Source organism: Palleronia pelagia (assembly GCF_900110115.1).
Taxonomy (GTDB): Bacteria; Pseudomonadota; Alphaproteobacteria; order Rhodobacterales; family Rhodobacteraceae; genus Palleronia; species Palleronia pelagia.
On the sequence record NZ_FOCM01000001.1, the window covers coordinates 724,796 to 779,207 of the forward strand.

55 protein-coding genes and 2 tRNA genes (2 of these 57 cut by a window edge) are annotated in these 54,412 nt (G+C 67.6%); 29 read left to right on the forward strand and 28 right to left on the reverse strand.

Going from position 1 to position 54,412, the window contains the following annotated elements; translation table 11 throughout:
• Positions 1-294, reverse strand: the 5' end (the start) of a protein-coding gene (locus tag BMX96_RS03480) for a helicase HerA-like domain-containing protein (RefSeq protein ID WP_175481640.1). 1,245 nt of this gene lie to the left of the window's left edge; only the first 294 of its 1,539 coding nucleotides appear in the window; its start codon is at positions 292-294; its stop codon lies off the left edge, out of view.
• A 415-nt stretch (positions 295-709) separates the two neighbouring features.
• Here BMX96_RS03480 and BMX96_RS03485 point away from each other — a divergent pair, with 415 nt between their 5' ends.
• A complete protein-coding gene (locus tag BMX96_RS03485; RefSeq protein ID WP_091844244.1) occupies positions 710-1,345 on the forward strand; it encodes an invasion associated locus B family protein in 636 nt (211 codons plus the stop codon).
• Between the two features lie 123 nt (positions 1,346-1,468).
• On the opposite strand, the gene BMX96_RS03490 is transcribed toward BMX96_RS03485, so the two are convergent.
• Genes BMX96_RS03490 through BMX96_RS03505 form a run of 4 tightly spaced genes read right to left on the reverse strand, consistent with a single transcriptional unit; the run spans position 1,469 to position 5,676 of the window.
• Positions 1,469-2,677 (reverse strand): beta-ketoacyl-[acyl-carrier-protein] synthase family protein, encoded by a 1,209-nt coding sequence (locus BMX96_RS03490; RefSeq protein WP_091844245.1) that lies wholly within the window; start codon positions 2,675-2,677, stop codon positions 1,469-1,471.
• Positions 2,674-2,940: an acyl carrier protein gene (locus tag BMX96_RS03495; RefSeq protein WP_091844246.1), complete on the reverse strand. Its 267-nt coding sequence runs from the start codon at positions 2,938-2,940 to the stop codon at positions 2,674-2,676. Before BMX96_RS03495 ends, BMX96_RS03490 begins: the two co-directional genes overlap by 4 nt.
• Before the next feature lie 29 nt (positions 2,941-2,969).
• Positions 2,970-4,061: a UDP-3-O-(3-hydroxymyristoyl)glucosamine N-acyltransferase gene (locus BMX96_RS03500; RefSeq protein WP_091844247.1), complete on the reverse strand. Its 1,092-nt coding sequence runs from the start codon at positions 4,059-4,061 to the stop codon at positions 2,970-2,972.
• 28 nt (positions 4,062-4,089) lie between these two features.
• Positions 4,090-5,676 carry a L,D-transpeptidase family protein gene (locus BMX96_RS03505; protein WP_236736938.1) on the reverse strand — a complete coding sequence of 529 codons (1,587 nt, stop codon included), beginning with the start codon at positions 5,674-5,676 and terminating at the stop codon, positions 4,090-4,092.
• 341 nt (positions 5,677-6,017) lie between these two features.
• Between BMX96_RS03505 and BMX96_RS03510 the strand changes: the two genes are divergently transcribed.
• Positions 6,018-6,587, forward strand: coding sequence for a peptidoglycan L,D-endopeptidase MepK (locus BMX96_RS03510; RefSeq protein WP_073125930.1), 570 nt, complete (start codon positions 6,018-6,020; stop codon positions 6,585-6,587).
• A 290-nt stretch (positions 6,588-6,877) separates the two neighbouring features.
• On the opposite strand, the gene lipA is transcribed toward BMX96_RS03510, so the two are convergent.
• The 3 genes from lipA to BMX96_RS03525 form a co-directional block, all read right to left on the reverse strand.
• A complete protein-coding gene (lipA, locus tag BMX96_RS03515; protein ID WP_073125931.1) occupies positions 6,878-7,831 on the reverse strand; it encodes a lipoyl synthase in 954 nt (317 codons plus the stop codon).
• Between the two features lie 121 nt (positions 7,832-7,952).
• Complete coding sequence (locus BMX96_RS03520; protein ID WP_175481641.1) at positions 7,953-9,038, reverse strand: histidine kinase dimerization/phosphoacceptor domain -containing protein; 1,086 nt, start codon at positions 9,036-9,038, stop codon at positions 7,953-7,955.
• A gap of 129 nt (positions 9,039-9,167) precedes the next feature.
• Positions 9,168-10,001, reverse strand: a complete 834-nt coding sequence (locus BMX96_RS03525) for a DUF6456 domain-containing protein (RefSeq protein WP_236736940.1) — start codon at positions 9,999-10,001, stop codon at positions 9,168-9,170.
• Positions 10,002-10,505: 504 nt separating this feature from the next.
• Here BMX96_RS03525 and BMX96_RS03530 point away from each other — a divergent pair.
• Positions 10,506-10,799: a DUF6477 family protein gene (locus BMX96_RS03530; RefSeq protein WP_091844250.1), complete on the forward strand. Its 294-nt coding sequence runs from the start codon at positions 10,506-10,508 to the stop codon at positions 10,797-10,799.
• Here BMX96_RS03530 and BMX96_RS03535 read toward each other — a convergent pair.
• Complete coding sequence (locus BMX96_RS03535) at positions 10,792-12,339, reverse strand: trimethylamine methyltransferase family protein (RefSeq protein ID WP_091844251.1); 1,548 nt, start codon at positions 12,337-12,339, stop codon at positions 10,792-10,794. The genes BMX96_RS03530 and BMX96_RS03535 overlap by 8 nt on opposite strands.
• A gap of 148 nt (positions 12,340-12,487) precedes the next feature.
• On the opposite strand from BMX96_RS03535, the gene guaA reads away from it, so the two are divergent.
• From guaA to BMX96_RS03575, 8 genes are all read left to right on the forward strand, one after another.
• Positions 12,488-14,074 carry a glutamine-hydrolyzing GMP synthase gene (guaA, locus tag BMX96_RS03540; RefSeq protein WP_091844252.1) on the forward strand — a complete coding sequence of 529 codons (1,587 nt, stop codon included), beginning with the start codon at positions 12,488-12,490 and terminating at the stop codon, positions 14,072-14,074.
• Positions 14,075-14,224: 150 nt separating this feature from the next.
• Positions 14,225-15,130 (forward strand): DMT family transporter, encoded by a 906-nt coding sequence (locus BMX96_RS03545; protein ID WP_091844253.1) that lies wholly within the window; start codon positions 14,225-14,227, stop codon positions 15,128-15,130.
• A gap of 115 nt (positions 15,131-15,245) precedes the next feature.
• Complete coding sequence (locus BMX96_RS03550) at positions 15,246-16,439, forward strand: OmpP1/FadL family transporter (RefSeq protein WP_091844254.1); 1,194 nt, start codon at positions 15,246-15,248, stop codon at positions 16,437-16,439.
• 106 nt (positions 16,440-16,545) lie between these two features.
• Positions 16,546-17,412 carry an ATPase gene (locus BMX96_RS03555; RefSeq protein WP_091844255.1) on the forward strand — a complete coding sequence of 289 codons (867 nt, stop codon included), beginning with the start codon at positions 16,546-16,548 and terminating at the stop codon, positions 17,410-17,412.
• A gap of 59 nt (positions 17,413-17,471) precedes the next feature.
• Positions 17,472-18,389 carry a homoserine O-succinyltransferase gene (locus BMX96_RS03560; RefSeq protein ID WP_091844256.1) on the forward strand — a complete coding sequence of 306 codons (918 nt, stop codon included), beginning with the start codon at positions 17,472-17,474 and terminating at the stop codon, positions 18,387-18,389.
• Entirely contained in the window at positions 18,364-19,344 is a 981-nt protein-coding gene (locus BMX96_RS03565) for an alpha/beta fold hydrolase (protein WP_091844257.1), read from the forward strand. Before BMX96_RS03560 ends, BMX96_RS03565 begins: the two co-directional genes overlap by 26 nt.
• Before the next feature lie 161 nt (positions 19,345-19,505).
• Entirely contained in the window at positions 19,506-20,387 is an 882-nt protein-coding gene (gene ppk2, locus BMX96_RS03570) for a polyphosphate kinase 2 (RefSeq protein WP_091844258.1), read from the forward strand.
• Positions 20,380-20,997, forward strand: a complete 618-nt coding sequence (locus BMX96_RS03575; RefSeq protein ID WP_073125946.1) for a TetR/AcrR family transcriptional regulator — start codon at positions 20,380-20,382, stop codon at positions 20,995-20,997. Before ppk2 ends, BMX96_RS03575 begins: the two co-directional genes overlap by 8 nt.
• A 46-nt stretch (positions 20,998-21,043) precedes the next feature.
• Here BMX96_RS03575 and BMX96_RS03580 read toward each other — a convergent pair.
• Positions 21,044-21,130 (reverse strand) — tRNA-Leu (locus BMX96_RS03580).
• 29 nt (positions 21,131-21,159) lie between these two features.
• A tRNA-Leu gene (locus tag BMX96_RS03585) sits at positions 21,160-21,245 on the reverse strand.
• A gap of 80 nt (positions 21,246-21,325) precedes the next feature.
• Between BMX96_RS03585 and BMX96_RS03590 the strand changes: the two genes are divergently transcribed.
• Positions 21,326-21,757: an NUDIX hydrolase gene (locus BMX96_RS03590; RefSeq protein ID WP_091844259.1), complete on the forward strand. Its 432-nt coding sequence runs from the start codon at positions 21,326-21,328 to the stop codon at positions 21,755-21,757.
• 27 nt (positions 21,758-21,784) lie between these two features.
• Here the strand turns inward: BMX96_RS03590 and ypfJ are convergent, their stop codons facing one another.
• Positions 21,785-22,639 carry a KPN_02809 family neutral zinc metallopeptidase gene (gene ypfJ, locus BMX96_RS03595; RefSeq protein ID WP_091844260.1) on the reverse strand — a complete coding sequence of 285 codons (855 nt, stop codon included), beginning with the start codon at positions 22,637-22,639 and terminating at the stop codon, positions 21,785-21,787.
• 107 nt (positions 22,640-22,746) lie between these two features.
• On the opposite strand from ypfJ, the gene BMX96_RS03600 reads away from it, so the two are divergent.
• The 4 genes from BMX96_RS03600 to BMX96_RS03615 are packed head-to-tail and all read left to right on the forward strand — an operon-like array spanning position 22,747 to position 25,766.
• Positions 22,747-23,325: a YqaA family protein gene (locus BMX96_RS03600; protein ID WP_091844261.1), complete on the forward strand. Its 579-nt coding sequence runs from the start codon at positions 22,747-22,749 to the stop codon at positions 23,323-23,325.
• The gene (locus tag BMX96_RS03605) at positions 23,322-23,798 is read left to right on the forward strand and encodes a disulfide bond formation protein B (protein ID WP_091844262.1); all 477 of its coding nucleotides are present in this window, start codon (positions 23,322-23,324) and stop codon (positions 23,796-23,798) included. The genes BMX96_RS03600 and BMX96_RS03605 overlap by 4 nt, the downstream gene beginning before the upstream one ends.
• Positions 23,795-24,712, forward strand: a complete 918-nt coding sequence (rocF, locus tag BMX96_RS03610) for an arginase (RefSeq protein ID WP_091844263.1) — start codon at positions 23,795-23,797, stop codon at positions 24,710-24,712. The genes BMX96_RS03605 and rocF overlap by 4 nt, the downstream gene beginning before the upstream one ends.
• Positions 24,713-24,716: 4 nt before the next feature.
• Complete coding sequence (locus BMX96_RS03615) at positions 24,717-25,766, forward strand: ornithine cyclodeaminase (RefSeq protein WP_091844264.1); 1,050 nt, start codon at positions 24,717-24,719, stop codon at positions 25,764-25,766.
• On the opposite strand, the gene BMX96_RS03620 is transcribed toward BMX96_RS03615, so the two are convergent.
• Positions 25,763-26,185 (reverse strand): PaaI family thioesterase, encoded by a 423-nt coding sequence (locus BMX96_RS03620; protein ID WP_091844265.1) that lies wholly within the window; start codon positions 26,183-26,185, stop codon positions 25,763-25,765. The two genes, BMX96_RS03615 and BMX96_RS03620, sit on opposite strands and share 4 nt — an antisense overlap.
• A gap of 59 nt (positions 26,186-26,244) precedes the next feature.
• On the opposite strand from BMX96_RS03620, the gene BMX96_RS03625 reads away from it, so the two are divergent.
• Positions 26,245-27,030: an enoyl-CoA hydratase gene (locus BMX96_RS03625; RefSeq protein ID WP_091844266.1), complete on the forward strand. Its 786-nt coding sequence runs from the start codon at positions 26,245-26,247 to the stop codon at positions 27,028-27,030.
• 222 nt (positions 27,031-27,252) lie between these two features.
• Here the strand turns inward: BMX96_RS03625 and hflX are convergent, their stop codons facing one another.
• The 10 genes from hflX to dusB all read right to left on the reverse strand — a co-directional run bounded on the left by hflX (position 27,253) and on the right by dusB (position 39,977).
• Positions 27,253-28,506: a GTPase HflX gene (gene hflX, locus BMX96_RS03630; RefSeq protein WP_091844267.1), complete on the reverse strand. Its 1,254-nt coding sequence runs from the start codon at positions 28,504-28,506 to the stop codon at positions 27,253-27,255.
• A gap of 61 nt (positions 28,507-28,567) precedes the next feature.
• Complete coding sequence (hfq, locus tag BMX96_RS03635) at positions 28,568-28,807, reverse strand: RNA chaperone Hfq (RefSeq protein WP_073125984.1); 240 nt, start codon at positions 28,805-28,807, stop codon at positions 28,568-28,570.
• 123 nt (positions 28,808-28,930) lie between these two features.
• A complete protein-coding gene (locus BMX96_RS03640) occupies positions 28,931-30,400 on the reverse strand; it encodes a potassium transporter TrkG (RefSeq protein WP_236736941.1) in 1,470 nt (489 codons plus the stop codon).
• Positions 30,401-30,443: 43 nt separating this feature from the next.
• Positions 30,444-31,820, reverse strand: coding sequence for a Trk system potassium transporter TrkA (gene trkA, locus BMX96_RS03645; RefSeq protein ID WP_073125988.1), 1,377 nt, complete (start codon positions 31,818-31,820; stop codon positions 30,444-30,446).
• Between the two features lie 84 nt (positions 31,821-31,904).
• Complete coding sequence (locus BMX96_RS03650; RefSeq protein WP_091844269.1) at positions 31,905-32,750, reverse strand: alpha/beta fold hydrolase; 846 nt, start codon at positions 32,748-32,750, stop codon at positions 31,905-31,907.
• 7 nt (positions 32,751-32,757) lie between these two features.
• Positions 32,758-34,158, reverse strand: a complete 1,401-nt coding sequence (ntrX, locus tag BMX96_RS03655) for a nitrogen assimilation response regulator NtrX (protein ID WP_091844270.1) — start codon at positions 34,156-34,158, stop codon at positions 32,758-32,760.
• Entirely contained in the window at positions 34,158-36,440 is a 2,283-nt protein-coding gene (locus tag BMX96_RS03660; RefSeq protein WP_091844271.1) for a sensor histidine kinase NtrY-like, read from the reverse strand. The genes ntrX and BMX96_RS03660 overlap by 1 nt, the downstream gene beginning before the upstream one ends.
• A 112-nt stretch (positions 36,441-36,552) precedes the next feature.
• Positions 36,553-37,923: a response regulator gene (locus BMX96_RS03665; RefSeq protein WP_091844272.1), complete on the reverse strand. Its 1,371-nt coding sequence runs from the start codon at positions 37,921-37,923 to the stop codon at positions 36,553-36,555.
• A 3-nt stretch (positions 37,924-37,926) separates the two neighbouring features.
• On the reverse strand, positions 37,927-39,006 hold the full coding sequence (locus tag BMX96_RS03670; protein ID WP_091844273.1) for a two-component system sensor histidine kinase NtrB: 1,080 nt from the start codon (positions 39,004-39,006) through the stop codon (positions 37,927-37,929).
• Positions 39,003-39,977 carry a tRNA dihydrouridine synthase DusB gene (gene dusB / locus BMX96_RS03675; protein WP_091844274.1) on the reverse strand — a complete coding sequence of 325 codons (975 nt, stop codon included), beginning with the start codon at positions 39,975-39,977 and terminating at the stop codon, positions 39,003-39,005. Before dusB ends, BMX96_RS03670 begins: the two co-directional genes overlap by 4 nt.
• A 206-nt stretch (positions 39,978-40,183) precedes the next feature.
• Between dusB and BMX96_RS03680 the strand changes: the two genes are divergently transcribed.
• The 4 genes from BMX96_RS03680 to BMX96_RS03695 all read left to right on the forward strand — a co-directional run bounded on the left by BMX96_RS03680 (position 40,184) and on the right by BMX96_RS03695 (position 43,652).
• The gene (locus BMX96_RS03680) at positions 40,184-41,356 is read left to right on the forward strand and encodes a bifunctional 2-C-methyl-D-erythritol 4-phosphate cytidylyltransferase/2-C-methyl-D-erythritol 2,4-cyclodiphosphate synthase (RefSeq protein ID WP_091844275.1); all 1,173 of its coding nucleotides are present in this window, start codon (positions 40,184-40,186) and stop codon (positions 41,354-41,356) included.
• Positions 41,353-41,844, forward strand: coding sequence for a phosphatidylglycerophosphatase A family protein (locus BMX96_RS03685; protein ID WP_091844276.1), 492 nt, complete (start codon positions 41,353-41,355; stop codon positions 41,842-41,844). The genes BMX96_RS03680 and BMX96_RS03685 overlap by 4 nt, the downstream gene beginning before the upstream one ends.
• Positions 41,841-42,317, forward strand: a complete 477-nt coding sequence (locus BMX96_RS03690) for a CinA family protein (RefSeq protein ID WP_091844277.1) — start codon at positions 41,841-41,843, stop codon at positions 42,315-42,317. The genes BMX96_RS03685 and BMX96_RS03690 overlap by 4 nt, the downstream gene beginning before the upstream one ends.
• Positions 42,318-42,473: 156 nt before the next feature.
• Complete coding sequence (locus BMX96_RS03695; protein WP_091844278.1) at positions 42,474-43,652, forward strand: ammonium transporter; 1,179 nt, start codon at positions 42,474-42,476, stop codon at positions 43,650-43,652.
• 80 nt (positions 43,653-43,732) lie between these two features.
• On the opposite strand, the gene BMX96_RS03700 is transcribed toward BMX96_RS03695, so the two are convergent.
• From BMX96_RS03700 to BMX96_RS03710, 3 genes are all read right to left on the reverse strand, one after another.
• Positions 43,733-44,158 (reverse strand): hypothetical protein, encoded by a 426-nt coding sequence (locus BMX96_RS03700; protein ID WP_091844279.1) that lies wholly within the window; start codon positions 44,156-44,158, stop codon positions 43,733-43,735.
• A gap of 115 nt (positions 44,159-44,273) precedes the next feature.
• Positions 44,274-44,810: a hypothetical protein gene (locus BMX96_RS03705; protein WP_139209939.1), complete on the reverse strand. Its 537-nt coding sequence runs from the start codon at positions 44,808-44,810 to the stop codon at positions 44,274-44,276.
• 149 nt (positions 44,811-44,959) lie between these two features.
• A complete protein-coding gene (locus BMX96_RS03710) occupies positions 44,960-45,403 on the reverse strand; it encodes a type II toxin-antitoxin system RatA family toxin (protein WP_073126010.1) in 444 nt (147 codons plus the stop codon).
• Between the two features lie 64 nt (positions 45,404-45,467).
• Between BMX96_RS03710 and hpt the strand changes: the two genes are divergently transcribed.
• From hpt to BMX96_RS19565, 4 genes are all read left to right on the forward strand, one after another.
• A complete protein-coding gene (gene hpt, locus BMX96_RS03715) occupies positions 45,468-46,004 on the forward strand; it encodes a hypoxanthine phosphoribosyltransferase (protein WP_091844281.1) in 537 nt (178 codons plus the stop codon).
• 62 nt (positions 46,005-46,066) lie between these two features.
• Positions 46,067-46,531: a c-type cytochrome gene (locus BMX96_RS03720; protein WP_091844282.1), complete on the forward strand. Its 465-nt coding sequence runs from the start codon at positions 46,067-46,069 to the stop codon at positions 46,529-46,531.
• Positions 46,532-46,541: 10 nt separating this feature from the next.
• Entirely contained in the window at positions 46,542-47,438 is an 897-nt protein-coding gene (locus BMX96_RS03725; protein ID WP_091844283.1) for a cytochrome c, read from the forward strand.
• Positions 47,435-47,611 carry a hypothetical protein gene (locus tag BMX96_RS19565; protein ID WP_175481642.1) on the forward strand — a complete coding sequence of 59 codons (177 nt, stop codon included), beginning with the start codon at positions 47,435-47,437 and terminating at the stop codon, positions 47,609-47,611. The genes BMX96_RS03725 and BMX96_RS19565 overlap by 4 nt, the downstream gene beginning before the upstream one ends.
• A 17-nt stretch (positions 47,612-47,628) precedes the next feature.
• Here the strand turns inward: BMX96_RS19565 and BMX96_RS03730 are convergent, their stop codons facing one another.
• Positions 47,629-48,156 (reverse strand): component of SufBCD complex, encoded by a 528-nt coding sequence (locus BMX96_RS03730; protein WP_073126019.1) that lies wholly within the window; start codon positions 48,154-48,156, stop codon positions 47,629-47,631.
• A gap of 118 nt (positions 48,157-48,274) precedes the next feature.
• Between BMX96_RS03730 and hemB the strand changes: the two genes are divergently transcribed.
• The 4 genes from hemB (at position 48,275) to trpE (ending at position 53,422) form a co-directional block, all read left to right on the forward strand.
• Positions 48,275-49,267: a porphobilinogen synthase gene (gene hemB, locus BMX96_RS03735; protein WP_236736943.1), complete on the forward strand. Its 993-nt coding sequence runs from the start codon at positions 48,275-48,277 to the stop codon at positions 49,265-49,267.
• Between the two features lie 133 nt (positions 49,268-49,400).
• On the forward strand, positions 49,401-49,958 hold the full coding sequence (locus BMX96_RS03740) for a lipid-binding SYLF domain-containing protein (protein ID WP_073126023.1): 558 nt from the start codon (positions 49,401-49,403) through the stop codon (positions 49,956-49,958).
• Between the two features lie 87 nt (positions 49,959-50,045).
• On the forward strand, positions 50,046-51,911 hold the full coding sequence (locus BMX96_RS03745; protein ID WP_091844285.1) for a peptidyl-prolyl cis-trans isomerase: 1,866 nt from the start codon (positions 50,046-50,048) through the stop codon (positions 51,909-51,911).
• Positions 51,911-53,422 (forward strand): anthranilate synthase component I, encoded by a 1,512-nt coding sequence (trpE, locus tag BMX96_RS03750; protein ID WP_091844286.1) that lies wholly within the window; start codon positions 51,911-51,913, stop codon positions 53,420-53,422. The genes BMX96_RS03745 and trpE overlap by 1 nt, the downstream gene beginning before the upstream one ends.
• On the opposite strand, the gene BMX96_RS03755 is transcribed toward trpE, so the two are convergent.
• Positions 53,419-54,412, reverse strand: the 3' portion of a protein-coding gene (locus BMX96_RS03755; protein WP_091844287.1) for a PQQ-dependent sugar dehydrogenase. 290 nt of this gene lie beyond the right edge of the window; 994 of the gene's 1,284 nt are visible here — the last part of the coding sequence; the start codon falls outside the window, past its right edge — the gene reads right to left on this strand; the stop codon is at positions 53,419-53,421. The two genes, trpE and BMX96_RS03755, sit on opposite strands and share 4 nt — an antisense overlap.

Consider the following 54,412-nt stretch of genomic DNA (forward strand, 5'->3'; position numbering starts at 1 on the left):
GGCGTCATAGGCATAATCGGTGAACCCGATGGTCGCCGCGCGCTTGGTGAACGCCTCGTGCAGCTTGAAATCCGCGCGCCCGGCGGAGGCCAGGCCCGACAGGTCGCCCTTCACGTCGGCCAGGAACACCGGGACTCCGCGCGCCGAAAAGCTCTCGGCCAGGATCTGCAGGGTGACCGTCTTGCCGGTGCCCGTCGCGCCCGCGATCAGGCCGTGGCGGTTGGCGTATTTCAGCAGAAGGGGTTGGGGCGTGCCGTATCCCTCGCCGCCGCCCCCGACAAAGATATCGCCCATGATCACGCCCCCGTGTTCGTCGTATTTGCGTTAGCAATACATGCTTAACCCGATCGTGCCAGTCTGACGGCACCGATGACTGGCCCGCCACGGGTCACCGCATCGGTTTCTCCCTGTTGGACTGGCCGCGCCGCACTCGGCGCGGCCCTTTTCTTGTTGAGGCTGCGGATCGCAGGAAAATTGCCCAAAATCCGGTCATGGCTGCGCGAAAATGTCAGTTGACGGACTATGCAATTGCTTCTAGCGTCCTCGGCAATAACAGGCTGGCCAGTCCAGCAGGGAGATAACACCAGCGTCAAAGGCCCCGTTTCCGGGGCCTTTTTCGTGTCCGGCCCCTTGGAAAACGGGCCTGACACCCCGGGCCGGATTTGCTATGGCCTGCGCCAGCACACCAGACACGAAAGATGGAAGTCCCATGCCGAAACTGATGTATTCCCTGTCGCTTGCGGCCCTGCTGGCCCTGCCCTTCGGCGCCCACGCCCAGGACGACGCGGCCGCCACCGACGGCGCCGAGACCGAAAGCGCCCCCCAGGTGGTCGAACCCTCGGGCACCGACGGCCTGTCGATGGGCGCCCCGGTCGAGGACGAGAACGCCCCCGGCCGATCCTACACCGCCGGAGAGTTCGGCGACTGGCAGCAGCGTTGCATCCGCACCGAGGATGGCAGCGATCCGTGCCAGCTCTACCAGCTGCTGCGCGATAGTGACGGCAACGCGGTGGCCGAAATGAGCGTCTTCCCCCTGCCCCCGGGCCGCGAGGCGCAGGCCGGTGCCACGATCATCACGCCGCTGGAAACCCTGCTGACCCGTGCGCTGACACTGCAGATCGACAGCGGCCAGGCCAAGCGCTACCCGTTCGAGTTCTGCGCCGCTGCCGGCTGCTTTTCCCGCATCGGTCTGACCGGCGCCGAGGTCGAGTCGTTCAAGCGCGGCGCGCAGGGCATCCTGACCATCGCGCCCGCCGCGGCCCCCGACCAGACCATCGAATTGACGGTGTCCCTGTCGGGCTTCACCGCGGGCTATGAAGCGGTGGCAGAAGCCAACACGAACTGATCCCGCTGATCGGGCCGCCCTACACGGGGGCGGCCCGGCGCCGAATTTACCGGCGGCGCGATCACCTGGATCGCGCCGGACCAACCTCCTGAGACCGATTTTCGACGCCGCGAACCCGCGGCGTCAGGCCCGCTTGAGCGCCAGGACCGCGTTCAGCCCACCGAAGGCAAAGGCATTGGACAGCGCCACGTCCACCCGCGCCTCGCGCGCCTCGTTCGGAACCACGTCCAGCGCGCATTCCGGGTCCGGCTCTTCGTAGCCGATCGTGGGCGCCACCACCCCGTCGCGCAGCGCCATGAGACACGCCAGCAGCTCGACCGCGCCGGTGCCACCGATCAGGTGCCCGTGCATCGACTTGGTGGACGATATCATCAGGTCGTTGGCGTGGTGCCCGAACACATCGGCCACCGCGGCGCATTCGGTCTTGTCGTTGGCCGCCGTCCCGGTGCCGTGGGCGTTGATGTAGCCCACGCTTTCCAGCGGAATGCCCGCATCCGAGACGGCGCCCGCGATGGCCCGCGCGGCGCCCTGTTTCGACGGCATGACGATATCAGACGCGTCCGAGGACATGGCGAAGCCCGCGACCTCGGCCAGGATCTCGGCGCCCCGGGCGCGCGCGTGCTCGTATTCCTCGAAGACGAACATGCCGGCGCCTTCGCCCTGAACCATGCCGTTGCGCGTGGCCGAGAACGGGCGGCAGGCGTCCTTGGACATGACGCGCAGGCCTTCCCACGCCTTCACGCCGCCGAAGCACAGCATCGCCTCGGTCCCGCCGGTGACCATCACGTCGGTCATGCCCGCCCGGATCATCTGGAAGGCCTGGCCCATCGCGTGATTGCTGGACGCGCAGGCGGTGGCGACGGTGAAGCTCGGGCCCTTCAGGTTGTGCTGCATGGACACGTGGCTGGTGGCCGCGTTGTTCATGAGCTTGGGCACCACGAAAGGATGCACCCGGTTCTTCCCGTCCTCGTAGACGGCGCGGTAGTTTTCATCCTGGGTGTTCAGCCCGCCGCCCGAGGTGCCCATGACCACGCCCGCGCGGGCCGCGAGCGGTCCTTCGAAGGTCAGGCCCGATTGCGCGATGGCCTCGTCCGCCGCGAGCAGCGCGAACTGCGTGAAACGATCGTAAAGGGCGATCTGCTGGCGGTTGAAATGCGCCGCTTCGTCGTAGTCGCGCACCTGCGCGCCGATCTGCACGGTCAGGCGGTCCACGTCGCGGATATCCAGCCGGCCAATCCCGCAGCGCCCTTCGCGCATGGCCTCGAGGGTCTCGGCCACCGACGCACCAAGCGCGTTGATGGTTCCGGCACCCGTTATGACGACCCGCCTCACCCCTTTTGCGCCGCCACGAGACCTTCGACCGCGCCGACGATCGCGGCCACAGACGAGATGTCGAAATCGCCCGCCTGGGGGTCGTTGGCGTTGAAGGGCACGGAGATGTCGAAGGCCTCCTCGATGGCGAAGATCGACTCCACCAGGCCCAGGCTGTCGATACCCAGGTCTTCCAGCGTCTGGTCCATGGCGATGTCCCCGGGTTCGAGCACGGCCTGCTCGGCCAGGATCTCGATCACCTTGGTTTTCACGTCGTCGGCCATGCCATCGCCCCTTTGGTTACGGGGCTGATTTAGTCACTGTCGGGGGGATTTGAAACCGGTTTCTGACCGGGCTTCAGCCGGTCCAGCAGGCGCGGCAGGCGGCGCAGCGCCTTGTACATCTCCACGTGGGCGTCCATCTTTACCGCCGGCGTTCCGGCCATGACACGGCCCGCGGGCACGTTCGACAGCACGCCCGTGCCGCCGGTGATGATGCAGTCGTCGCCGACCTTCAGGTTGTCACCGACGCCCGACTGCCCGCCGAAGACGCAGCGATCCCCGATCACGGTGGATCCGGCGATGCCGGTCTGCGCCGCACAGAGGCAGTCGCGCCCCATGACCACGTTGTGGGCGATATGCACGAGGTTATCCAGCTTGCAGCCGTCCCCCAGCCGCGTGTCCCGGATGGTGCCACGGTCGATGGTTGTGTTGGCCCCCAGTTCCACGTCGTCGCCGATGGTCACGCCGCCGAGCGAGTGGATGCGCGTCCAGCTTTGCCCCTTGATCTCGCCCTGATCGCCGAGCGACTGGCGCGCACGTTCGACGCCCGACTGCTCGGGGGTCACGAAAGACAGACCGTCCGCCCCGACCACCGCACCCGGCTGGGCGATGAAACGGTCGCCGATGCTGACGCCGTGCTGGATGCGGACACCGGGATGAAGGATCGCGTCGGCGCCGAGCCGGCTGTCCACCCCGATGCTGACGTGGGATGCGATCCGCGCGCGCGCGCCGATCCGCGCGCCGCGCCCGATGACCACGAAGGGCCCGATGGCGGGGTCGCTGCCGATCTCGGCCTCGGGATCGATGATCGCGGTGGGATGGATGCCCGGCGCGATCTCGGGGCCAGGATCCACCAGCGCGCTCAGGTGTGCCATGGCGACGCGCGGGCGCTGAACGTAGAGCGCGCCGTCAAGCCCCAGTGCCCGCCAGTCGGCCCCTTCCCACAGGATCGCCGCCCGGGCGCGGCCCTTGGACAGACCTTCGGCGTATTTGGGCGCCATGGCCAGCGCCAGGTCTTCCGGGCCCGCGTCGGCGGGTTCGGCCGCGCCGGTGATCGGGACATCGCCATCGCCTTCGAGACGCGCGTCGAGCCCGCTCGCGATGGCGGCCAATGTCAGCTGCATGGGATCCTCCGGTGTGTCGGGCCGGAGCCTAGCTTTGCGCCCCCGGAAGGACCACCCCGGCGCGCATCAAGGCGGCCAGCACGCGACCGTTGCGACCGTAGACGTCGCGGCGGTATTCCATGCCGCCCTCGGGCTTGGCGATGGCCGTGCGGTAGATGATGTGCACCGGCAACGGGTTCTCGAGGTTCACGCGGCTTTCGCGGCCCGAGCGTAGGTGACGTTGGAATTCGCCCTCGGGATCGTCGGTCTGCATCGACAGCAGGGCATAGCCGAATTCGAACGGGTCGTTCAGCCGGATACAGCCGTGCGAGAAGGCCCGCACGTCGCGCGAAAACAGGTTTTTCGCAGGCGTATCATGCAGGTAGATGTTGTACTTGTTGGGGAACATGAACTTCACCAGGCCCAGGGCGTTCCGGTCGCTCGGCGGCTGGCGCATGGAGAACGGGAAGCTGCGCGCGGTGTACTGGCTGAAGCCCCGCCCGCGGTTGACCTTGCGGCCGCGGCTGTCGGTGATTTCCATGTAGCTGAGCGCATAGGGGTTGCGCCGCAGCTGGGGCAGATACTCGTTCACGACGATCGAGCGGGGAACATACCAGCTGGGATTGATGACCATGTGGTCCATCTCGTCCGAGAACTCGGGCGTGCGGCGACCGTCCTGGTCCTTGCCGATGACCGACTTGGTCTGGAAGAAGATCTCGCCATCGACCATGATCTTGGCGCGGAAATCGGTGAGGTTCACCGACACGTGCCGGTCGCCAAGGTCCCGGTTCATCCACCGCTCGCGTTCCATCGACACGAGAATGTGGCCCAGCCGGTCCACGGGGCTGCGGTTCATCTCGGTCAGCGTGTCGCCGCCCACGATGCCATCCTGGACCAGGCCGTGATCGGCCTGGAACTGCTCGACCGCGCGGGTCATCGAGGCGTCGAACAGGCGCGTATCGCTGCGGTCGAGATAGCCGAAGGCGATCAGCCGGTCGCGCAGCGCGATGACTGCATCGCCGGTGTCACCCGGCGACAGCTTGCCCACGGTCAGCGGGCCGCCCCAGCCGCCATCGGCGATCAGGCGTTCCAGGTTGACCTTCTCGCGCACCAGCCGCGTGTATTCGGCCGAGGCCGGCGCCAGGTTGTTGAGGAAGGTGTTGGGCCGCGCGGTTTCGAATTCGCGCAGAAGCGCCAGCCGGTCGCGGGTCGGGACCTCGCGCTTGATGTTGTTGTCGACCTGCGCGGGCGTCAGGATGCCGGTTTCAAGGTCGGTGGCAAAGCGCAGGAACAGGCGGCTGAGCTCGACCTCGACCCGGCCGCGGTCACGCTCGCTGCGGGCGCTGGTCATGAGGTCGCGCAGGGTATCGGCGTCGTAGCGTCCGCGCGGCAGGCCGTGCAGGTCGGCCTTGCCCACGATGGACAGCAGTGCCTCGCGCCGGGCCCGGTCATCGGCATCGTCGCCGACCCAGATGGGCTGGTAGCCGCCGTCGCGGTAGAAGGCGGCGAGATCGTCATCCTCGGCGGCGGCCACGGCCACGGCTTGTTTGAAGGCGGTCACCTGCGCCACGGCGGCAGGCGCAAGGGCGGCCACACCGGCGAAGATTGCGAAGCCGGCCACCAGGCCGCGGGTCATCAAGGCAGCACGCATAGGCGATATCCCATCGTAAAAATTTCTGTCTCCATTCAAACACCTGATCGACGGCGTTTGGTTCCACAAGATCTTGGTTTGGCGGCCATGTCATTTCACATCTGCGAAAGTGATGTCCGCGCAACATTTTGATACGTTTTTTCACCTTACGGTAACGCCGCGGAGTTAAGCAAGAATCTGCCGAGTTATGGAACCAAACGGCGTTTGGCTTTTCGGGGCCTTTCTGAACGGTCCGCTTTGTGCCATGACTCGTCTTGCAGAGGCAAAGACCAAGCTCCGACCAACGGGGCTGGCAGGGCAACTTAAAAAAACGGGACGTTACCTTCATGGACACTTCACGGACGACTGGCATGACCAGGCGCGGCTTGCTGGGTGCATTCGCAGCAACGGCTCTGGCAGCAGCACCCACCTATTCGAACGCTTTCGGATTGTTGCGTGGTGCGGGCGACATTCGCAGGCTGAAGATCTACAACGGCCGGACCGGTGAGAGCCTCGACACGATCTACTGGATCGAAGGAAGCTACATCAAGGACGCGTTGGCCGAGGTGAATCACGTCATGCGCGACTGGCGGAACAACCAGGTCAAGTCGATCGACACCCGCACGCTCGACATCATGGCCGCCGCGCACAACCTGATGGATACGACCGAATCGTACCTGCTGATCTCGGGCTATCGTTCGCCGCAGACCAACGCGATGCTGCGCAGCCGCTCGTCGGGCGTGGCGAAGAACTCGCGCCACCTGAAGGGCGAAGCCGCCGACCTGCGGATGAATTCGCGCTCGGTCGCGCAGATGTACCGCGCCGCGTCGGCCTGCGCCGCCGGGGGCGTCGGGCGCTATACCTCGTCGAATTTCGTGCACATGGATTGCGGTCCGGTGCGCAGCTGGGGCAGCTGAACCGACCTGTCCCGCCAAAAGATTGGGGCCCGGCATTGCGCCGGGCCCTTTTTCGTTGGCGTCCTTGGTTTGACAGGCCGAGGAAGAGGTGTCTCTGACCGGGCGCGTTTGACCGGCCCGCAGTGTCACATCCGGCCAAGGAGGCGTGACACCGGCAACCCGGCGGCCTTCCCCCTTCACGACATGACCGTAAAGACGCGAAAGCGGCGAAGGCCTTGCCTGTCGCCGCTCTCGATCTGTCATGAAGCCGGGAAATCTCGGACGCAGCCCGGCAAAGCCGGCCCGCGTTCTCAGCCGTTGCCCAGTTTCGCTTGGCGCGCCGCGGACAGCCGGGCGAAATCGTCGCCCGCGTGATAGCTCGACCGCGTGAGCGGCGTGGCCGACACCATCAGGAACCCCTTGCCCCAGGCCGCCTTCTCGTAGCCGGCGAATTCCTCGGGCGTGACGTAGCGGGCGACCGCGTGGTGCCTGGACGTGGGCTGGAGGTACTGGCCGATGGTGATGAAATCGACATCCGCCGCGCGCATGTCGTCCATGACCTGCATCACGGCCTGCCGATCTTCGCCAAGACCCACCATGATCCCCGACTTGGTGAACATGGTCGGGTCCATCTCCTTCACCCGTTGCAGCAGGCGCAGCGAGTGGAAATACCGCGCACCGGGCCGCACTTCGGGGTAGAGCCCCGGCACGGTTTCGAGGTTGTGGTTGAACACGTCCGGTCGCGCCTTGACCACGGTTTCCAGGGCCTCGGGACCGCAGCGCAGGAAGTCGGGCGTCAGCACCTCGATCGTGGTGCCCGGAGACTGCCGACGGGTCGCGCGGATGGTCTGGGCGATGTGCTCGGCCCCCCCGTCATCCACGTCGTCCCGGTCCACGCTGGTGATGACCACGTGGTTCAGGCCCAGCTTCTTCACCGCGTCCGCCACCCGGCCCGGCTCGAACACGTCCAGCGCGTCGGGGCGACCGGTGGCCACGTTGCAGAAGGTGCAGCCGCGGGTGCAGATCTCGCCCATGATCATCATGGTGGCGTGGCCCTGCGACCAGCATTCGCCCACGTTGGGACAACCCGCCTCTTCGCAGACCGTCACGAGGTTATGCTCGCGCATGATGGCCTTGGTGTCGGAATAGCCCTTGCCGGACGGTGCCTTGACCCGGATCCAGTCCGGCTTCTTCAGGCGCGGGGTCTCGGGCTTGCGAGCCTTCTCGGGGTGGCGCTGATCGGGAATCTTGAGGTCGCGTGGCATGGATAAGTCCTTCCTTGCCAAGGTAACTAGGGTATTCGCGCGCGCATGTCCAAGGCGTCGACGGTGCGACATGACCGCCTTGCCATGCCTGCATGGCCCGCGCGGACGCGGGCGTGCCGGATCAGGGCCGCAGGATGACCCGGATGCCGTGGCCGGGGCCTTCCATGTCGGTCTTCACCGCGTTCAGCTGGTCGATGGCCGAGTCGATGATCGCGAGCCCAAGCCGGTCCGACGGCAGCACCTCGCCCAGGCCCGGGCCGTCGTCGCGGCAGATCAGCTCGATCTCGTTGCCCGGCCGGTTCTTCAGGCTGACGGTAACGGTGCCCGCCTCCTCGTTGAACGCGTGCTTGACCGAGTTTGTGACGAACTCGTTCACGATGACGGCCACCGCCCCCGCCTTGCGCGAGTCGAGCGTGATCTCGTCCACGTCGACGCTCAGGGTGATGCGGTCCGGCAGCCCGTCGCGCATGAGGTCGAAGATCGAGCTCATGAACGGCTGCATCAGCGCCTCGCGGTCGCTGCCCGAGCGGTACATCTGCTGGTTCAGCGCGGCGACCGTGTTGATCCGGCGGCTGACATTCTCCAACGCCTCGCGCGCCTCGTCCGATGTGACGGCGCGGGCCTGGATCCGGGTCATGGCCGCCACCGATTGAAGCGAGTTCTTGACCCGGTGATCGACCTCGCGGCGCATCATTTCGGACCGGCGCAACGCACGGCGCAGGTTCAGCTGGGCCATCACCTGCCGCGCCAGCATCTCGAGCAACTCGGTCTGGAAGCCGGTCAGCGACGACGGCGCAAGCCCCAGGACGGCGAGCGCGCCCAGGCGCTGGCCGGTATCGGTGACCAGCGGCGCGCCCGCGTAGAACTGGATGCCCTGATCCCCGAGGCACAGCGGGTTTTCGCGGGTGCGGGGGTCGGTGCGCGTGTCCTCGATCACGGACACGCTGTCCAGGTGGATGATGTGGCGGCAGATCGATTGCTCGATCGGGGTCTCGGCAAGCTCGAGCCCGTGGCGCGCCAGGAACCACTGACGCTCGGATTCGACCACCGAGACGATGGCGATGGGCTGGCCGGTCAGGGTCGCGGCCATGCGGGCGATGTCATCGAACGGCTTGCGGTCATCGACACCGTCGATCGCGAAACTGCGCAGAGCGGCCAGGCGATGGCGGTTCGCGACCGTTTCAGAATCGACGGCGATGTCGTTCATGTCCAGCATTCACCCTTTAAACCTAACCGCTTGGCACCAAGCCGCTTCCCAACCCGAATATGCCATTGCGCTTAGCCCCTTGCGCAAGGGGTGACAAGATGATGGGCGGAATGCTGCGCGAAGTGGCTGTCAGCCGATCATCGGGGCCAGTCTTCCCTGGGTTTCGACGTAATGACGCTTGAGCCGTTCCAACCCGATGCGCAGCACGATCTTGCCGGACCGCGCGGCCCAGCCCATGCGCCGCTCGATAGGCTCCATGCCCTCCAGCAGGCAGCAGGCGCGCAGGACGACATCGCCAAGACCCGGGCCAAGGTCCTGCATCACGGCGTGCAGGCGGGCGCGTGCGGCTTTTGGTCCCGGCCCCCGCAGGTCGTCCGCTGACAGGGTCGGCGCCGACGGCTCGGCCATGAAGGCATCGAACGTGTCGCCATCCGTGTCGGCCTCCAGGCCCGCCAGTTCGAAATCCTCGCGCAGACGCTCGCCCACGCGCACCAGGTCGGGCGTCAGGAAGACCCGGCCGTTCTTGTCGCGGCGGCGGGACAGCATCATCAGCGGGCTTTCCGGCGCGCCGTAGCGGGCGCCGGTGCCGCGCGTGTCCTCGCCATCCCGTTCCGCGTCGTCGGCGCGCAGGCCCGCCTCGACCTGGTCCAGCATGTCCTTCAGCGCCACGCGGCCCGCCGGACGGATGCGATACCGCGTGATCCGGCCGGTCTCCTCGGCCGCGATCCAGCCCGCGAGCGCCAGCGCCTCGGCCACGGGGGTGTCGACCACCGCGGTGCGGATGGTCTGCCCGTCGTCGGTCTCGCGCACGACCACCGCCTTCTCCATGCCTTCGGCAACGGCCAGGCAGGCGCCGGGTTCGGCCATTCGGCGCAGCACCCGCCGGGCGGCGTTGTAGATCTCGGGCGGCTGGACCGGGGCGGTCGGCTTGGGCGAGGTCGTGATCGTCTTGTCGTGCTTCATGGTAACGTCTCTTGCCGGCTTGCCGGGGTGGCTGCCCCGGGAACGCTGGACGGACAGTCGCCGCAGCGCGTGGTCGATAAGGGGATCGTCACGCAATTCCTCGCACCGCCGGACCTGCCGCAGGACCGTCGACGCATGGCAGTCGGCGTCGCGCGCCAAGGCCCTGATCGATTTGCCGTCCACAACGTGCTGCAAGTAAACGCGCGCCGCAGTCGGAACCCAGCCCCCGAAGGAACCGTGCGCCTCTTTCGTCATGTCTTTCCCCTGGTTCAGCACAACCATCCCGCCCGGCATCGACCCGTGATTTTCAAAGGTTATGTCGGCGCCACTCCGCAACCGTTAGTTGAAACGATTAGCAGAGTGTTAACGGGCTGGTCGATTGCCTCAATTTCACCTTGGTTTGTTAACCTTGGGTTAGGCTTCCGCGCGGGTGTTGTGGTGCGGGCGCAACAGCCCCGGGGGCTGGCGATACTAGTCGGTATCCAGAAATCCCGGAGATCCGCCATGACCGACCAGACTCACCTGCCCCAGATTCGCCGCCCCCGCTTGTTGCTGAGCGCCGCGCGGTTCGGGCTGCAAGGATACGACCGCGCCGCCGCCCTGCCCCGAATTCTTGGGCAGGCCGCGCCGCTGGACGAAACGAACTACTTGCCGGAGCTGTTGCAGCTTGAGGCGGAGATGGAGGTCGCACGGAAGGATCGCGCGGCCGATTACAGCGCCGGTCGGCACGTCGAGGTTCTGATCGCGTTGCTGGCCGAGCCCGCGGCGACCGTCCCGGCCGCCGCATCGCTCAGCTGAAGGCGTCGGCCATCTCGGACTTGCGGCGCGCGACGAAGGCTTCCAGCCGCGCTGCGATCTCGGGATCCAGCGCCGGCTGCTGGTAGTCGGCCAGCCGCTTGGCCACCAGCGCCGTCGCGAAGGACCGCGTGTCGCGCTCGCCCTCGTCGGCCCAGGTCTCGTAGGGCTTGTGGTCGAAGATCTCGGTCCGCCAGAACGCGGTCTTGAAGTTCGCCTGGGTGTGCGCGCAGCCAAGGAAGTGCCCGCCCGGGCCCACCTCGCGCAGGGCGTCCATGGCCTGCCCGTTCTCACTGATATCGACACCCTGGGCGATGCCATGCAGCACGCCCAGCTGGTCGGCATCGATGACGAATTTCTCGAAGCTGGTGACCAACCCGCCCTCGAGCCAGCCACAGGCATGCAGCATGAAGTTCACGCCAGCCATCAGTCCGGCGTTCAGCGAGTTTGCGGATTCGTAGCCCGCCTGCGCGTCCGGCAGCTTGCTGTCGTTGAAAGATCCGGCGCTGCGATAGGGCAGGCCTAGTCGCCGCATGAGCTGACCCGCGCCATAGGTAATGAGCGCGGCCTCGGGTGTGCCAAAGGTGGGGGCACCCGAATTCATGTCGATCGAGGTGACGAAGCAGCCCCCGATCATGGGCGCGCCGGGCCGGATCAGCTGCGAATAGGCGACGCCCACCATGACCTCGGCCAGCACCTGCGTCAGCGTGCCCGCGACGGTCACGGGCGCCATGGCCCCGCCGACGATGAAGGGCGACAGGATGCAGGCCTGCCCCGCGGCGGCATAGACCTCGAGCGCGCCCATCATGGTGGCATCGAAGGTCAGGGGCGAGTTCACGTTGATCAGCGATGTCAGCACGCAGTTGTCGCGCACGAAGTCCTCGCCGAACAGGATGCGGCACATTTCGACCGAATCCTCGGCGCGGCCCGGCTCGGTCACCGACCCCATGAACGGTTTGTCCGACAGGGTCATGTGCGCGAGCAGCATGTCCAGGTGGCGCTTGTTCACCGGCACGTCCGTGGGTTCGCACACCGTGCCGCCGGAATGGTGCAGCCACTTGGACATGTAGCCCAGCTTCACCAGCTTGCGGAAATCGTCGATGGTGGCATAGCGGCGGCCGCTGTCCCCGTCGCGCACGAAGGGCGGGCCGTAGACCGGCGCCAGCACCAGGTTGCGCCCGCCGATCTCGACGTTGCGCTCGGGGTTGCGGGCGTGCTGGATGAAGGTCTCGGGCGCGGTTTCGCACAGCTTGCGCACCATGCCTTTCGGAAAGCGCACACGCTCGCCCTCGACCATCGCGCCGGCCGCGCGCCAGCGATCCAGCGCGGCGGGATTCTCGACGAAATTGACGCCGATCTCTTCCAGCAGCGTCTCGGCGTTGGCCTCGATGATGTCCAGCGCCTCGGGCGTCAGAACCTCGTAATTGGGCACGTTGCGGGTGATGAACTTCGCGGTCTCGAAGCTGATCGCGCTGCGCTCGGCCCGGCGGGCGGCGCCGCCCCCTGCCCCGCGGCTGCGTCTGCGGGTGGCTGTATCGCTCATGGGGCTGACTCCTTTTCGGCGTTCTGCGCCCTGATTAGTGCACGCCGTGCCTCCGTCATCGCCGGTTTGCGTCCTTTCGCGTTTGGAAACGACATCGCGCGGGGCGGCGCGCTTGCGCGGGGTGCCGGGCTGGATTACGAGCCGTCACATGAGTGACACGCCCATCGCCCCCGCCCACCAGGCCGACCACCAGAAACTGCTGATCGTCGATTTCGGCAGCCAGGTGACGCAGCTGATCGCCCGCCGCCTGCGCGAGCTGAACGTCTATTGCGAGATCCACCCGTTCCAGGCGGTCACCGACGCGTTCCTGGACGAATTCGCACCCCTGGCCGTGATCCTGTCGGGCGGCCCGGCATCGGTCCGCGACGAAGGGGCGCCGCGCCCCCCTGCCAAGGTGTTCGAGCTGGGCGTGCCGGTCCTGGGCATCTGTTACGGCCAGCAGGTCATGATGCAAATGCTGGGCGGCCACGTGGAGCGCGGCCACGGCACCGCCGAGTTCGGCCGCGCCTACGTCACCAAGGCGGACGAGCAGACCAAGCTGCTGGACGGCTGGTTCGCCGAGGGACGCGAGCAGGTCTGGATGAGCCACGGCGACCACGTGGCCCGGCTCGCCCCCGGGTTCGAGGTCTGCGGCACCTCGCCCGGCGCACCCTTCGCCGTGACCGCCGATACCGATCGCAACTTCTACGCGGTGCAGTTTCACCCCGAGGTGCATCACACCCCGAACGGCAAGAGGCTCTACCAGAACTTCGTGCGGATCGCGGGCTTCACCGGCGACTGGACCATGGAAGCCTATCGCGACCAGGCCATCGCCGCGATTCGCGAACAGGTGGGCGACGCCCACGTGATTTGCGGGCTTTCGGGCGGCGTGGATTCTTCCGTGGCCGCCGTGCTGATCCACGAGGCCATCGGCGACCAGCTGACCTGCGTCTTCGTGGACCACGGACTGCTGCGCAAGGGCGAGGCCGAGGAAGTGGTCACCATGTTCCGCGACCATTACAACATGGCGCTGATCCATGCCGACGAGCGTGACCTGTTCCTGGGCCAGCTCGATGGCGTCTCGGACCCCGAACAGAAGCGCAAGACCATCGGCAAGCTGTTCATCGACGTGTTCCAGAAGCACGCCGACACGATCCCCAACGCCAAGTTCCTGGCCCAGGGCACGCTGTATCCGGACGTGATCGAAAGCGTCAGCTTCGCCGGCGGGCCGTCGGTCACGATCAAGAGCCACCACAACGTGGGCGGCCTGCCCGAGAAGATGGGGCTCAAGCTGGTCGAACCGCTGCGCGAGCTGTTCAAGGACGAGGTGCGCGCGCTGGGCGCCGAGCTGGGCCTTCCCAAGCACTTCATCGGCCGCCACCCGTTCCCCGGCCCCGGCCTTGCAATCCGCTGCCCCGGCGAGATCACGCGCGAGAAACTCGAGATCCTGCGCGAGGCCGACGCCGTCTATATCGACCAGATCCGCAAGCACGGCCTCTACGACGAGATCTGGCAGGCCTTCGTGGCGATCCTGCCGGTGCGGACCGTGGGCGTGATGGGCGACGGGCGCACCTACGATTTCGCCTGCGCCCTGCGTGCCGTGACCTCGGTCGACGGGATGACGGCGGACTACTACCCGTTCAGCCACGATTTCCTGGGCGAGACCGCGACGCGCATCATCAACGAGGTGCCGGGCATCAACCGGGTGACCTACGACATCACCTCGAAACCGCCGGGCACCATCGAGTGGGAATAGTCGCCGCGCGGACCGGGGCCGCCTGAGCCAAGACAGCGTGCGGGTCTCTCGTCCACAGCCTTGGTCTGCGTGGCTGTCGTCAGTCTGCCTTGTATTTGTGCGCGCGATAGGTGCATCTGCCGCCATGAGCGTCCCATTCCAGGTGCAGCCATGACCCTGTCCGCGACCGACACGCCGGCGCCGCAAACGATGCGGGCGGCCTTGTGGATGACGGGCGCCATCGTGTCCTTCACCTCGATGGCGGTTGCGGGACGCGCGGTGTCCATCGAGCTCGATACCTTCGAGCTGATGATGTACCGCTCGTTCATCGGCATCGTGCTGGTGGTGGCGGTGGCACGCCTGGCCGGGACGCTGAACCAGGTGCGCGCCCGCCGGATGGGCCTGCACGTGGTGCGCAACGTCTTTCACTTCTCGGGCCAGAACCTGTGGTTCTACGCGATCACCGTGATCCCGCTGGCGCAGGTCTTCGCGCTGGAGTTCACGTCGCCCATATGGGTGGCGCTGGCCGCGCCGCTGCTGCTGGGCGAGCGGCTCACGCGGATGCGGATGCTGGCGGCGCTGATCGGGTTCGTCGGCGTGCTGGTGGTGGCACGGCCCAATGTCGACGGGATCGGGGTGGGCCAGATCGCGGCGGCGGGCGCGGCGATCGGGTTCGCGGGCTCGGCGGTCTTCACCAAGGTGCTGACCCGGACCGAGACGATCACATGCATCCTGTTCTGGCTGACGGTGATCCAGGCCGTCTTCGGCCTGGTCTGCGCGGGCTGGGACGGAGACCTGGCCCTGCCCTCGCCTGCCACCGCGCCCTGGCTGGTGCTGATCGGCTGCGCCGGCCTTGCGGCGCATTTCTGCCTGACCAGCGCGCTGTCCATCGCGCCGGCGACCCTGGTGATTCCCTTCGACTTCCTGCGGCTGCCGGTGATCGCCACCATCGGGATGATGTTCTACGGCGAGCCGTTCGACGGCTACGTCCTGCTGGGCGCCGCGCTGATCTTCGGCGCCAACTACGTGAATATCTGGGTCGAGAACCGCGCGCGCCGCACCGCACCTGTTGCATAGTTGCAAATCTTCAAGGGTCCGCGATTTCTGACGTGGGGTCACAGTATCGCCGCGCAGGCCGAGGCGACATAAAACCGGACAACCGCACGTATATCGCGTCTGGGAGGAGACCCTTATGAAGAAGCTGTTCGGCACTGTCGCCGTGCTCGCACTCGCGCCCGCCATGGCCGGCGCGCTGGGACTGGACCGGTCGGGCCAGCCCGTGACCCTTTTGTTCGAAGATGGCAACTACGCCGAGCTGAGCTTCGGTCGGGTGTTCCCGTCGGTGGACGGCAACGGCAACCCGCTTCTCGGCGGTGGCACCTTCGATGATGTCGGCGACGATTACAGCCAGCTGGGCGCCGGGGTGAAACTCCAGCTCTCCGAGCAGCTGTCCTTCGCCCTGACGGCTGGACAGCCCTACGGCGTGGATATCGCCTATCCCGGATCCAACCTGACGGCACTGGGCGGCACCGCGGCGACGTTGGATAGTTCAGAGCTGATGGCGCTGGCCCGCTACGAATTCTCCGAGAACATCTCGGTCCATGGCGGCCTGCGCTACGTGCGCCTCGGTGACGGTAACGTGACCCTGTCTGGTAACGCCTACGGTGCTCCGGCCGCCGCGAACCCGCTGGCTGTTGCACCGGCCCCCGCCCTAAATGGCTACAACGTCCAGTTCGGCCAGGACAGCGATATCGGTCTTGCCATCGGTGCGGCCTACGAGCGCCCCGAGATCGCTCTGCGCATTGCGATGACCTATTTCACCAAGACCGACCACGATCTGCCGACCGTCGAGAACGTAACCGCGCTTGGACTCAATCCGACCGGCGCGCCCAGCGCGCCGACGCAAGTCCAGACGCCCGAGGCCATCAATCTCGATTTCCAGACCGGCCTGAACCAACAGACGCTCTTGTTTGGTCAGATCCGCTATGCCTGGTACGACGACGTAAAGGTTACGCCAGCCGCCTTCGGTGTGCGGTCCAACAACAGTTCGCTCACGTCGATTGACGACGCCTACTCGGTGTCGGTCGGGATCGGTCGTCAGCTGACCGACCGTCTGTCCGGCTCGGTGACGCTCGGCTACGAACGCCAGAGCGGTGATTTCGGCTCGCCCCTTGCACCGACGGACGGCCAGAAGTCGATCGGTCTGGGGCTGAGCTATGACGTGAACGAGCAGTTCACCATCGCCGGCGGCGTCCGCTACGTCGATATCGGGGACGCGACGCCGTCGACCGGTGTCTGCGACGTTGCGGGTGGCGGGTCCGGTTGCGCAAGCTTCTCGGACAACTCGGCCGTCGCCTTCGGCTTCCGGGTCGGCTACAGCTTCTGATCCGATCCCTGTCGGACCAACGGAAAGGCCCCGCGGCGCGCGCCCGGGGCCTTTTTCGTGCGCGGCGGGCCTAGGCAGCACGGCCCCCACCGGATATGAGGCCGCCATGATCTACGAGACCGGACAGGAATGGCGCGACGCGCCGCAAAAACGGGTGCTGTTCTTCGGCATGTCGGGGCTGGGCAAGACCTACCTGTCGACCATGCTGCGCGACGCGGGCGGGTGGTTCCACTACTCGGTCGATTACCGCATCGGCACCCGATACATGGGCGAATACATCGCCGACAATTTCAAGCGCGAGGCGATGAAGGTCCCGCTGCTGCGCGAGCTGCTGCTCAGCGACTCGATCTACGTGGCGTCGAACATCACCTTCGACAACCTCGCGCCCCTGTCGACCTATCTCGGCAAGCCGGGCAACCCGGACCTGGGCGGCCTGCCCTTCACCGAATACTCGGCCCGGCAGGCCCAGCACCGCGAAGCCGAGATCCTGGCCATGGCCGACACCGTGCGCTTCATCCAGCGCGCGCAGGATATCTATGGCTACGGCAATTTCGTCTGCGACACCTCGGGGTCGATCTGCGAGGTGGTGGATCCCGACGATCCCGAGGATCCGACGCTGAAACTGCTCGAGGACAATCTTCTGCTGGTCTGGCTGAAGGGGAGCGAGGATCACACGGCCGAACTGGTCCGCCGCTTCGACCGGGCGCCCAAGCCCATGTACTACCAGCCCGAATTCCTGGCGCAGGCCTGGAGCGATTACCGCGCGCTCAGCGGCGATCCGCCCGACCGCGTGAACCCGGACGATTTCGTGCGCTGGACCTATGCCCGCGCGCTCGCCCATCGCCAGCCGCGCTACGCCGCCATGGCCGAGCGTGGAATCACCATCGACGCGGACGACGTGGCCCAAATGCGCGACCCGGCCGCCTTCGATGACCTGGTCGCCTGTCACATCGACGCACGCGCCACGGCTTGAGGATGGCGCACCGCCACCCTAGCTAATGCGTCCCGACCTACGCCGCGCGAAAGACCGCCATGCCGATCCGACTGCCCTCTGACCTGCCCGCCTACAACGTCCTTCGATCCGAGGGCGTCGCGGTCATGGGCGAGGCCGAGGCGGCGCGCCAGGACATCCGGCCCCTGAAGATCGGGCTGCTGAACCTGATGCCCAAGAAGATCCAGACGGAGAACCAGTTCGCCCGCCTGATCGGCGCAGGACCCATCCAGATCGACCTCCGACTGATCCGGATGACCGAGCACCAGACCCGCAACACCGCCGCGGACCACATGGAGACCTTCTACCGCCCCTTCCAGGAGGTGCGCGACGAGAAGTTCGACGGCGTCATCATCACGGGCGCCCCGATCGAGCACCTGGAGTTCGGCGATGTCACCTACTGGGACGAGCTGCGCCAGGTCTTCGACTGGACCCAGACCCACGTGCACGCCACCTTCGGCGTCTGCTGGGGCGGCATGGCGATGATCAACCATTTCCACGGCGTGCCGAAGCATCTGCTGGGCGCCAAGCTGTTCGGCTGTTTCCGGCACCGCAACCTCGACACGACCACGCCTCTGCTACGCGGGTTCTCGGACGACTGCGTGATCCCGGTCAGCCGCTGGACCGAGATGCGGCAGGAGGATATCGACCGCGCGCCCGGGCTGCGGACGTTGCTGACCAGTGACGTGGCCGGCCCCGCCCTGGTCGAGGATCCCGGCCACCGCGCGACCTATATCTTCAATCATTTCGAATACGACGACGACACGCTGAAGCAGGAATACGATCGCGACGTGGCCGCCGGCACGCCGATCAACATACCCGACAACTACTATCCCGACGACGATCCGACGAAGACGCCGCTGAACCGCTGGCGGTCCCATGCCCATCTTCTATATGGCAACTGGATCAACGAAATTTACCAAAGCGTTCCCTATGACCCTTCCGAAATTGGTCGGTAAGCTCGCCGTCGCGGGCCTGCTGCTGGCAGGCTGCACCGCGCTGGTGGACCGACGCATCGACAGCCGCGTCGACCGGGCCGAGGCGGCATTCCCGCCGCTGGGCGATTTCGTCGAGGTCGATGGCCGCCGCGTCCACTACCTTCAGATGGGACAGGGCCCGGACCTGGTGTTGATCCACGGCGCGTCCGGCAACCTGCGCGATTTCACCTTCGCCTTCGCGGACCGCATGGCCGACCGGTTCCGCGTCACCGTCTTCGACCGCCCGGGCCTGGGCTACACACAGGTCGACCCCGCGCTCGTCGGTCCCTGGGGCGACCGGGGCGAGACGCCGCAAAGCCAGGCCGCGCTTCTGGCCGGTGCGGCGCGGGCGATCGGCGTCGAAAGGCCGGTGGTGGCGGGCCACTCCTACGGCGGCGCGGTGACCATGGCCTGGGCGCTGAACCATGCACCGGCCGCGGCGGTGGTGATTTCGGGCGCGACGCAGCCCTGGCCCGGCGGGCTGGGGCCGCTTTACACCGTGAACGGATCGAAACTGGGCGGGAGCACGGTGGTCCCGCTGATCTCGGCCTTCGCAACGGACGGGCTCGTGCGCGATGCGGTGGCGTCGATCTTCGCCCCCCAGGACCCGCCCGAGGGCTATCTTGACTACGTGGGCGCGCCGCTCACCCTGCGGCCCGCGTCGTTTCGCGCCAATGCGCGACAGGTGAACACCCTCCGGCCTCAGGTGGTCGAGATGCAGCCGCGCTATGGCCAGCTGGACCTGCCGCTGGAGATCGTGCACGGCACCGCCGATGACGTGGTGCCCATCGACATCCACTCCGAACGGCTGGTCGCGCAGGTGCCCGGCGCGCGGCTCACCCGGCTCGAGGGCGTGGGCCACATGCCCCACCACGTGGCGGCCGAGGCGGTGGCCGATGCCATCGACCGCGCCGCCCGCCGCGCCGGGGTGCTGTGAAAGTCCCGGCCCCGAAGGTAAGACACCTTTAGAAACATGGCATGGCCGCGGCGCAACGATCTTGCGGATGGCGGTACATGGGCGCGACCCGCCGTTTGCCAATCCCGCCCGCCGCGCCTAGGGTCGGTCGGCTGACCCAGATGACACGCCGAGTGCCGCCCATGACCCTGCCCTTCGACGGTGCGATCAGCCGTTTTCACGAGACCGAGGCGCCCGAGCCCCTGCGCGGAGCCCTGCACGACCTGCGCAAGGGTGACGTGATCGACCCCGGCTATCCCTACGACCGCCGCATGGACAAGGACGACTACGAGGATCAGCTCGAGGCGCTCCAGCATCAGCTCGCCCGGCTCCAGGCCGACGTGAAGGAAGCCGGCAAACGCGTGGTCGTGGTGTTCGAAGGCCGGGACGCCGCCGGCAAGGGCGGGTCCATCAAGCGGTTCCGCGAGAACCTGAACCCCCGCGTGGCCCGGGTCGTCGCCCTGCCGAAACCCACCGAAACCGAGGCCGGCGAGTGGTATTTTCAGCGCTACGTCCGGCACCTGCCCACGGCGGGCGAGATCGTGCTCTTCGACCGGTCGTGGTACAACCGCGCCGTGGTCGAGAAGGTCTTCGGTTTCTGCACCGACGAACAGCGCGCGCGGTTCTTCGACCAGGTGGGCCCGTTCGAACGGATGCTGGTCGGCGACGGCATCACGCTGGTGAAGATCTGGCTGAACGTGGGCCGGGCCGAGCAGTTGCGCCGCTTCCTGGCCCGCGAAGGCGATCCGCTGAAGCAATGGAAGCTCAGCTGGATCGACGTCGAGGGGCTGAAGCGCTGGGATGCCTACACGTCCGCCATCGGCGAGACCTTCGCCCGCACCCACAGCGACCACGCCCCCTGGACCGTGATCCGCGCCGACGACAAGCGCCGCGCCCGGCTTGCCGCGATCCGGTCGGTCCTGTCGCGGGTGGACTTCGCGGGCAAGGACCCGTCGGTCTCGTCGTCGCCGGACCCGTCGATCTGTGGCGGCCCCGGGATCTGGCCCCATGGCGACAATGGCTAAGCGCGGATACCACCACGGCAATCTCGCCCAGGCCCTGGTGGACGCGGCGCTCGACCTGATCCGCGACAAGGGACCGACCGGCTTCACCCTGTCCGAGGCGGCGAAGAACGCCGGCGTCACCCCCGCCGCCGTCTATCGCCATTTCGAAGGCCGCGACGAGCTGATCGCCGAATGCGCGCGACAGGGCTACGAGATCTTCGGCGACCTGATGGAACACGCCTACGAATCCGGCCAACCCTCGGCGCTGTCGTCGTTCGAGGCCACGGGCCGCGCTTACCTGGCCTTCGCCCGGAAGTATCCCGGGCATTACGTCGCCATGTTCGAATCCGGCGTGGCGGTGGCGCGCAACCCGGATCTGCACCGCGCAGCCGCGCGCGCGCGCGGCGTGCTGGAACGCGCGGCCGAGGCCCTGTCGAAGCGTATCCCCGAGGGCAAGCGCCCGCCGCCGCAGATGTTCAGCGCCCATGTCTGGGCCATGTCCCACGGGGTGGTCGAGCTCTTCGCGCGCAATTCGCCCGGGACGCAGGTGCCCTTCCCGCCCGAGGATCTGCTGGAGTCGGGAATCGGCATCTACCTGCGCGGGCTCGGCCTGCTGGCCCCGGACGAGTGAGGGTACGGGACTGATTTCTCAGGGCAGAGCATGAGACAGGATCGGATGGTGCGGGCGGTGGGACTCGAACCCACACGGGGCTACGCCCCAACAGATTTTAAGTCTGGTATGTCTACCATTCCATCACGCCCGCGCCGCGGGCGACATGCGCCGCGGCGGCGGTGGTACCCGTGGCCGGACTCGAACCGGCACGCTGTCACCAGCGGGGGATTTTGAATCCCCTGCGTCTACCATTCCGCCACACGGGCATCGGGTCACCGCCGCAGATCGGGGTGTAGACCGGGCGCGCGCGTGAGAAAAGGCCCGAGTGGCAGGAAGGACGACGCCGATGGAGAAAATACCACGCCTGGGGGCGATCGCGGTGGTCCTGCGCGGCGAGTCGGTCCTGCTGGTCCGCCGCGGCAACCCGCCCGACGCAGGCCTTTGGGGCTATCCCGGCGGCCATGTGGAATGGGGCGAGACCGCGCTGGAGGCCGCCGCCCGCGAGCTGCTGGAGGAGACGGGTGTCACGGCCACCCCGCGCGGCTACCTGACGAACCTCGACATCCATCGCGGATCGGAAGGCGTGGTTCTGCACCACTACCTTCTGGCTGCGGTGCTGTGCGACTACGTGGACGGCACACCCCACGCCGCCGACGACGCGCTCGAGGCGGGCTGGGTTCACCGCGACCGGCTGCCGGACCTGCCCTCCAGCCCGCGGGTTCTCGCCCTCTACGAGCTTGCCGTGCGGGCCACCCCCACGCGGCTCGGGTCCGGATAGGCGGCCCGAGGGTTCGATCCTGCGGGGTCAGAGCCGGTCGGCGCTGAACGTGTCGCAGGCGGTGATGTCGCCGGTCTCGTATCCCGTGGCGAACCAGGACTGGCGCTGCCCGGACGTGCCGTGGGTGAAGGTCTCGGGGCGCGGCACCCGTCCGGCCCCGCGTTGCAGGGTATCGTCGCCGATCCGGGCGGCCGCGTTCATGGCCTCGGCGATGTCGCCGGGCTCGATCGAGCCGAACCGGTCTTGCGCGGCGGCGGCCCAAACGCCCGACAGGCAGTCGGCCTGCAATTCCAGCCGCACGCTGATCTGGTTTGCCCGCTCGGTCGAGGATTGCGACCGGATCCGGTTGGCCTGGCCGAGAATGCCGAGCTCGTTCTGGACATGGTGGGCGACCTCGTGCGCGACCACGTAGGCGGCGGCGAAATCGCCCGACGCGCCCAGTTGTCGCGACAGGGTCGTGAAGAAGGCGGTGTCCAGGTACGCCTTGCGGTCGACTGGGCAATAGAACGGCCCCGTCGCGCCCGAGGCCCCGCCGCAGGGGCTTTGCGTGACGCCCGTGAACAGCACCAGCGTGACGGGGCGATAGGCCTCGCCCACCTGGCGGGCGAAGATATCGGACCAGACCTCTTCGGTGTCGGCCAGGGTGACGGAAACGAATTCACCCGCCTGGCGGTCGGCCTCGGTGATCGGGCCGCCGCTGCTTCGATCCGGCGCCACCGCACCGTCCTGCAGAAGCGGCGTCAGGTCCACGCCGAAGAACCATCCGATGACGACCACCAGCAGGCCCAGCCCACCGACGCCCCCGAGCGCCGCGCCCCCGCCGACCCGGCGTCCGCGGCGATCCTCGATGTTTCGGCTGCCCCGTCTTCCACGCCATTTCATCGCCGCGCCCTCCTGCCGCCCGCTGTCACGCCATCGTGGTCCAGACCCCGCGAAACGCCAAGCCGGTTGTGCTTGACCCCACCCCCGCCAAGTGCTGCATGGGGCGCATGATCCGACGCCTCTATGACTGGACCCTGTCGCTGGCCGCGCATCCTCACGCGTTGTGGGCCCTGGCCCTGGTGTCGTTCATCGAGTCGTCGGTGTTTCCCATCCCGCCCGACATCCTGATGATCCCGATGATCATCGCGGCCCCGCGCCGGGCGTTCCTGATCGCGGGCGTCTGCACGCTGGCCTCGGTGGCCGGCGCATTGCTGGGCTACTGGATCGGCTCCGCCGCGTTCGAGCAGATCGGCCGCCCGGTGCTGGAGTTCTACGGCAAGGACGACCGCTTCGACGAATTCGCCGGCGCCTACAACGCCTGGGGCGCCTGGGCGGTACTGGTGGCCGGCATCACGCCGTTCCCGTTCAAGGTCATCACGATCCTGTCGGGCGCGACCGGCCTGTCCATACCCATCTTCATCGTCTCGTCCCTGATCGCGCGGGCGACACGGTTCTTCATCGTCGCGGCGCTGCTATGGAAATTCGGCCCGCCCATCCGCGATTTCATCGAACGGCGGCTGGGCCTCGTGTTTTCGGTCTTCATGATCCTGCTGTTGGGCGGCTTCTTCGCACTGAGGTATCTGTGACCGCACGTACATTGATGATCCTGGCCGGGCTTGGTTCGGCCGCGCTTCTGGGCGGCGCCTATATGTTCCAGGCGCTGGGTTACGCGCCGTGCCAGATGTGTCTCTGGCAGCGCTGGCCGCACATGGTGGCGATCGCGTTGGGCGTTCTGGCGCTGTTCTTCGCCCGGCTTCCGGTCGCCATCGCAGGCGCGCTGGCCGCCCTCACCACCGCCGTCATCGGCGTCTACCACACCGGGGTCGAGCGCGACTGGTGGGAAGGCCCTTCCTCGTGCTCGGGCGGCGGCGACATCACCGGGCTGACGGGGGCGGATTTGCTGTCGACGGACGTGCTCGACAAGGTCGTGATGTGCGACGAGGTCAGCTGGGCGCTTTTCGGTCTGTCGATGCCTTCGTGGAACGCGCTGTTCTCGTTCCTGCTCGCCGCGATCTGGATCCTCGCCGCCCGCCAGTGCCTGAAGGAGTCCCGCCCATGACCGATATCACGCTGCTGGGGGTGCCGCTCGATTGCGGGAAGGACCGCAAGGGGTGTCTCATGGGCCCCGATGCCTACCGCGTGGCCGGCATGGCCGGGGCGCTGGCCGAGTTGGGTCATACCGTCACCGACGCCGGCAACCTCGCGCCCGGCCCCCTGCCCGACGTCAGCGGCCCCGCGCATCTGGTGGATCTGGCCGAGAACGTCGCCTGGACCGGCACCCTGATCGAGGCCGGGCGCGCGGTCGACGGGATGCCGATCTTCCTTGGCGGCGACCACGCGCTGGCCATGGGCAGCGTCGCCGGCATGGCGGCGCGGGCGCAGGATCGCAAGCGGCCGCTCTTCGTGCTGTGGCTGGACGCGCATAGCGATTTCCACACGCCGCACTCCACCCAGTCGGGCAACCTGCACGGCTGCCCCGTAGCCTATTTCACCGGCCAGCCCGGCTTCGACGCCTTTCCGGCGCCGCCCGCGCCCGTGCCGCCCGACCGGGTCTGCATGATCGGTCTGCGCTCGGTCGACGGGCCGGAGAAGACCGCCGTCACCGCCGCCCGCGTCACCACCCACGACATGCGCGAGATCGACGAGACCGGCATCGCCATGCCGCTGCGGTCGTTCCTGGCCCACGTGGCGCAGGCGGGCGGTGACCTTCATGTCTCGCTCGACGTAGATTTCCTGGACCCCTCCATCGCTCCGGCGGTGGGCACGACCGTTCCCGGGGGCACCACCTTCCGCGAGGCGCACCTGGTCATGGAGATGCTCAGTGAATCGGGCCTCGTGACCTCGTTGGACCTGGTCGAGCTGAACCCGGCGCTGGACGAACGCGGGCGCACCGCGTCGCTGATGGTGGACCTGACCGCGTCGCTCATGGGCCGCCGGATCTTCGACCGGCCCACCCAAAGCTTCGGGGCCTGAGGCCATGGCGCTCACCCCCTCACCGCTGGCCTATGTGCCCTTCGTGTCGGTGGAAAACATGATGAAGCTGGTTCACCGCGTCGGGGTCGAGACATTTCTCAAGGAGCTCGCCGACCGGATCGAGGACGATTTCCGCCGCTGGCCGCTTTTCGACAAGACGCCGCGCGTGGCGGCCCATTCGGCCGACGGCGTGATCGAACTGATGCCGACCTCGGATGGCGAGACCTACGGCTTCAAATACGTGAACGGCCACCCCAAGAACATGAAGGACGGGCTGCAGACCGTGACCGCCTTCGGCCTGCTGGCCTCGGTCGAGACGGGCTACCCGGTGCTGCTGTCGGAGATGACGGTGCTGACGGCTCTGCGCACGGCCGCCATGTCCGCGATGGCGGCCCGGCACCTCGCCCACGAGAACGCGCGGGTCATGGCGATGATCGGAAACGGTGCGCAGGCCGAGTTCCAGGCGCTGGGGATGAAGGCCGTCTGCGGCATCGATACGGTGCGGCTGTGGGATATCGACCGCAGGGCCACGGACAAGGTGGTGCGCAATCTCGAGGGATCGGGCCTGAAGGTCGTGGCCTGCGACAGCGCCGAAGAGGCGATGGAAGGCGCGCAGATCGTCACCACCTGCACGGCCGACAAGCAGTTCGCCACCATTCTGACCGATAACATGGTGGGCGCGGGCGTGCACCTGAACGCGGTGGGCGGCGACTGCCCCGGCAAGACCGAGCTGCACCGCGATATCCTGGCGCGCAGCACGATCTTCGTCGAATACCCCGAGCAGACCCGGATCGAGGGCGAGATCCAGCAAATGGACCCCGACCACCCCGTGACCGAGCTCTGGCAGGTCATCACCGGCGATGCGCCCGGCCGGACCGGGCCGGACCAGCTGACCCTGTTCGATTCGGTGGGCTTCGCGGTCGAGGATTTCAGCGCACTGACCTACGTGCGCGACAAGCTCGAAGGGACGGACCTGTTCGACAAGCTCGACCTGCTGGCCGATCCCGACGATCCCCGCGACCTTTTCGGCATGCTACAGCGCGCGGCGCCCTAGGCGCGCGGCGGGATCGAATAGGTCAGGGACGCCCGCGCCACGGGCCTGTCGTCGCCTTCCGAGTAGATCAGCACGTCGCCGACAACGAGCACGCGTCCGAGCTTCAGGATCCGTGTCTTCGAGATCAGGTCCCGCCCCGATGCGGGCTTGCGCAGGAAATCGATCGAGCAATTCGTGGTCACGGCCAGCGCCACCGGCCCCAGCCGCGCGAGGATCGCGAGGTAGATCCCTACATCGGCCAGCGCGAACATGGTCGGCCCAGACACTGTGCCGCCCGGGCGCAGGTGACGCTCGCCCACCGCAAGCCGCACGGTGGTCAGTTCCTCGGTGACCTCCTCGATGACGAAGTCGTCCGAGACCTGCGGAAACTCGCGCCGCAGGAATTCCGTCAGCGCGTCCACGTCCATCACGATCGGCATACTTGTTCCTCCACCCCTCATGCGCCAAGGTTTGGCGAAACCAACGAACGGGGGCAAGCATGGCACTGGTGGAACGCGAAGACCGCGCGGCGATCGCGACCCTGACGCTGAACGATCCGGGCAAGCTGAACGCGCTGTCGGACGCAATGCTGGCCGAATTGTCCGAGACGTTGTCGGCGCTGGAAGAAGACACCGAGACGCGCGTGGTGATCCTCCGCGGCGCGGGCCGTGCCTTCTGCGCCGGGCACGACCTGCGCGAAATGCAGGCCGTGCGCCAGGCCCCAGATGGCGGCGCGGCGGCTTGGGGCGATCTCTTCACCCGGTGCAGCGCCGTGATGCAGCAGATCGTGCGCCTGCCCCAGCCGGTCATCGCGCAGGTCCACGGCGTGGCCGCCGCGGCGGGATGCCAGCTGGTGGCGACCTGCGACATGGCGGTGGCCGCCGACGACTGCCGCTTCGGCGTCAATGGCGTGAATATCGGGCTCTTCTGCTCGACCCCCATGGTGGCCCTCAGCCGCGTCATGCCGCGCAAGCAGGTGTTCGAGATGCTGACCACCGGACGGCTGATCGACGCCGACCGCGCCACCGAACTGGGCCTCATCAATCGCGCGGTGCCCGCACCGGGCCTGGACGGCGCGGCGCGTGAATTGGCCGAGACGGTATCCGCGAAGCTTGGCCGTGCGGTGCGGGTGGGCAAGCGCGCGTTTTACGAGCAGTCAGAGATGACCCTGGCCGACGCCTACGCCCATACCGGCACGGTCATGGCGATGAACATGGCATTCGACGAGACCAAGGAAGGCATCGCCGCCTTCCTTGACAAGCGGGATCCGAACTGGACGCAATAGGCCGCCCGCGCGCCGTTTTGCGGACCGAGCGCCGCGAGTATTTGAAGACCAGTGATGCCTTGGCGACGCTCGCGACGTTCAGCGGTCACACCTTGTCATCACTGGTCCAGAAATACTCAATTCCGAAACGGAAACCCGGCGCATCGTGCGACGGGATGCCTTTTCCAGCATCACTGGTCCAGAAATACCTGGCCCTGCCCGATCATCGCCAGGGCGCGGCGCTCATATGTCATGAAACGAGCGGGCCTGGCGGGCGGTCCAGTTGACGTCCAGCGCGACGCCGTCCTCGGTCTGCCGCTCGTCCTCGACCACGCCTTGCTCGTAGAGCCAAGCGCGGCGCTTGCCGGCCTCGAACGGCAGCACGACCGTCTTCCGGCTGCGCTTGTCGTCGAGCGCCTCGGCGATGGCGTCGGTGAACGCCTCCATCCCCGTGCCGTTGAGGGCCGAGAGCGTCAGCACCTCGTCGCGGCGGGCCGCGATGGCCTCGGCCGCCGATCGCGCCTCGGGCGCCAGCAGGTCGGTCTTGTTCCAGACCTCCAGCTGCGGCGTGGTCTCCAGCACGCCGAGATCGGCCAGGATCGTGCGCACGTCCTCGGCCTGCTCCTCGGTCTCGGGATGGCTGATGTCGCGCACGTGCACCACGAGGTCCGCGGCCAGGACTTCTTCCAACGTGGCGCGGAAGGCCGCGACCAGCTGGGTGGGCAGGTCGCTGATGAAGCCCACCGTGTCCGACAGGATCACCCGCTTGCCCGACGGCAGATCCACCGCCCGCATGGTCGGGTCCAGCGTGGCGAACAGCATGTCCTCGGCCATCACGTCGGCGCCGGTCATGCGGTTGAACAGCGTGGATTTCCCGGCGTTGGTATAGCCCACCAGCGCGACGATGGGGAACGGCACCTTGGCGCGTGCCGCGCGGTGCAGTTCGCGCGTTTTCACGACCTTCGACAGCTGCTTGCGCAGGCGGTTCAGCTGTTCGTCGATGGCGCGGCGGTCGGCCTCGATCTGGGTCTCGCCCGGCCCGCCCACGAAGCCCAGGCCGCCACGCTGGCGCTCCAGGTGGGTCCAGGCCCGCACCAACCGCGTCCGTTGGTAGCTGAGCGCGGCCATTTCCACCTGCAACACGCCCTCGCGCGTGGCGGCGCGGTCGGAGAATATCTCGAGGATCAGGCCCGTCCGGTCCAGGAGCTTCACGCCCCACGCCTTTTCCAGGTTGCGCTGCTGCACCGGGCTGACCGGCCCGTCGATCAGCACGAGGCCGACATCCTCGGCTTCCAGCCGGGCCTTGATCTCGTCCAGCTTGCCGGTGCCGAACAGGTGGCCCGGATGCGGCCGTTGCAGGCGCACGATTTCGCCGCCCTCGACCTTCAGGTCGGGCAACGCGGCGGCCAGCGACATGGCCTCCTCTAGCGCGGGACCCGCATCACGGCGGTCGCGGTCGGAGAGGAGTTCGGGATGGATGACCCAGGCATGCATCATGGGCGCGACATGTCACCCGCCGCAGGTACTGTCAATTGTGCGCCGGGGCGCGGCAGCGCGGTCAGGTGCCGTCGTCGCCTTCGTAAAGCTGGATCGGCTGGCTGGGCATGATCGTCGAGATCGCGCCCTTGAATACCAGCTGGGATTGCCCGTCGCGGCGCAGCAGGACGCAGAAATTGTCGAACCAGGTGATCACGCCCTGAAGCTTCACGCCGTTGATCAGGAAGATCGTCACCGGCACCTTCGTCTTGCGAACGTGGTTAAGAAAGGTTTCCTGCAGGTTCTGTTTCTCGCCGGCCATGTCGGGTGTCCCTGTCGCTTTTCTTGTTGGCAGCGCCTCGCGCGGGCGCGCAAATTTCGTTGTTTATGAATGACTCACGGCGGACCTTCCACCGGAAAACGCACCGGCGTCAAGCACCTGGCCTCATTCGCGCCAGAAACCGGCATCGAAGAGCGCGATGAACGCCAGTGTCTCGAGCCGCCCCAGCACCATCGCCAGCGCCAGGATCACGCGGGTGCCGTCGGTCAGCGTGTCGTAGAATATGGGGGCCTCGCCCGCCACCTGGGCCAGAGGTCCCGTGGTGCTGAGCGCGGCGATGGTCAGGATCATCGCCGTCTCGAAGCCCGGGCCGACCAGGGTGATCGCCGCCATGATGATGGTCGCCGACATAGCGAACAGCATGAAGAAGATCCAGGCCACGAAGGCGCCTTCGCGCCGCAGCCGCCGCGCGGCCGAGCCTGACCCGCCCACCGACGACGGGTGGATCAGGCGTTCCATCTCGCGGATACCGTGGCGGTAGAGCGCGTAGATGCGCAGCAGCTTGACCCCTCCGGCGGTGGTCGCCACGCCGCCGCCGATCAGCGCCAGTCCCATGAGGATCAACCCCGGCGTGGTCAGTCCCGACCAGATCCGGGCATCGGCGAAGGCGACCGACTCGAACCCCGTCGTGGTGAGGAAACTGAGCGTCGTGAACAGACCGCCCCAAAGCACCCGCAGGCTTTGACCCAAATCCTCGGCACCCGCGTATTCGAAGGCGGCGAAGAAATGGCGCAGGAACAGGAAGGCGGGCACAAGGACGATCAACGTTGCGGCCAGACGCACCTCGGGATCGCGCCACAAGTATCCCGGCGCGCGCCGCGTGTTGTCCGAACTGAAGGTCAGGCGCGACACCGCGAAAAGCAGGAAGGCGAAGATGACCAGTTCGGACAGGACACCGCCGGTGGCGCCATCCCCACCCGCGGTGATGCCCGAGGTCGACAGGGTCGACATGGCGGCGATCGAGGCGCGGAACGGCTCCATCCCGCTCAGCACCAGCAAGATCCACAAAACGACGGTCAGCCCGGCGTAGATGGGCGTCAGCCGGGCGGTGTAGCGCGTCAGGCGATGGGTGCTGTCGCGCATCCGCGTCTCGGACAACGACTTGCGGTTGGCGCGGCTCTGCTCGGCCACGACCACTTCGAAGCCGCCCAGGTTCAGCGGCGCGAAGATCGCCAGCGCCGCCACCCAGAACAACAGCCCCCCGAGCCAGCCCACCATGGCGCGCCACAGGTGCAGCGTATCGGGCAGCCCCTCGACCCGAAGGAACAGCGACGCGCCCGTGGTGGTCAGGCACGAGACCATCTCGAACCACGCATCGCGCAGGGGGATCCCCTCGAGCGATTGGTGGAACGGCAGGGCCAGCATCAGCGGCAGCACCAGAAGCCCGCAGGTCAGCGCCAGCAGGTCCGATCGCACCGGGCGGTCGCGGTTCTGCCGGCCGACCGCGAGCCCAACCAAGAGGGTCAGAACGCCGAACAGCACGGCACCGTAGAAGAAGGCGCGCGCGACCTCGAGCTCGCGCGACTGGTAGCCATGGACCGCCGGGACCAGCATGGCCGCCGAACCGATAGCCATGAGCACCAGGAAAAACGGGCTGCGTTCGATGCGCCCCGGCATGTCAGAAGAAGTCGATCGACACTTGGAACAACCGTTCGACCGCCGGCACGTCGCTGGTCAACGCAAAGAGAACGATCACGTCGCCCTCCTCGATCCGGGTCGAGGCCTTGGGGCGGATCACCTTGCCGTCCTTCTCCACCGCGCCCACCAGCACGCCCTCCGGGAAGTCGATGTCGCGGATGACCTGTCCCGAGATGGGCGAGGTCGACAGGACCTGCGCCTCGATCACCTCGGCCTCGGCATCACCGATGGAATAGACGCCGCGCACGCGCCCGTGGCGGATGTGGCGCAGGATCGAGCTCACCGTGGTCGAGCGCGGGTTGATGTAGGCGTCGATGCCCAGCGGCTGCATCAATGGCTGCAAGGTCGGATCGTTCACCAGGCAGATGGCCGACTTGCAGCCCGCCTGCTTGGCGCGCACGCCGCTCAGCAGGTTGACCCGGTCATCGTCGGTCACGCACAGCACCGCGTCGGCGCGTGCGATATTGGCCTCGTTCAGCAGGTCGATATCCATGCCGTCGCCATGCAGAACGATTGTCCGGTCCAGCGCGTCGGCGGCACGTTCGGCGCAGGTGCGGTTGCGCTCGATCATCTTGGCGCGGATGCGCCGGTGGTTCGACTCCAGAGCGCGCGCCACCGCCAGGCCCACGTTGCCGCCGCCGATGATGACCACCCGTTCCTGCGGGGTGGTGTCCTTGCCGAAGATCTCGAGCGCGCGGGCCACGTCCTCTCGGTGCGAACACAGGTAGATCTGGTCGCCCGCGAACAGCTGATCGCCCGGGCTTGGCGCAAACAGCAGACCGCCGCGCCGGATCCCCACCACCAGCGAGCGCAGGGTCGAAAACAGGTCCGTCAGCTGCTTCAACGGCGTATTCAGCACCGGGCAGTCGTCGTCCAGCACGATGCCCAGCAGCTGCACCTTGCCGCCGATGAAGCTTTGGGTGTCGAAGGACGCGGGCGCCGACAGCCGGCGCAGCGCGGCCTCGGCGACCTCTTTCTCGGGGCTGATGACCACGTCGATGGGCATGTGGTCGCGGCGGTAAAGATCGGAATAGATCGCGTCGAGATAGCTCTGCGCGCGCAGGCGGGCGATCTTGCGCGGCACGGCAAAGACCGAGTGGGCCACCTGGCAGGTCACCATATTGACCTCGTCCGAATGGGTGGCGGCGATGATCATGTCGGCGTCGCGCGCGCCGGCGCGGTCCAGGATGTCAGGATAGGAGGCGTGCCCGGCGATGCCCTGAACGTCCAGGATATCCGTGGCCTGGCGCACCAGGTCGGCATTGTTGTCGACCACGGTGACGTCGTTGCGTTCGCCCGCAAGATGGCGCGCGATCTGCCAGCCGACCTGGCCTGCGCCGCAAATGATGATCTTCATGGGGGGCCTTCGGGCTGGGCTGTATGACTGCCGTTGTTGCACGGGCCGGGCGGCGCCTTCAAGGCACCAGGCGCGGCCGACGCCTCAGGGGGACGCAAGGAAATCGGCCAGGGCCGGGTTGAACAGGTCGGGCCGTTCGCGCATGGGCCAGTGCCCCGTTGCAAGCTCCAGGTATCGCGCATCGGGGATCCGGGCCGCCGCGCGGCGGGCGTGGCGCACCGGCACCACGCGGTCCTCGCTGCCATGGACCAGCAACACGGGCTTCGCGATCTCGCCCAGCCGTGGCGTGAGGTCGGATTTCAGTCCTGCCGAGTCCATCTCCGCCGCGAGAAAGGCATCGAAGCTGCGGCGCCGGCCCTGGTCGCGCGCCACGTCCATCAGTTCGTCCACGGCGCGTTCCGTCACCCTCTGGCGTCGACCGTAGGACGCTGCAAGCCCGGCCCGCGCCAGAACCCGGCTGCGGCCGGCACCGTTGTAAATCAGCCAGGTGAGCCGGGTGCGCAGGATGCCGTGCGCCAGGAGGTGCATCGGTACCCGTGGCATGATCCCGTAGGATCCCACCGGCACCAGACGGCGCACGCGGTCGGGATGTTCCAGCGCCAGCCACAGCGCCATGCCCCCGCCCATCGACACGCCGCATACATCCGCCTGCGCGATCCCCATGGCGTCGAGGAACGCGACCAGCCAACCTCCCAGCCGTGGCAGATCATGCGGGCCGTCGAACCCGGGCGAGCGCCCGTAGCCGGGGATATCGGGCACCACCAGCCGGAAGCGGTCGCGCAGATCGGCGGTGGTGATCCGCCAGGTCAGCTCGGCGTGGTCGAAGCCACCCCCATGCAGCAGAACGACCGGCGCCGCGTCGCGCGGGCCCTCGTCCACATAAGCGACCGGACGCCCCTCGACGGTGACGAAATGGTCGGTGAAGGGCATGGCCCGGTCACTCGGCCCGGTCGAGATAGGCCATCCGGCTGCCTTGCTTGCTGGAGGTGACGACGCCAAGCGACTTCAGCTTGCGGTGCAGCGCGCTGCGCTCCATGCCGACGAAGCTGGCGGTGCGGCTGATATTGCCACCGAAGCGGTTGATCTGGGTCAGCAAGTATTCCCGCTCGAACAGCTCGCGCGCCTCGCGCAAAGGCAGGGTGGCAAGGCTGCCCGACAGCACGACGCGGCCCTCCTCCTGCGGCGCGCCGCCTTCGGCCCCCGGCAGTTCGGCGGCCGAGATCTCGTCCTTGCCATCGCCCAGGATCAGGACCCGCTCCATCATGTTCTTCAGTTGGCGCACGTTGCCCGGCCAGGACGTGGTCTGCAGAAGCGCGACCGCTTCGTCGCTGAGCGTTCGGGCAGGCAGCCCTTGGGTCTTGTTGAACATGTCCAGGAAGAACCCCGCCAGCAGCGGAATATCCTCGCGGCGGTCGTCCAGCGACGGCACCGCCACGGGCACCACGGCCAGTCGATGGAACAGCTCCTGGCGGAACCGGCCGGCGGCGATCTCGGCCTGAAGATCGCGGTTGGTCGAGCTGATGACGCGGATGTCGACGCGCACCTTCTCGGACCCGCCGACGCGCTGGAACGCCTGATCCACCAACACGCGCAGGATCTTGGACTGGGTGCCTAGTGGCATGTCGGCGATCTCGTCGAAGAACAGGACGCCGCCATCGGCCTGCTCCAGCAGGCCCGGCTCGGCCCCCTCGCGGCCATCGCGTCCGAACAGCACGTCCTCCATGCGCTCGGGCTCGATCGAGGCGGCGGCGACAACCACGAAGGGCTTGTCGGACCGGCCCGAATTCGCGTGGATATACCGCGCCGCCAGTTCCTTCCCGGCGCCCGACGGGCCGGTGAGCATGACGCGGCCGTTCGACTTGGTGACCTTGTCGAGCGAGGATTGCAGGTTGCGGAAAGCAGGGCTTTGGCCGACCAGGACGGCCGGCGCGGCGTCGCGTCGCTTGAGCTGGACGTTTTCCTGCCGCAGGCGCGAGGTCTCCATTGCCCGCGCGATGACGACCATCAGCTGGTCGATGTTGAACGGCTTCTCAATATAATCATAGGCGCCCTGCTTGATCGCGGCGACGGCGATCTCGATATTGCCGTGGCCCGAGATGATGATGACCGGGACGCCGGGATAATCCCGCTTGGCGATCTTCAGGATGTCGATGCCATCCATGTCGCTGTCCTTCAGCCAGATATCCAGGATCATCAGGCTGGGCGGCTCCTTCTCGATCTCGGCCATGCATTCGGACGAGTTCGAGGCCAGGCGCGTGCTGTAGCCGTCGTCCTTCAGGATATCCGAAATCAGCTCGCGAATATCGCGCTCGTCATCAACGATCAGGATGTCGCCCATTACTCTGCGTCCTCTTCTGCCAGTTTTTTCAATGCGTCCGCGTCGGCCCGGCCGGTGTCGGTTTCGGATTCGACCGGCAGGCGGATCTCGGCCCGCGCGCCATGGTGGCCGGTGTCGTCGAAGGCGGCCGCGTCGCTCAGCGTCAGTGTGCCGCCATGTTCCTCGATGATCTTCTTCACGATGGGCAGGCCCAGGCCGGTGCCCTCCTCGCGGGTGGTGACGTAGGGCTCAAACAGGCGCGCCCGGTCCTCGGGCAAGCCCACGCCGTTATCGGAAATGCCGATCATCACACCGTCGGTGTCGGTCCGCATCTCGACCCGGATCTCGGGCGACCAGCCCTCGGGTGCGCCCCGCTGGGCAAGGGTCTGGGTCGCCTCGCCCGCGTTCTTGATGAGGTTGGTCAGCGCCTGGCCGATCATGTCCTCGTCCAGCTCGGCCATCACCGGGCCGTCGGGCAGATCGGCGGTAATGGTCACGCCCTCCTGACCTGCCTGCTGCAGGGTCACCGCGTCGCGGACCAGCGCGGCCAAGTCGTGGCGGCGCCGCTCGGGCGTGGGCATCCGGGCGAACTGGCTGAACTCGTCCACGATGCGGCGCAAGCCTTCGGTCTGGCGCACGATCACGTCGGTCATCGTGGCCAGCGCCTCGGCATCCTCGACCTGGGCGCTGAACTTGCGTCGGATGCGTCCGGCACTCAGCTGGATGGGGGTCAGCGGGTTCTTGATCTCGTGCGCGATGCGGCGGGCTACGTCGCCCCAGGCCGCCATCCGCTGGGCTGCGACAAGGTCAGACACGTCGTCGAAGGCTACAACGTAGCCTTCCAGCGTGCCGTCCTCGGCCGTCCGCGTGGCCATGCGCACCAGGAGCGATTCCAGCGCGCCACCCCGGCTGACCTTGACCTCGCCCTGCAACACGTCCCCACGGCCCGCCTTCAGCTTGTCGAACATGGTCCCGAACTCGGGCACGGCTACCGACAGCGGCACCGACTGGCCCGCCCCCTCGTCCAGCTGCAACAGACGTTCGGCCGAACGGTTGACGAAGGTGACGCGCCCGTCGGGATCCAGCCCGACCACGCCCGACGTGACCGAACCCAGCACCGAGTCGAACAGGCGGCGCCGCCGCTCGATCTGGTCGGTGGTCGCCAGCAGCGACTCGCGCTGCGCCTTCAGCTGCGCCGTCATCTGGTTGAAGATCCGGCCCAGCATCGAGATCTCGTCGTCGCCCTCTTCCTCGCGCACGCGCACATCCAGGTCACCGCCGCCCACGCGCTGCGCCGCGCCCGCCAGCCGACCCACCGGGCGCGACAGCCGTTCGGCGAACCACAGGCCCAGCCAGATGGCCGCCAGGATCAGGATGACGGCGAAACCCAGGTAGAGCAGCCCGAACTCGAACAGGATGCGCCCACGTTCGCTTTCCAGCTGGTTGTACAGCCGGACGGAATCCTGCGTGTCGTCCAACAGGGCCAGCAATTCGCCGTCGACGGCGCGGCTGACATAGAGGAAGCGGTCGCCAAGCCCGTCGAGCTTCACCAGCGCGCGGAACTCGTTGATGTCCCAGTCTTCGATGATGACCGTTTCACCGCGCAACGCCTGATCCAGGGCGGCGGCATCCGGTCTTTCGTAGTCGAAGAGGTAAGAGCGTTCGCCCCGAGCCTGGATCTCGCCCGCGCCGTTGATGACGTAGGCCTCGCGCAGGCCGCGCTGGATCTGGCTCTGGCCCTGGCTCAGAAGCTGGCGCAGCTCGCCGTCGCTCAGCAGGAAGCTGTTGGTGCGGGCGCCTTCCAGGAAATTGGCCAGCGCCTCGGCATCGGTGGACAGGTCGCGGCGCTGTTCCTCTTCATAGGCCTCGGCTGCCTCGAGCGATGCGCCCACCACGCGGCTGACCCGTTCCGAGAACCAGCCCTCCAGCCCGAAATTGATCGTGAGCGCGGCAAAGACGGCAACCGTCACCGTAGGCACCAGCGCGAGCAGGGCGAAAACGCGGGTCAGCCGAAGATGGAGCCGCGATCCGGCCGATTGCGCGCGCCGCGCCGCCACCACCCGGGCCACCGAAGACAGCACCAGCGTGGCAAGCGCGATGACGTAGACAAGATCGGCGAGAATCACCAGGCGCAGCGACAGGGAAGACTGGCCCTGATTCAGAGGGCCCAGCACCAGATATGTCGCCAAGGCGAGGAAAGGCCCAAGGATGACCAGCCCGACCGTGGCCGCGTTCCGGACGCGGCGCTGACGGCGCAAACGCGCAAGCGTATCCCAATTGAGCATCCTTACGGGATGCGCCATGGGCGGAACCTCCGATGTGATGTCGCGCGGGATTTAGTCGCGCAAACCGCTCGTTCTGGCGTGATCGTTTTGTTGGCAACCTATGCCGCCGTGCCACGCTTCTGTTGCGGTTTTACATCAACTTACGGCGGCGTGTCACGCGGATATCGAGGTCCGTGATCTTTTTCCGCAGCGTATTTCGATTGATGCCAAGCAGATCGGCACATTTCGCCTGGTTTCCGCCGGTCGCGTCGAGGGCGATCTCGATCAGGGGCGTCTCAATTTCCCGAAGAATGCGTTGATACAGGCCCGGGGGCGGCAAGACGCCGCCGTGCAAGTCGAAATAGCGCCGCAGGTGTTGCGCCACGGCCCCTTGCAGCTTGTCGGTGCCGCCACTCGACGAGATCGGCTCCATCGCCGGCTGGTTGCCTAGCACCGTCTCGGTCTCATCCCGGCCGATCCGGTCGTCGGCACCGGTCAGGACCAGCCGCCGGATCGTGTTTTCCAGTTGCCGCACGTTGCCCGGCCAGGAATAGCGGCGGATCAGCCCCAGGGCGTCGTCGGACAGAACGCGCGCGGGCAGCCCCTCACGCTCGGCGCGCGCCAGGAAGTGTTCCGCCAGCAGAGGGATGTCCTCGACCCGGTCGCGCAGGGCCGGCACCGTGATCTGCACCCCCGACAGGCGGTAGAACAGGTCGGCGCGGAAGGCCCCGTCGTCGATCCGCTCGGACAGGTCGCTCTGGCTGGTGGCCATGATCCGCGGCGCGCCATCCCCAAGCGCATCCAGCATTCGGACCACCCGCGCCTGCGCCTCGGGCCCAAGATCACCCACCTCGTCGAGCAACACGGTGCCCGCGCGGGCCCGGCCGATGACCGCGGCGGCCAAGTCGGGGTTCGACAGGTCCGAGGTGCTGGCCACGACGAAGGGCTGGCTGCGCCGGTCGGAAAAGTCGTGGATGGCGCGGGCGATCAGCGATTTGCCGGTGCCCGACTCGCCCGTGATCATCACGGCAAGGTCGGTGTTCATCACCCGCGCCACCAACCTGTAGAGCGACTGCATCGCCGGGGTGCGGCCGACCAGTGGCAGATCGGTGTCGCCGGCGGTGAAGTCCCGCGGCTCTGACGGTTGCGCGGGCTTGCGCGGCGCGTCCAGGGCCCGGGCCGCCCGTTTCATCAGGTCCGGCAGGTCGAACGGCTTGGGCAGGTAGTCGTAGGCCTCGGCCTCGGCCGCCTGGATCGCCGTCATGATGGTGTTCTGCGCCGAGATCACAATCACCGGCAGGCCGGGCCGCTTGGCGCCGATAGTCGGCAGCGCCTCGAGCCCGTTGCCGTCGGGCATGACCACGTCCGAGATCACCAGGTCGCCCTTCCCTTCATCCACCCAACGCATCAGCGTCACCATGGAGGACGTGGCGTGCACCTTGCAGCCCGCGCGGGTCAGCGCCTGGGTCAGCACCGTGCGGATGGTGCGGTCGTCATCTGCGACAAGGACTGTACCGTCCATGGGTTACTCCTTCTGCGATTGCGGTGGGGCCAGCGGCAGCGAAATGCGAAACGCCGTGCGGCCCGGATGCGACTCAACGGTGATGAGCCCGTCGTGTTCGCTGATGATCTTGCTGACCAGTGCCAGCCCCAGCCCGGTGCCGTTCTCCCGTCCCGACACGAACGGGTCGAACACGGCATCGGCCAGCTCGGGCGGCAGGCCCTTGCCGTCGTCGATGACCTCGACCTGCAGCGGCAGGGCCGCCGCCGACCCATCGGACCGTCGGACCCGCAGCGCGTGGTCGTAGAAGGTCTTGATCGTGATCGTGCCGCCGTCCGGCTCGGCGGCCTGTGCGGCGTTGCGGATCAGGTTCAGGAACACCTGCTGGATCTGGTCGGCGTCGACGAAGGTGGCTGGCAGCGACGGGTCGTAGTTCTGAACGAGCCGCATATGGGCGGCAAAGCTCACCCCGGCGGTGCGCAGCGCCCGGTCGGTGATGTCATGGATGTTGACTTCCGAGCGTTCGGGCGGGCGCAGGTTGCCGAATTCCTCGAACTGGTTGACCAGCGCGACGATGCGGCGGCTTTCGGCCACGATCAGGTCCGTCAGTTGCAGGTCCCCGTTGGTCAGGTTCATCGACAGGAGCTGCGCGGCCCCGGTGATGCCGGCGAGCGGGTTCTTGATCTCGTGGGCCAGCATCTCGGCCATGCCGATGGCCGACCGGGCCGAGGATTTCACCGACCCGGTATTCGAAAGCCGCCCCGCCATCTGGCGCGGTGTCATCATCACCAAAAGACCGCCATCCACGCCCTGAAGCGGTGCGATCTGGAGGTTGCAATTCTCCGGTGGGCGATTTCCGCCGCTCACGTCCACGTTGTTGATATAAAGCGCGGCCCGGTTGCTGCGGACCCGCTCGAACGCCTCGTCCAACGGACTGTCGACGCTGATCCGGTCGAACAGGGGCTGCCCGCGCAGCGACCGGGCCGAGGCCATCAGGAAATCCTCGGCCTCGGAATTGGCCTCGGCGATCATGTCGTTCTGGTCGACCAGCAGCACCGGCACCGGGATCGACGCCCAGAGAACGGCGCTCAGGTCCGCGCTCATGCCGCCACCTGCGCCGGGGCGAACGCGTCGGGCAGAAGACGCTGCGCCGCCTCGGGCGATTTCGCGGTCAGGACCAGGCGGCGCAGGCCCGGATCGGTGCCCGCGTGATCCATGTACCACCCCAGGTGCTTGCGCACGACACGCGCGCCCAGGTCGCGACCGTAGAAACGGCACGAGGCGTCGACGTGGTCTGCCACGAGGTCCGCCAGCGCGGCCCCCGTGGGCACGCGCGGCGCGGGCGTGCCGAACAGGGCCGACGCGATCTGTGCCAGCCGCCAGGGCCGCCCCTGCGCCCCGCGCCCCACCATCACGCCATCGGCGCCGGAGTGGGCAAGCGCCGTGCGGGCCTCGGCCGCGGTCGTGATGTCGCCATTGGCTATCACAGGAATGGACACGGCATCCTTCACGGCACGGATCGCCGACCAGTCAGCCCGCCCCTTGTAGAACTGGCAGCGGGTGCGCCCGTGGATCGTGATCATGGCGATGCCTGCCGCCTCGGCCCGCCGCGCGAGCGTGGGGGCGTTGCGAAGGGTGTCGTCCCAGCCCAGCCGCGTCTTCAAGGTCACGGGCACGCTGACCGCGCCCACGACCGCCTCGATCAGCCCAAGGGCGTGATCGAGGTCGCGCATGAGCGCTGAGCCGGAATAGCCGTTCACCACCTTCTTGGCCGGGCAGCCCATGTTGATGTCGATCAGCCGGGCGCCCGCGCCCTCGATCCGGCGCGCCGCCTCGGCCATGGGCGCGGCCTCGCGGCCGGCGATCTGCACGGCCCCCATGCCCTCGCCCTGCCCCGGAACCGCCTTGGCCAGCGCGTCGCGGCCATCGGTCGTCATCTCGCCGCTGACGACCATTTCCGAGGTCACCAGACCGGCCCCGAAACCGGCAACGATCCGCCGGAACGGCAGGTCGGTGATTCCGGCCATGGGCGCCAGAAGAACGGGTGGTGCTATGCCGAGCGGCAAGGGAGTCATGGAGCGGCCAATTTCTGCGTAAAACATAAGCAACTGCCAAAACATCTATCCAGAGCTCGGCACAACTGCAATTTCACGACCCCGTGGGTGCGGCATCAAACACGCCTTGCTCAAAATTTGGGCGCCCCTATGGCGAAACTCCCTTGGGATTGCCAGCCACGGGACCGCTGCCTAAGACTGCCCGCCGAAAAGGTTAAGGGAATGGCATGAACGCACAGGCATCCGTCGCGGTGGTCGTGGTCGCGGCGGGCCGAGGCGTTCGGGCCGGTCCCGGTGCACCCAAGCAATGGCGCCCGCTCGCCGGACGCGCCGTGCTGGCCCACACGCTGGACGCCTTCGCGGGCCACCCGCGCTGCGACCGGATCGTGCTGGTGCTCCACCCCGACGACATGGCCATGGCCGCAGGTTATACCGCGCGCGAGGATTGCCGCATGGACGCCGTCGCGGGCGGACCCGACCGGGCGGCATCGGTTCTGAACGGGCTCGAGGCGCTGGCAGAGGTCGCGCCCGATTTCGTGCTGATCCACGACGCCGCGCGCCCGCTTGTCTCGCCCGGATTGATCGACGGCGTTCTCGCTGTACTGGAGAAGGGTCCGGCGGCCGCCCCTGCCCTTGCCGTCACCGACGCGCTCTGGACCGGACGGGACGGGCGGGTGACCGGCACCCGCGACCGCGACGGGCTGTTCCGCGCGCAGACCCCGCAGGGCTTCCATTTCGACGCGATCCTCGCCGCCCATCGCGCCCATCCCGGGGGCGCCACGGATGACGTGGCGGTGGCGCGGGCCGCCGGGCTGGACGTGACCATCGTGCCGGGCGACCCGGACAACCTGAAAATCACCGGCCCGGCCGATTTCGCCCGCGCCGAAAGACTGTTAAGGGGACGCATGGGCGATCCGATCACCGATATCCGGCTGGGCAACGGCTATGACGTTCATGCCTTCACCGGGGGCGACCACGTCACGCTGTGTGGCGTCTCGGTCCCGCATGACCGCGCGCTGCTGGGTCATTCCGACGCCGACGTGGGGCTGCACGCCATCACCGACGCCATCTACGGCGCGCTGGCCGATGGCGATATCGGGCAACATTTCCCGCCTTCCGATCCCCGCTGGAAAGGCGCCGAGAGCGATATCTTCCTTGTCCATGCGCGCGACCGCGCCACGGCGCGGGGCTTCGCCATCGGCAATGTCGACGTGACGCTGGTGTGCGAACGGCCGAAGGTCGGCCCGCACGCGCCCCAGATGGCTGCCCGCGTGGCCGAGCTGCTGGGCATTGCGCCGGACCGCGTGTCCGTGAAGGCCACGACCTCGGAACGCCTCGGTTTCACCGGGCGCGAGGAAGGCATTGCCGCCATCGCCACCGCGACGCTGGTGGCACGATGAACCGGCTGGTCGCGACGTTCTTCTACGTGGGCCTTCTGCGCCCCGCCTCGGGCACCTGGGGCTCACTCGCCGCGCTGCCGGTAGGCTGGGCGCTGCACCTGGCGGGCGGTCCCGTGGCCCTGGTCCTCGGCATCGCCGCCGCCTTTTTCGGGGGCTGGGCGGCGACGCGCGCTCGCACGGCGGGCAGCGCCGACAAGGACCCCTCGGAAATCGTCATCGACGAGGTCGCGGGCCAGTGGATAGCCATCCTGCCGCTTAGCCTCGGGGCCATGCGCACCGGTGCCGATATCCTCGCGCTCTGGCCGGGCTGGGTGGCGGCGTTCCTGCTGTTCCGGCTGTTCGACATCTGGAAACCCGGGCCGGTGGGATGGGCCGACCGGCGCGGCGACCCGCTGGGCGTGATGCTGGACGACGTCATCGCCGGGATCTTCGCCGCGCTCGGGGTCGTGGTGCTGGCCGCCATCGCCCACGGGGTGATGCTGGCATGAGCCTCGCCGCGCAGATCCTTGATCTCGCGCGACAAAAGGGCGTGACGGTCGCCACGGCCGAAAGCTGCACAGGCGGCATGATCGCGGCGGCGCTGACCGATCCGCCCGGCGCGTCCGAGATGTTCGACCGCGGCTTCGTCACCTATTCCAACGCCGCCAAGATCGCCATGCTGGGGGTCCGGGCGGAAACGCTCGAGACCCATGGCGCGGTGAGCGAACCGGTCGCGCGCGAGATGGCCGAGGGCGCGCGGCAAGCCTCCGACGCCGACCTGGCGGTCAGCGTGACGGGGGTGGCCGGCCCCGGCGGAACCGAGGCCAAGCCCGAGGGCATGGTGTGTTTCGGGGTGGCAGGTCCCGCAGGGACCCGCACGGAAACGGTGCGGTTCGGACCGCTGGGACGGGACGGCGTGCGCGCGGCCACCCGCGACCACGCGCTGACCCTGCTGCTCGGGGCGCTGAGCGGCCCGGCCTGACGTTCGCGCGCCGCCCGTTTCGCGGGCGAAACCCGCCATTGCCGCCTAAATAAACCGCACTTCGCAAACCGCCCAGTCCTTGGGCGCCGCCCTGCTTCCTTTCGCGGCAATCGCACGCTTCATGCACCGCGATTGTGTAACGAGGGAGGAAAACCCATGGTCGGAGCGGATACCGCCTGGATCATCGTCGCCACCGCGCTGGTGCTGTTCATGACGCTGCCGGGGCTGGCGCTGTTTTACGGGGGGCTCGTGCGGGCCCGAAACGTGCTGAGCGTCTTCATGCAATGCTATGCCATCGCCTGCCTGATGAGCATCCTGTGGCTGGTCGCCGGGTATTCCATCGCCTTCGGCGACGGCAACGCGATCTGGGGTGGCCTGGGCAAGATGTTCCTGGCGGGCGTTACGGCGGACAGCCTGTCGGGCACCCTGCCCGAGGTCCTGTTCTTCGCCTTCCAGATGACCTTCGCCATCATCACGCCCGCCCTGATCGTCGGCTGCTTCGTCGAGCGCATCAGCTTCGGCTTCGTGCTGTTGTTCTCGTCGCTGTGGATGCTGCTGGTCTATGCGCCGGTGGTGCACTGGATCTGGGGCGGCGGGATGCTGTCGGATGGCGGCATCCTCGGCGAGACCGGCGTGAAGGATTTCGCCGGCGGCGTGGTTGTGCACGAGACCGCCGGGCTGGCCGCTCTGGTCATCGCGATGATGCTGGGCGCCCGGCGCGACCGGTCCAAGCCGCCGCACAACCCCGGCATGGTGATGATCGGCGCCGCCATGCTGTGGGTGGGCTGGTTCGGCTTCAACGGCGGATCGCAGCTGGCCGCCGATGGCGGCGCGGCCATGGCCCTGACCGTCACCCATGTCTCGGCCGCCGCCGCGTCGCTGAGCTGGGCGCTGTGGGAGCGGATCAAGCACGGCAAGGCGTCGCTGGTGGGCATCGTCACCGGCACCATCGCGGGGCTGGCCTCGATCACGCCGGCCAGCGGTTTCGTCGGCCCTGTCGAGGCGTTGATCATCGGCGGCATCGCCGGCGTTCTGTGCCAGGAGGCCGTGAACCTGATCCGCAACCGGATGGGCATCGACGACACGCTCGACGTGTTCGCCGTTCACGGTGTCGGCGGGATTTTCGGCACGATCATGATCGCGGGGTTCGGCGCGGGCACATGGGCCGCGCAACTGGGCGCGCTGGCGATCGTGGGCGTCTTCACGGTGGTCATGACGGTGGTGATCGCGCTGGTCTGCAAGGCCGTCATCGGCATGCGGGTCGATCCCGAGACCGAGACCAACGGCCTCGACCTCGCGGTGCACGGCGAGCGGGCCTACGACATGGCCTCGTGACGGGCCTGTAAAGGACGGCAAGGATGGGATGGGCGTCCGAGGGATCGGGCGCCCGTTTTCCGATTTCCGGACCGGTGCGATCAGGCCTTGATGTCGACCCCGCGGGGCGCGTTCGCGGCCGTATCGGGCTTGGGATAGGCCTTGGCGGGCGGGCTTTCGGCGACCGATCCGGCCAGGGCCAGCGTGATCGCCACCGACTCGCGGCGCACCTGGCCCATGCCCTTGGTGACCGTGCTCGCCGGGGGTCCGGAGGACACCAGCGACGTGTCGCCCGTCGGCAACGGCGCGGCCCGTTCGGGCTTGGCCGCCGGGTCGGCGGAGGCGGTGCCGTCCACAACGCTTGCCTGTCGCGCAAGGCTGGCCGCGTCGGCGGCCTTGCCCTGCGACAGGGCGTCCTTCGCGGGCTCGGCGGCCGAGACGAAGGGCACAGGCTTCGACGCGATGTATTTCATCATCTCGGACCAGCGGTCCGATACAGGGGAATTCGGGGGCACGGAAAAGACCATGACTAACTCCTGCACGGCCCCACCATCTGCATCCTTAGCGCGGAAAAATGGCGATTCTGGGGCGATTGCGGATGAAGAGTGGCGGCGGGCCGCTCAGGGCCCTGCCGCCACGGGATCAGATCGTCATGTCCATCCCGCGCGGTTCGCGGTTCTGGTTCGCGGGATCCGCATCTGCTGCCGCGAGCGCAGCGTTGGCGTTCGACGCGGCCGGGCCCGCCGCGGCGTCGGCCTCCGCCTTGGGTTTGTCGGCGATTTCGGTCAGCGGGCTCTTGGCCTCGGCCGCGCTGGCCACGCTCGAGATCAGGGCGTCGGACAGATAGCTCTGGCGCGCCGCCTCGGCCTCACGGCGCAGCTGCGACATGTCGGGGCCGCCTTCGGCTTCGGCCGCGACCTGCGCGCTGACCACGATCTCGCCCGGGGATTGAGGCTTCGGCGCGGTCGTCGCCGGTGCTTCTGACGGGGCCGGTTGGGTGGCGGCCGTCTTCTCGGCGCCTCCTGCCCCGTCGGTCGGGTTCGTGGCGTTCGTGTCGGTGCCGGTCTTGTTTTCGGTCGTCGGTTGAGGCTCGGGCTCGGTCTGCGGTGCGGGCGCCGACGCAGCGGGCTGCTCCGGCGGCGGCGAATAGATCGGACGAGACAAGATTGAACTAATCATCACATATTACCCTTAACGCCCCCGCCCGCGCTTAGGGCCGAGGAATGCGGCGAGACGGTGTCAGAACCGCACCTATCCCGTGCACCTGTCCATAAAAACAGGGTCTTTCGCCCAAGGGTTGCGGGCGCCGCGCCCGGATCGCGCCGCAATCAGCCGTAGAGCTCGGCCGCCCGCCGCTCGAACGCCCGCACGATTCGCTGCATGGCATCGTTGAAGAACATGTTCGCCGCCGAGCCGAGGATGCGGCTCTTGAACTCGAAATCCACGTCGAACGTGACTTCGCAGCCCTGGTCTAGGTCACGGAAGGTCCAGGTCGAATTCATGTGCTTGAACGGCCCTTCGACATACTCGGTATGGATCTTCATGTCGTCGGGGCGCAGGGTGACGCGGCTGCCGAAGCGTTCGCGGAAGACCTTGAAGCTGATCACGAGGTCCGCCTCCATCACCTCGCCACCCTCGATCGGCTTGCGCGAGCGTATGCGCGCCGCGGCCGTCCAGGGAAGGAACTTCGGATAGCTCTCAACGTCGGCCACCAGATCGTACATCTGTTGCGCCGTGTAGGGCAGCTTGCGGGTCTCGTGATGGCTGGGCATAAGGTCCTTCGGGCAGTGAGTGCGGTAAATGTCGCCTGAGGCCCGGTGATTTCAAGGGGACTCGATGGCTCAGCCCAACTACGTGATAGACGAGATGATCTCGGCCAAGCAGATCGCCGCGCGGATCGAGGCGCTGGCGGACGAGATCGGCGGCCATTTCGCCGGCACCTCGAAACTGGTGGTGGTGGGGCTTCTGCGCGGCTCGTTCGTGTTCATCGCCGACCTGGTGCGCGAGCTGGACCTGCCCGTCGAGGTCGATTTCCTCGAAGCGTCGTCCTACGGCGACTCAACCGAGTCGAGCCGCGAGGTGCGCATCCTAAAGGACCTGCGCGGCGAGATCGCGGGGCGTGACGTGCTGGTGGTCGAGGATATCGTCGATACCGGCTTTACCCTGCATCACGTGCTGGGCTTGTTGCGCGCCCGCGCGCCCGCGCGACTGGAAACCATCGCCCTTCTGGACAAGCCCGCAAGGCGCGAGGTCGACGTGAAGGCCACCTGGACCGGCTTCGAGATCCCAGACGAGTTCGTCGTGGGCTATGGCATCGACTATGCCCAGCGGAACCGGAACCTGCCCTATATCGGCACGGTGCGGTTCACGTAATCGCGCGTTGGCAGGGTCGCGATCCGTGTTAGCCTGATCCGATCATTTTGATCGGAGGCAATATGAAACGTTATTTCGGACAGATCACCGTCGTGGCGGGCATTCTCGTCGCCGTGTCGGCAACGGCGCAGGCCAACCTTGAGGGCCCGGTGAAGGCCCGAAAGCAACACATGCAGCTTTATGGCTTCAACCTGGGCACACTGGGCGACATGGCGAAGGGCGACCGCGAATACGACGCCGCGTTGGCGCAGGCCGCCGCCGACCGGCTGGTGGCCCTGTCCGCGATGACGCAGGCCGGATATTACCCCGCCGGCACCAGCAGCGACGAGATGGAGGACTCGCGGGCCCTGCCGGTGCTGTTCGAGCAGATGGACGACTACCAGGCGCTGACCAACGAGCTGAACGCGGCGGCCGAGGCGATGGCCGCGGTGGCCGGCGACGGGGTGGAGCAGGTCCAGGCCAACATGCAGGCGCTGGGACAGGCCTGCGGCGCCTGCCACGAGGACTATCGCAAACCGCGCGAGTGATCCGAAGCCCATGCGCCTGATCCTCTGGACGAGTGCCGCCGCGCTTGGCATCGCCGCGGCGCTTTGGGCGGTGACGGTCCCGGCCCCGCTGGCCGATGCCGCCGCCCTGCCCCAGGGCGATTCCGAGGCCGGCGCGCGCGTCTTCGCCGCCGCCGGTTGCGCGTCGTGTCACGTCGCCCCCGACACCGAGGAGGACGGCCCGCCCGTCCTGTCCGGCGGCGAGGCGTTCGAAACCGCCTTCGGCACATTCTACGCGCCCAACATCTCGCCCGATGCCGCGGCCGGGCTCGGCGACTGGACCGATGCGCAGATCGTCAACGCGGTGATGCACGGCGTCTCGCCCGCGGGCGCGCACTACTTCCCCTCGCTGCCCTACACCGCCTATGTGAAGGCCCGGCCGGACGACATGGCGGACATGGTGGCCTATCTGCGCACCCTGCCCGCCTCGGAAGTGCCGTCGCAGCCGCACGACCTTGCCTTCCCGTTCAACCAGCGCTGGCTCATGGGGTTCTGGAAGCCACTGTTCCTGCGCGACTACTGGGTGGTGCCCGACAGCGTGGCCGATGACGACACGCTCCGGCGGGGCCGCTACCTGGTCGAGGCGCTGGGCCATTGCGGCGAATGCCACACGCCGCGCAATGCGCTGGGCGGGCTCAGGGTCGATGCCTGGCTGACGGGGGCGGAGAACCCCTCGGGCGAAGGCCGCATCCCGGGCATCACGCCGGCGCAGCTCGACTGGTCGGCAGGGGATATCCGGGCCTACCTGACCTCGGGCCTCACCCCGGATTACGACAGCGCGGGCGGGTCCATGGTGGCCGTGATTGACAAGCTCGCGCAACTGCCCGAGGACGACATCGACGCGATCGTCGCCTATCTCAAGGCGCTACCGGAGGCCGGCCAGCCATGAACCTGCACTGGATGCTGCGCGCAAAGCGCTGGGCGCAGAACCCGCCCTCGGCGAAGCAGGTGAAATTCGTGCTGGCCATCATCGCCGTGTGTATCGCGCTTTTCGCCTACGAACGGATCATGGGCTGGCCGGACTGGCTGACGCCCAACAATGTCGGTCGGATGCCGCGCTAGCCGGCAGCGCTCGCCGCTCAGCCGCCCAGCGGGCCCACGTTCATGTTCTGGTACATGCCCCACATGGCGGTCACGAAGATCGAGATCATGCCGATCACCTGCGTCGCGTGACGGTGGCGGATCAGCCGTTTGCGCAGCGCCTCGCCATGCAGGTCGGCCATGTGGATCAGCCGCGCGGTCGACAGGCTCAGAAGCCCGACAAGCGTCATGGGCACGGCGATCAGGGCGACCGCCTGCGCGAACTCGATCCCGTACCAGAACCCCAGCACCAACAGCGTCGAGAGAACGGCGGTGGTCAGCGCCACCAGCCACAGGCCCGACACCTTCGCGATGAACAGAAGCCGGTTCACCCGGATCTGCACCAACGTCTCGAGGTCACGCTCGGACTGGCCGCCATGCTTTGCGGCGCGCGGCACCATGTCGAAAGGGACGCCTATGACGTAATGGCTGGCGGTCGACCAGACGGCGGCCAGCGCGATCCAGAACCACAGATTCGAGAACGACCGCATGTCGATCAGCTCGAAAACGGTTTCGTACCAGTCCAAGTTCGGCCTCGGGCGTTGCTGCGGTCGCGGTTCGGCCAAGCCCTACACTTGAGCCGGGGGGAAATCCATGCAACGCAAGCCATGCCCGGAAAATCGTTGCAAATGGATCCGAAAGCCCATGACGCAGGCCCCCTATCCCGCCGCCCGCTTCCGCCGCCTGCGCCGCACGCCCGCCTTGCGCGCGCTGGTGCGCGAGACGACCCTGACCGTCGACGACCTGATCTGGCCGATCTTCGTGCGCGACGGCACGAACGAGCGCGACGCGGTGCCGTCGATGCCCGGGGTGGAACGGGTGAGCATCGACCTGCTGGTCGAGACGGCGCGCGAGGCCGCCGACCTGGGCATCCCCGCGATCTGCCTGTTTCCCTATACCGATCCGTCGCTGAAGACGGAGGCGTGCGAAGAGGCCTGGAACCCCGACAACCTGTCGAACAGGGCCACCCGCGCGATCCGCGACGCCGGCCTCGACATCTCGATCATGACCGACGTGGCGCTGGACCCCTACAACGCCAACGGCCACGACGGCATCGTGCGCGACGGGATCATCCTGAACGACGAGTCCGTGGACGCGCTGGTGAAGATGGCGCTGGCCCAGGCCGAGGCGGGCGCCGACATCCTGGGCCCCTCGGACATGATGGACGGCCGGGTGGCCGCCATGCGCGCCGCGCTGGAGTCGCACGGCCACAAGGACGTGGCGATCATGTCCTACACCGCGAAATACGCCTCGGCCTTCTACGGACCCTTCCGCGACGCGGTGGGGGCGTCGGGCGCGCTGAAGGGCGACAAGAAGACCTACCAGATGGATTTCGGCAACCGCGACGAGGCCATGCGCCTGGTCGAGCGGGACCTGATGGAAGGCGCCGACATGATCATGGTCAAGCCGGGGATGCCCTATCTCGACATCTGCGCGGCGGTGAAGAGCACCTTCGGCGTGCCCACCTTCGCCTACCAGGTCAGCGGCGAATACGCGATGCTCATGGGCGCCGCCGAGCGGGGCTGGCTCGACGGCGACCGGGTGATGGTCGAAAGCCTGTCGGCCTTCAAGCGGGCGGGCTGCGACGGGATCCTGACCTATTTTGCCCCGCGTGTGGCCCGTATGCTGCAAGCGTGACCCGCCGGACGGCAAGGGATCGCCCATCGGGCAGGGTTATAGGTGACAGGGCGTCTTTCCGCCGATAAGCTGCGATGCAGAACGGTCACATAAGGCCGTCACTCAGGCAACGGCAGTAACAAGGGACATCCCCATGACCATCCAAACCCGCCGGGTATTCCTGGCAGGCGGCGCGGCCACGGTCGCGCTGGCCGGCTGCGGCAACGGCATTTCCAGCCCCGGCGCCGCGAATATCGATGCACGCGTGCAATCGACGCTCAATTATCTCTACAACACGTATCCCAGCACCATGGACCTGCGCGACAAGGCCGCCGGCATGCTGGTGATGCCGCTCATCACCAAGGCGGGCCTTGGCGTCGGCGGCAGCTACGGGCGCGGCGCGCTTCTGGTCGACGGCATGACCATCGACTACTACTCGGCCGCGCAGGCCAGCGTCGGTTTCCAGATCGGCGCGCAGCAATACGCCCACGTGCTGTTCTTCATGACCGACGACGCGCTGTTCACGTTCCGCAACTCGGCCGGGTACGAAGCTGGCGCGGATATCGAATACGCGCTGCGCGACCAGGGCGGCAACCTGCAGGCCAGCACCACGACGTCGCTCAGCCCCGTCATCGGCGTGGTCTTCGGGCAGGCCGGCCTGATTGCCGGCGCGTCGCTGAAGGGCACGAAATACACCCGCATCATCCCGTAAACGGGGCCGCGTCCGGGCCGCTTCTTGCGACCGGCGCGCGAAGCCATTAAGCCCGCCCGAAAGGTTCATTCGGGCGGAGAGACAAGCATGGCCAAAAGCGGTGGCAACCCGATCACGAAGGGGATCGTCTGGGTCATCCTGCTGTTGCTGATCGTGGGTCTGGCGGGGTTCGGCGCGACCAACTTCGGCGGCTCGACCCGATCGATCGGCAGCGTCGGCGATACCGAGATCGACATCGACCGCTACGCCCGCGCGGTGCAGCAGGAGCTTCGCAGCTTCGAGGCACAGACCGGGCAGCGCGTGACCTTCCAGCAGGCGCAATCGCTGGGGCTGGACCGCGTGGTGCTGCGCCGGCTTGTGGCGCTGGCCGCGCTCGAGGACGAGGCGGACAGCATCGGCATCTCGGTGGGCGACGCCGAAATCCGCGACGAGGTCCTGCAGACACCGGCCTTCCAGGGCGTGTCGGGCCAGTTCGACCGAGAAGCCTATGAATTCGCGCTGGAAAACGCGGGGCTGAGCGTCTCGGAATACGAGCAGAGCCTGCGCGACGAGATTTCGCGCACCCTTCTGCAAGGCGCCGTGGTCGCCGGGATCGCGCCGCCTGAGACTTTCGTCGACACGCTTTATGGCTACGCGCGGGAAACCCGCGACCTGACCCTGTTGCGCCTGACCCGCAGCGACCTGGAAGAGCCGATCCCGGCGCCCAGCGACGCCGACCTTCAGGCCTTCTACGACGAGAATCCCGACCGCTTCACCCTGCCCGAGCGCAAGCGCATCACCTATGCGTGGCTGACGCCGGAGATGCTGGTGGACGATCTTCCCGTCTCCGAAGACGAGCTGCGCCGCCTCTACGAGGACCGTTCGGCCGAGTTCAACCAGCCCGAACGGCGGCTGGTCGAACGGCTTATCTTCTCCGACCTCGACGCCGCGCAGGCCGCCGCCGACGCGATCGAGGCGGGCGAAACCGACTTCGACACACTGGTCGAGGACCGCGGGCTGAGCCTGGACGATGTCGACCTGGGCGAAGTGGCGCGCGACGACCTGTCCTCCGATGCCGCCGACGCGGTGTTCGGCCTGGGCTCCACCGGGATCGCCGGACCCGTCGAGACCGGGCTGGGTCCCGCGCTTTTCCGGGTGAACGCGATTCTGCGCGCGCAGGAGACGCCGTTCGAGGACGTGCGCGACGACCTGCGGGCCGAGTTCGCCATCGACGCCGCCCGCCGCGCCGTCGAGGTCGAGCGCGAGCCGATCGAGGACCTGCTGGCCGGTGGCGCCACGCTGGAAGAGATCGGGGACGAGACGCCGTTCCAGACGGCCGAGATCCTGTTCTCGCCCGAAACGCCGTCGGTGACCGGCGCCGATATCGACGCCTACGAGGCCTTCCGCCAGGCCGCGGCCCGGACCGAACCCGGCGATTTCCCCGAACTGGTCGAGCTCGAGGATGGCGGCCTGTTCGCCCTGCGCGTGGACGAAATCGTGCCGCCGACCCTGCAACCGCTCGCCGATGTCGAGGTCGAAGTGATCGAGGCCTGGGACGCCGCCGAGCAGCGCGCGCGCCTGACCGACCGGGCCGAGTCCATTGTCGCCGAGGCCGAGGGCGGCGCCGCGCTTTCCGAGCAGCCTGGCACGGCCGTGCAGGAGCTGGGCGTCCTGCGCGATGCCTTCCTCGAGAACACGCCCGACAGCCTGGTGGAAACCGCCTTCGACCTCGAAGAAGGCGGCCTTGCCGTCGTGCCCACCGACACGGGCGCCATCGTGCTGCGGGTGGACGCGGTGAACCCCGCAGACCCCGACGCGCCCGAGGCTGCCGAGATCAAGGACAACCTGCGCCAGTCGGCCGGACAGGGCGTCGCGCAGGACGTGACCGAGGCGTTCACCGGCGCGCTGGAGCGTCAGAAGGGCATCCAGTTGAACCAGCAGGCGGTCACCGCCGTGAACCAGCAGTTCAACTGATGAAGCTGACGCCCGATTTCGACGCCTTCGCCGCCGGCTACGAGGCGGGCGAAAGCCAGGTGGTCTATGCCCGCATCGCCGCCGACCTGGACACGCCCGTTTCGCTGATGCTGAAGCTGGGCCAGGCGGGGCGCGACAGCTTCATGCTGGAGTCGGTCACCGGCGGCGAGGTGCGCGGGCGCTATTCCATCATCGGGCTGAAGCCTGACCTTCTGTGGGAATGCCGGGGCACCGACAGCCGCGTCAACCGGCAGGCCCGGTTCGACGGCGACGCGTGGGAGGACATGGCCGGCGATCCGCTGGAGACCCTGCGCCAGGTCATCTCCGAATCCCGCATCGACCTGCCCGCCGACCTGCCCGCCGCCAGCGCGGGCCTGTTCGGCTACCTGGGCTACGACATGATCCGGCTGGTCGAACGCCTGCCCCACGTGAACCCCGACCCCATCGGCGTGCCCGACGCGCTGATGATGCGGCCGTCGGTCGTGGCGGTTCTGGACGGCGTGAAGGGCGAGGTGACCGTGGTGGCCCCCGCCTGGGCCGGCCAGGGCCTGTCGGCGCGCGCGGCCTATGCCCAGGCGGCGGAGCGGGTGATGGACGCGCTGCGCGACCTGGACCGCCCCACCCCCGCCGACGCGCGCGACCTGGGCGACTCGGCCCCCGTGGGCGAGCCGGTGTCGAATTTCAGCCATGCCGAATACCTGTCGGCGGTCGAGCGGGCCAAGGAATACATCGCCGCCGGCGACATCTTCCAGGTGGTACCGTCCCAGCGCTGGACGCAGGAATTCGACCTGCCGCCCTTCGCGCTTTACCGCTCGCTCCGGCGCACCAATCCGTCGCCTTTCATGTTCTTCTTCAATTTCGGCGGTTTCCAGGTCGTCGGCGCCTCGCCCGAGATCCTCGTGCGGGTCATGGACGGGCAGGTCACGATCCGCCCCATCGCGGGCACGCGCCCGCGCGGCGCCACGCCCGAAGAGGATCTGGCGCTCGAGAAGGACCTGCTTTCGGACGAGAAGGAACTGGCCGAGCACCTGATGCTGCTGGACCTGGGCCGCAACGACACGGGCCGGGTCAGCAAGATCGGCACCGTGCGCCCGACCGAGGAATTCATCATCGAGCGTTATTCCCACGTGATGCATATCGTGTCGAACGTGGTGGGCGAACTCAGCGACGATCACGACGCGCTGTCGGCGCTGCTGGCGGGCCTTCCCGCCGGGACCGTCTCGGGCGCGCCCAAGGTCCGCGCGATGGAGATCATCGACGAGCTGGAGCCGGAAAAGCGCGGCATCTACGGCGGCGGCCTGGGCTATTTCAGCGCACGGGGCGACATGGACATGTGCATCGCGCTCCGCACCGCGGTGGTGAAGGACGCGAAGCTCTACATCCAGGCGGGCGGCGGTGTCGTCTACGACAGCGACCCCGAGGCCGAGTTCCAGGAAACGGTCAACAAGTCCCGCGCCCTGCGCCGGGCGGCCGAGGATGCGTCGCGCTTCGCCGGGCGGGGCAACAGCTAGTCGCGACTGACCCGCCAGATTGTGTTGCCCACGTCGTCGGCCACCAGCAGCGCGCCATCCGCCGCGATCTCGACGCCCACGGGCCGTCCTAAAGCGTTCTCGTCACCGTCGAGGAACCCGGTCAGAACGTCGCGCGGCTGGCCCACGGGGTTACCGTCGGTGAAGGGCACGAACACCACCGAGTAGCCGGAGGCCGGCACCCGGTTCCACGATCCGTGCAGCCCCACATAGGCGCCCGGTCCCTGCCCCAGCCGCGCGCCATCGGCGAAGGTCAGGCCCAGTGGCGCCACGTGCGCGCCTAGCGCGTAGTCCGGCCGTTCGACCTCCGCGGGCGCCCCGGGCGCATCGACCCGCGGATCGCGCCGGTCGCCGAAATAGATCCATGGCCAGCCGAAATGGTCGCCCGGTCGCACCTGCGCCAGGTAATCGGGCACCAGGTTGTCGCCCAGCTCGTCCCGCTCGTTCACCACGGTCCAGAGCGCGCCGGTCGCGGGCTCGGCATCCATGCCCACCGGGTTGCGCAGCCCGCGTGCGAAGACCACCGCACGGCCGGTGTCGGGGTCGACCCGCCAGATCGCGGCGCGGTCCCGCTCGGCCGCGAGCCCGTTCTCGCCGTGGTCGGAGTTCGACCCGACCGAGACGTAAAGCTGCCCCTCGTGCGCCAGCAGACCCTTTGTCCAGTGCCGGTTCGGCGCGCCTGCCGGAAGCTGCACCGCGACCTCGGGCGTGGCGTCCACCCGGGTCTGGCCCACGCGGAACGGCACGCGGACCAGCGCGTCGGTGTTGGCGACGTAAAGGTGCCCCTCCAACAGCGCCATGCCGAAGGGCGATGTCAGATCCTCCAACAGGACCGTGCGCCCCTCGGCTACGCCGTCACCATCGGCGTCGCGCAGAAGGCTGATCCGGTCCGCCGTTGGGGCCTCGGCGCCGGCGATGCCCATGACGATCCGCTCGGCCACCCCGCGCAGCGACGTGGGCGTCGCGGGCTGC

Excerpts from the sequence above, each read along its gene's own strand:
- ppk2 (WP_091844258.1), top strand. The coding sequence starts at position 19,506 with ATGACCCTGCCCTTCGACGGTGCGATCAGCCGTTTTCACGAGACCGAG.
- hfq (WP_073125984.1), bottom strand. The coding sequence starts at position 28,807 with ATGGCCGGCGAGAAACAGAACCTGCAGGAAACCTTTCTTAACCACGTT.
- BMX96_RS03700 (WP_091844279.1), bottom strand. The coding sequence starts at position 44,158 with ATGGTCTTTTCCGTGCCCCCGAATTCCCCTGTATCGGACCGCTGGTCC.
- BMX96_RS03550 (WP_091844254.1), top strand. The coding sequence starts at position 15,246 with ATGAAGAAGCTGTTCGGCACTGTCGCCGTGCTCGCACTCGCGCCCGCC.
- BMX96_RS03650 (WP_091844269.1), bottom strand. The coding sequence starts at position 32,750 with ATGCCCTTCACCGACCATTTCGTCACCGTCGAGGGGCGTCCGGTCGCT.
- BMX96_RS03535 (WP_091844251.1), bottom strand. The coding sequence starts at position 12,339 with ATGAGCGATACAGCCACCCGCAGACGCAGCCGCGGGGCAGGGGGCGGC.
- ntrX (WP_091844270.1), bottom strand. The coding sequence starts at position 34,158 with ATGGGCGACATCCTGATCGTTGATGACGAGCGCGATATTCGCGAGCTG.
- BMX96_RS03545 (WP_091844253.1), top strand. The coding sequence starts at position 14,225 with ATGACCCTGTCCGCGACCGACACGCCGGCGCCGCAAACGATGCGGGCG.
- dusB (WP_091844274.1), bottom strand. The coding sequence starts at position 39,977 with ATGACTCCCTTGCCGCTCGGCATAGCACCACCCGTTCTTCTGGCGCCC.
- trpE (WP_091844286.1), top strand. The coding sequence starts at position 51,911 with ATGAAGCTGACGCCCGATTTCGACGCCTTCGCCGCCGGCTACGAGGCG.
- BMX96_RS03575 (WP_073125946.1), top strand. The coding sequence starts at position 20,380 with ATGGCTAAGCGCGGATACCACCACGGCAATCTCGCCCAGGCCCTGGTG.
- BMX96_RS03560 (WP_091844256.1), top strand. The coding sequence starts at position 17,472 with ATGCCGATCCGACTGCCCTCTGACCTGCCCGCCTACAACGTCCTTCGA.
- hemB (WP_236736943.1), top strand. The coding sequence starts at position 48,275 with ATGACGCAGGCCCCCTATCCCGCCGCCCGCTTCCGCCGCCTGCGCCGC.
- BMX96_RS03620 (WP_091844265.1), bottom strand. The coding sequence starts at position 26,185 with ATGCCGATCGTGATGGACGTGGACGCGCTGACGGAATTCCTGCGGCGC.
- BMX96_RS03505 (WP_236736938.1), bottom strand. The coding sequence starts at position 5,676 with ATGACCCGCGGCCTGGTGGCCGGCTTCGCAATCTTCGCCGGTGTGGCC.
- BMX96_RS03555 (WP_091844255.1), top strand. The coding sequence starts at position 16,546 with ATGATCTACGAGACCGGACAGGAATGGCGCGACGCGCCGCAAAAACGG.
- BMX96_RS03640 (WP_236736941.1), bottom strand. The coding sequence starts at position 30,400 with ATGGCTATCGGTTCGGCGGCCATGCTGGTCCCGGCGGTCCATGGCTAC.
- hpt (WP_091844281.1), top strand. The coding sequence starts at position 45,468 with ATGGCTCAGCCCAACTACGTGATAGACGAGATGATCTCGGCCAAGCAG.
- BMX96_RS03600 (WP_091844261.1), top strand. The coding sequence starts at position 22,747 with ATGATCCGACGCCTCTATGACTGGACCCTGTCGCTGGCCGCGCATCCT.
- ypfJ (WP_091844260.1), bottom strand. The coding sequence starts at position 22,639 with ATGAAATGGCGTGGAAGACGGGGCAGCCGAAACATCGAGGATCGCCGC.
- guaA (WP_091844252.1), top strand. The coding sequence starts at position 12,488 with ATGAGTGACACGCCCATCGCCCCCGCCCACCAGGCCGACCACCAGAAA.
- BMX96_RS03695 (WP_091844278.1), top strand. The coding sequence starts at position 42,474 with ATGGTCGGAGCGGATACCGCCTGGATCATCGTCGCCACCGCGCTGGTG.
- BMX96_RS03705 (WP_139209939.1), bottom strand. The coding sequence starts at position 44,810 with ATGATTAGTTCAATCTTGTCTCGTCCGATCTATTCGCCGCCGCCGGAG.
- BMX96_RS03495 (WP_091844246.1), bottom strand. The coding sequence starts at position 2,940 with ATGGCCGACGACGTGAAAACCAAGGTGATCGAGATCCTGGCCGAGCAG.
- BMX96_RS03510 (WP_073125930.1), top strand. The coding sequence starts at position 6,018 with ATGGACACTTCACGGACGACTGGCATGACCAGGCGCGGCTTGCTGGGT.
- BMX96_RS03525 (WP_236736940.1), bottom strand. The coding sequence starts at position 10,001 with ATGAAGCACGACAAGACGATCACGACCTCGCCCAAGCCGACCGCCCCG.
- BMX96_RS03590 (WP_091844259.1), top strand. The coding sequence starts at position 21,326 with ATGGAGAAAATACCACGCCTGGGGGCGATCGCGGTGGTCCTGCGCGGC.
- BMX96_RS03485 (WP_091844244.1), top strand. The coding sequence starts at position 710 with ATGCCGAAACTGATGTATTCCCTGTCGCTTGCGGCCCTGCTGGCCCTG.
- BMX96_RS03685 (WP_091844276.1), top strand. The coding sequence starts at position 41,353 with ATGAACCGGCTGGTCGCGACGTTCTTCTACGTGGGCCTTCTGCGCCCC.
- BMX96_RS03615 (WP_091844264.1), top strand. The coding sequence starts at position 24,717 with ATGGCGCTCACCCCCTCACCGCTGGCCTATGTGCCCTTCGTGTCGGTG.
- BMX96_RS03710 (WP_073126010.1), bottom strand. The coding sequence starts at position 45,403 with ATGCCCAGCCATCACGAGACCCGCAAGCTGCCCTACACGGCGCAACAG.
- BMX96_RS03720 (WP_091844282.1), top strand. The coding sequence starts at position 46,067 with ATGAAACGTTATTTCGGACAGATCACCGTCGTGGCGGGCATTCTCGTC.
- BMX96_RS03500 (WP_091844247.1), bottom strand. The coding sequence starts at position 4,061 with ATGCAGCTGACATTGGCCGCCATCGCGAGCGGGCTCGACGCGCGTCTC.
- BMX96_RS03670 (WP_091844273.1), bottom strand. The coding sequence starts at position 39,006 with ATGAGCGCGGACCTGAGCGCCGTTCTCTGGGCGTCGATCCCGGTGCCG.
- BMX96_RS19565 (WP_175481642.1), top strand. The coding sequence starts at position 47,435 with ATGAACCTGCACTGGATGCTGCGCGCAAAGCGCTGGGCGCAGAACCCG.
- BMX96_RS03520 (WP_175481641.1), bottom strand. The coding sequence starts at position 9,038 with ATGAACGACATCGCCGTCGATTCTGAAACGGTCGCGAACCGCCATCGC.
- rocF (WP_091844263.1), top strand. The coding sequence starts at position 23,795 with ATGACCGATATCACGCTGCTGGGGGTGCCGCTCGATTGCGGGAAGGAC.
- BMX96_RS03690 (WP_091844277.1), top strand. The coding sequence starts at position 41,841 with ATGAGCCTCGCCGCGCAGATCCTTGATCTCGCGCGACAAAAGGGCGTG.
- BMX96_RS03530 (WP_091844250.1), top strand. The coding sequence starts at position 10,506 with ATGACCGACCAGACTCACCTGCCCCAGATTCGCCGCCCCCGCTTGTTG.
- hflX (WP_091844267.1), bottom strand. The coding sequence starts at position 28,506 with ATGATGCATGCCTGGGTCATCCATCCCGAACTCCTCTCCGACCGCGAC.
- BMX96_RS03625 (WP_091844266.1), top strand. The coding sequence starts at position 26,245 with ATGGCACTGGTGGAACGCGAAGACCGCGCGGCGATCGCGACCCTGACG.
- BMX96_RS03665 (WP_091844272.1), bottom strand. The coding sequence starts at position 37,923 with ATGGACGGTACAGTCCTTGTCGCAGATGACGACCGCACCATCCGCACG.
- BMX96_RS03725 (WP_091844283.1), top strand. The coding sequence starts at position 46,542 with ATGCGCCTGATCCTCTGGACGAGTGCCGCCGCGCTTGGCATCGCCGCG.
- trkA (WP_073125988.1), bottom strand. The coding sequence starts at position 31,820 with ATGAAGATCATCATTTGCGGCGCAGGCCAGGTCGGCTGGCAGATCGCG.
- BMX96_RS03660 (WP_091844271.1), bottom strand. The coding sequence starts at position 36,440 with ATGGCGCATCCCGTAAGGATGCTCAATTGGGATACGCTTGCGCGTTTG.
- BMX96_RS03680 (WP_091844275.1), top strand. The coding sequence starts at position 40,184 with ATGAACGCACAGGCATCCGTCGCGGTGGTCGTGGTCGCGGCGGGCCGA.
- BMX96_RS03745 (WP_091844285.1), top strand. The coding sequence starts at position 50,046 with ATGGCCAAAAGCGGTGGCAACCCGATCACGAAGGGGATCGTCTGGGTC.
- BMX96_RS03740 (WP_073126023.1), top strand. The coding sequence starts at position 49,401 with ATGACCATCCAAACCCGCCGGGTATTCCTGGCAGGCGGCGCGGCCACG.
- BMX96_RS03565 (WP_091844257.1), top strand. The coding sequence starts at position 18,364 with ATGACCCTTCCGAAATTGGTCGGTAAGCTCGCCGTCGCGGGCCTGCTG.
- lipA (WP_073125931.1), bottom strand. The coding sequence starts at position 7,831 with ATGCCACGCGACCTCAAGATTCCCGATCAGCGCCACCCCGAGAAGGCT.